The following is a 57671-nucleotide window of genomic DNA, read 5'->3' as shown; positions in this document are numbered from 1 at the left end:
AGAGTTTGATTTAACTCCTTGTACAAAAGAGTCAAATGGTACAGTTATTTATATCAAACTAAAAGATGAAGAAGCAGGAGAATTTGCTTCAAAATATAGAATAAAAAATATTGTAGAAAAATATTCAAATCATATAGCTTATCCAATTTTCTTAAATTATGATGAAGAAGTAAGTGAAGCTTTAAGCGAAGAAGATGAAAAAGCTGGTAAAAAACCAGAGAAAAAAATTGAAAGAAAACATGAGCAAATAAATGCTGCAACAGCACTTTGGATGCAACCAAAAGCAAAATTAAAAGAGCAAGATTATAATGATTTTTATAAATCAATTTCTCACGATAGTTCAGATCCGATGCTTACAATTCATACAAAAACAGAAGGTGTAAACGAATATACAACTCTATTTTACATCCCAAAAATTGCACCTATGGATATGTATAGAGCAGATTTCCAAAGTGGTGTTAAACTATATGTTAAAAGAGTATTTATCACTGATGATGAAAAAGAGTTATTACCAACTTATTTAAGATTTGTAAGAGGTATTATTGATTCTGAAGATTTACCTTTAAATGTTTCAAGAGAGATTTTACAAGAAAATAGAATCTTAGCAAATATCAAACAAGGAAGCGTTAAAAAAATTCTTGCTGAAATCAAAAAACTTTCTAAAGATGAAGAAAAATATGCGGAGTTTGTAGCTCAATATATCAGACCTTTAAAAGAGGGTGTATATCAAGACTATACAAATAAAGAAGCTATTTTAGAGTTATTAAGATACAAATCATCAAAAACTGAAGCTGGAAAAATGACTTCATTAGAAGCGTATAAAGAAAGAGCGAATAGTGAACAAAAAGCTATTTATTATATCGTTGGAGAAAATGAAAAAGTATTAAGAAACTCTCCACTTTTAGAGTCATATAAGAAAAATGATATTGAAGTTTTAATCTTAGATGATAAAGAGATAGATGAGATTATCACTCCTGCAATTGGTGCATTTAAAGAGTGGGAATTTAAAGATATTACAGCAATTGAACCTCCAAAAGTAGAACAAAGTGAAGAAGAGAAAAAAGAAGTTGAAGAAAAATTCCAAGACATACTTTCAAAAATCAAAGATAAATTAGGTGATGCAGTAAAAGATGTAAAAGTTACAAGTAGACTTAGTGAATCTCCATCTTGCGTAGTAAAAGATGCAGCAGATGCTCAAATGGCAGCGATGGCTCATATGTTTAGAGCAATGGGACAAGCTATGCCAGAAAGTGCTCCAATCTTAGAAATCAACCCAGAGCATGAAATCGTAAAAAAACTAAATGGTTGTGCAGATGAAGCAACAATCGAAGATGTTTCTTGGATTTTACTAGACCAAGCAAAACTAAGTGAAGGTATGGAAATTACTGATACTGTAGCTTTTGCTCAAAGATTATCAAGAATTACTGCTAAAGCTTTATAAAATAAAAGAACTATTTGCACTCATCTTCTGCGTTGCAAATAGTTTCTTCTTATTAAAATTCCCTTGAATAAAAACTTATAATATGATAAAGTTATACTTAAATAAAATAACTAAAATATAATTTAAAGGTTAACAAATGGTTGGAGCTATATTTGAGGGCTTAAAGATGATTTTTAAAACAATTACAAAATTATCTCGACCTTATGTTAGCCTTGAAGAAAATGACTTAAAATTCAAGATAGATAGCGACAACACTTTTAAATATACACTTTCAAATATTGATACAAAAACACGACATGACCCTTATATAATAGATGCTTACACTCTAAGTGCAAATGAAATATATTTAGAATATATCCACACAGATATTGATGTATCTTGGAACGGACAAGCTTTGAGTTTTTTTATAAGTTTATTAAAAGATAATATAAAAGCAAAAAATTTTGATTTAGTAGAAAAAGAAGAGTTTTCTCATTATGAATTTTTGACATATAAAGTTGATAATAGTTATTTTTTAAATGTAATATATATTTATGAAGTAAGCAAAGAGGTTTTTATAGTAGATAAAAAAGCCGAACTTTATGAAAAGTTATTAAAAAATTTTAAAAAAGATTATGTTTATCGTTTTGAAAAAGATAGTAATAATATTCCAAAAATAGAGAACTTAAGTTTAGTAAAAAATAATGCTATGAATAGCTATTTCGCGATTTCTTCAAACTAAGAGTTTTCTCTTAGTTTAAACTATTTTCCAAATACTTCTTTTAGTATTGATGAAGTTTGTTCTGCTGGATTTTTTCTAATTGCAGCTTCTTTTTGTGCAATGATTGTAAATAATCCATCTATTGCTTTAGATGTTACATAGTCATCTAAATTTTCATTTGAATTTCCTGGAAGATATGAATCAACACCAAAATTTTTAGCTAATTTTGTAACTGAGCTAGTATCAACTAAACTTTTTGCACTTGATTGATAATAATTATTTAAAGTGTCATAGTAACCTGCAACTTCATTTTCTTTCATTGTTTCTTCAATTATTGGTTTAATCGCTTCTTTTAAAGATGAAGTTGTATTCTTTTTAAAATATTCAGTTGCTGCTGTATCACCACCATTTAAGATTTTTTGAGCATCTGTTAAACTCATCTTATCAATAGCATCTACGAAGATTTCAGCTGTTTTTGGAGCAGCTTTTGATGCTGCACTATTCATAGAATTTATTAAATCGTCAGCCATTTTATCACCACCAGCTTTTCTTATAACACTTTCTATTGTTTTGATGTTATCAGGTAGTGGGATTTTTACACTTTTATTGTTTAAGTACCCATCGCTTTTACCAAGTTCTGTTGTAGCAAAAGATACTCCATTTTTTAAAGCTTCTTTTAAACCATTTGAGATTGTAGCGTTATCTAAATTTGAATTTACAGTAGATGTTGTGTTAGAAGAAGTAGTAGTTTTATTGTCTGAAATATTTTCCATTACACCTTTTGCGATACTACCTAAATCTAAAGCAAAAGAAAAAGTTGTACTTATAACTAAAGCTGAAACGATAATCGATTTTTTCATAAATTTTCCTAATATTTTATTTAAAAATTGATTATACAAAAAATTCTAAAAATGGTTTCTTATGCTTTTAATTAACTTTTAGATAGAATAGAAACTCTTTATTAAAAAAAATCAAAAAATTAGGAACAATTTAATGGAACAATTTATCCAAGATTGGGGATATATAGCACTATTTTTATATACATTTGGTGGTGGATTTGTAGGACTTGCAATAGCTGGTGCTTTGTCTTATGCAGGAGATTTGAATATTTATATTTGCGTAGCAGTTGCAACTATATCAAATTTTGTTGGTAGTCAATTTCTGTTTTTTTTAGCTAGAAAAAATAAAACTTATGCAAAAGATATAATGAAAAAATATGGAAGAAAAGTTGCTTTAACTCATTTGATAATGAAAAAATATGGTTCTTTTGTGATTTTTATACAAAAATTTATTTATGGAGTAAAAACTTTAGTTCCTTTAGCTATTGGTATTACAAAATATTCTGTTATTAAATTTACTATTTTTAATGCGATTGCATCCACTGTTTGGGCTTGTGTTATTGGATATATAAGTTTTACTGCTGGAAAATTCCTTTTAAGTTTGAGTGAAGATTTTAAATATGTTGGACTTGTAGCTGTAACAGCTATTATTTTGATAGTTATATTTACAAATAAAAATAGAAAATAATTATGCAGTTTTCAGAACTAAACCTTTCTAAAGAGTTTTTACAAAACTTGGACTCTTTGGAATACAAAACATTAACTTTAATTCAAGAAAAAACTATTCCAGATGCTTTACAAAATAAAGATTTAATAGCAAAAGCCAAAACAGGTTCAGGAAAAACAGTTGCTTTTTGTTTACCAATAGTAAATAAATTAAAAGCAAAAGAGTTTAAGATTCAAGCATTGATTTTAGCTCCAACAAGAGAGTTAGCGAATCAAATAGCACAAAATTTAAGAAATTTATCAAGACATATTCATAATGTAAAAGTTTTAACTTTATGTGGTGGAGTTCCTTTTAAACCACAAGTTGTCTCTTTACAACATAATGCACATATTGTTGTTGCAACACCAGGAAGAGTTTTAAAACATATAAAAGAGAAAAATATAAATTTAGAAAATATTAGTACTTTTGTTTTAGATGAAGCTGATAAGATGCTTGATATGGGTTTTTATGATGATATTATGGAAATAATTGAGAATTTACCTAAAAATAGACAAACTATGCTTTTTTCTGCAACTTATGAAAAAAATATAGAAACTTTTGCTTCAAATATTTTAAAAAATCCAATTTATAAAGAAATTTCTGATGAAAAAGAGATTCTTATAAATCAAAAATTTTATGAAGTTACTCCAAGTGAAAAAACAGCACTTATTCCAGCACTTATATCTCATAATCAAGCAAAAACAACTTTGATTTTTTGTAATATGAAAATAACTTGTGAAAAATTAGCTGATGATTTATATGATTTAGGGCTTGATATTTTAACTTTACATTCAGATTTAGAACAAAAACAAAGAGATGAAACTATGGTTTTATTTTCAAATAAATCATATCCAATACTCATTGCAACAGATGTTGCTTCAAGAGGACTTCATATTGATGATGTTGATTTAGTTATCAACTATGACTTAAGTTTAGATGAAAAAATACATACTCATAGAATAGGAAGAACGGCAAGAGCTGGAAAAGGTGGTTTAGCAATCTCTTTATTTACTGAAAATGAAATAGATAAATTTGAAATCATAAAAGAGAAATTTAATAATATTAAAATAGAAAATCCAAAAGACATAAAAGACGATATCTCTTTTGAAATAAATTCAAATTTTAGAACTGTTTTTATAAATGGTGGGAAAAAGCAAAAGCTTAGAAAAGGTGATATTTTAGGTGCTTTAATATCTGAAGCTGGTTTAAAAAGTGATGACATAGGAAAAATTGATGTTATGGATTTTTGTTCTTATGCTGCAGTAAAAAGTGATAAAATAAGTAATATTTTTTCAACGTCAAAATCTATGAGGATTAAGGGAAAGTATTATATTATAATAGAAAAATAAGAAAAATAAAAGATAGTAATATTAAGGATAAGTTAGCTTGTTTAGAAACAAATTATTTCTAAAAATTGTAATGATTTTTACTTTACCAGTACTAGGTATTTTATATTTTAGTTCGATTTTAGTTCTTGAAAAAATTGAGATGGCTAATGAAGTTGAATTAAATCATAATAACTTACATTACATAAAAGCAGTAGAAGAGTTTGTATCTTCTTTAGAAAAAGAGCAAAATTTATCACTTAAATATTTATCAAGTAGAGGTTTAAATAAAGAGTTAATAGAACATCACCAAGAGGTATCTAAAAAAGCTTTATTATCATTAGAAAAATATAAAGAAGAAAAAGCCGAATTAAAAAAATATAAGTTAGAAATTAGTGATTTACTATCTTTACGAAAACAAATTTACAATTTAAATACAACTCCAGAAGAGATAATAAAGTGTTTTAACCAAACAACAAAAACCGCTATTGATTCTATGTTTTTGATTAAGTTTGCAAAGTTATCAAATGATTTTAGAGTTGATTTATCAAAAATGAATCATTTTTTAAATGTAAATCAAAATATAGATGGTATATCAAAAATTTTTCTTGATATGTTAGGACAATTAGAAAGAGAAGTAGCGATTTTTGATAGAGATGTGATTATAGAAAGAAATTTAAGTTTTGTTTATCTATTCTTTTGCTTTTTTACTTTAATATCTTTATTTTTTGTACTAAAAAATATTATTTATAATGAACAAAAATCTTTTGACAAAATTCAAAAACATAAACATATCTATGAAATCTTAAATGCAACAAATAAATTTTTAATGAAAACATTTGATAAAGAGAGACTTTATTCTAATGTATGCGAACTTTTGAGTGAAAATGAACATTTAAAATTTTGTTTTATCTATGATTTTTCTTCAAAAATGATTTTTGCTAAAGATGGTGAACTAAAAGATGTTGTTATTTCACAAGTAGATAAATATGGAAATGTTTCTCATGATAATTTAGTTTCAAAAACTATGAAATATGAAACAAATATCATTATAAATAATTTTAAAGAAAAAAATATTTCTGTGTTCTATAAAGATGCTGATAAATTAAATATTAAATCTATGGCAACATTTCCTATCAAAAAATTCAATCAAGTTGTTGGAGTTTTAATAATCTATTCAAAAGAATTAGAATTTTTTGATCAAGAAGTAGAAATTTTATTTGATAAACTTGTTAGTGATATTACTCATTGTTTAGAAAAAATTGAATATGAAGATATAAGATTGAAGCAAGAAGCTGAATTAAGACTATCTTCTTATGCTTTTGATTCTTCTGCACCTATGATTATTACAGATGTTTATAATAATATAATAAAAGTAAATCAAGCTTTTTGTAAAATAATGGGATATTCAAAAGAAGAAATAATTGGACAAAATCCAAGAATTTTTAAAACTGCACACCAAGATAAAGAGTTTGTTGAAAACTTATGGAATAGTTTGAAAATAAATGGAAATTGGAGTGGTGACGTTTATAATAAAAAAGCAAATGATGAAATAATTGCTTTAAAAGCTACAATTACGGTAATAAAAAATCAAGATGATAAAATCACAAATTATTTAGGTCAATATATGGATAATAGTGAGCAAAAAGATAAAGAAAAAATCTTAGAATATCAAGCAACTCACGACAATCTTACAGGATTACCAAATAGATTGTTGTTAACAGATAGAATAGAACATGCTATTACAAAAACTGTAAGACATAAAATCTTTGGAGGATTAATATTTATTGATTTAGATAACTTCAAAGCTGTTAACGATACTTTAGGGCACGATATCGGAGATGTTTTATTAATTACAGTAGCTAAAAAAATAAAACAAGTAATAAGAGATGAAGATACCGTTTCAAGAATAGGTGGAGATGAATTTATAGTTTTAATTGATAATATTGGAAATAATAGTATAGATGCTAAGAAAAATATAACAAGTTTGGCAGAAAAAATAAAAGAGACGTTAAATGACATCACGCATATTGAAGGGCATGTAAATATATCAACACCAAGTATTGGAATAACTTTATTTAGTGATGCTAGTGTTAGTGTAAAAGATATTATAAAACAAGCTGATACAGCTATGTATAGTGCTAAAAAACAAGGAAAAAATGCAATAGAATTTTTCTAAAGATTTTATGGAGCCAATCTTGATATAGACCAAGCTCCATTTTCTTTAAGCTCATATAAAAATCTATCATGAAGTCTATCTTGTCCACCTTGCCAAAACTCTATTTTTGTAGGTTTGATAATATATCCACCCCAAAAAGAAGGGAAAGGAACTTCTCCATTTACAAACTTATTTTTTATTTCATCAAATTTTTGTTCTAATAAACTTCTTGAACTGATAACTTGACTTTGATGTGATACCCAAGCTCCAATTTGGCTCCCTTTTGGACGAGACAAAAAGTATTTTAAAGACTCTGTTGTAGAAATCTTTTGAATATCTCCTTCTATTTTTACTTGTCTTTCTAAGTCAAGCCAAGGAAAAAGTGCAGCAGCTTTAGGATTTTCTTTTATTTGATTTGCTTTTGTACTTTTATAATTTGTAAAAAAAACAAAACCTTTTTCATCAAAAATTTTTAATAAAACAGTTCTTATGCTTGGCATCATATCTTTTCCAACTGTAGCAAGGCTAAAAGCATTTGGCTCTGTTAATTTTGCTTCAATTGCTTCATTAAACCAAGTTTCAAACTGTTTAAAAGGGTTTTGGTCTAAATCTTTTATGTCCAAACCTCTGGTAGTATATTTTGCTCTTAAGTTTGTTAAATCCAAATGAAATCCTTTTAAAATTAGTTATTTCTAAATGCGAATCAAATATTAAAAAAAATTATTATATAATTTGTATTCTATTATATAAAATATTAGGAGAAGATTATTTGAGCTTCACAAATACCGAATATCTATTATTACTTTTGATACTCCTATTTTTGATTTTTTTCATATTAAAACTAAAAGAATTTAAAAAACTAAAAAAAGAAAATCACATCTTAAAACAGTATAATGAAGCTACAAAAGATAGCAATATTATTTCAACTTCTGATTTAAAAGGAAATATCACATACGTAAATGACAAATTTTGTGAAGTCTCTTTATATAATTATGAAGAAGTTATAGGAAAGCCACACTCTATTGTAAGAGGTGAAGAAGATGATGAAATTTTTCAACAATTGTGGGAAAATATAAAAAATAAAAAAGCTTGGTATGGAGTTTTAAAAAACAGAAAAAAGAATGGTGAATTTTATTGGGTAGATATAAATATTAGACCTATATTAAATGAAAAAAATGAGATTATCGAATATATTGCAATTCGTCATGAAATAACTAATTTGGTATTAAAAACTGAAGAGTTAAAAAGAAACTTAAGACTTGATTCTTTAACAAATATTGGAAATAGATATAAGTTAATAGAAGATGTTTCAAAGTCTGTAAATCCTTGTATATCGATTTTAGATATTGTTAGTTTTAGTGATGTAAATGATTTTTTTGGATATAAAACGGGTGATAATGTTTTAAAAATTGTAGCTAGAAAAATTGAAGAGCTATTAATCGATAAAGAAAATTATAAAGTTTATAGAGATCATTCAGATACTTTTTGTATTGTTGCCCAAAACGAAGATAGAGATAAGTTTATAAAAAATATAGATGAGATATCTAAAACAATAGCAAAAGTTCCAATTGTTATAAAAAGTAGAGAATTATATGTTCAGTTAAGTTATGTTTTCTCTTTTGAATCAAAAGAAAATTTATTAGAGACTGCAAATATTATTAAAAGATATTCTCATGCAAATAAAAATATTATTATTTATGATAAAGCTTTAGAGTTAGAAAAAGATTATGAAAAAAATATTTTTTGGACTTTAAAAATCAAAAAAGCATTGGATGAAGATAAGATTGTTCCATATTTTCAACCAATTTACAATTTGAAAACAAGCAAAATTGAGAAATATGAAGCTCTTGTAAGATTGATTGATGGAAATAATGTTATTTCTCCATATTATTTTTTAGATATATCAAAAAAATCAAAACAGTATTTGCAACTTACAAAAACCATGATTCAAAAAACTTTTGATTATTTTAGAGATAAAGATTTTGAATTTTCTATAAATTTAACTTTTGAAGATATAAAAAGTGAATATATTTCATCTTTTATAATTGAGTTATTAAAAGAGTATAAAATAGGGCATAGAGTTGTTTTTGAAATAGTTGAAAGTGAAGAAATAGACAACTTTAGAAAGATAAATGAATTTTTTGTAACTATTAGAGAGTATGGTTGTAAAATTGCAATTGATGATTTTGGTTCAGGATATTCTAATTTTGAATATCTAGCAAAACTAAACGTTGATTATATAAAAATAGATGGTTCTTTAATAAAAGATATTTTGATAAATAAAAGTAGTCAAAATATTGTTTCTATGCTTGTTAATTTTGCAAAAGGACAAAAAGTAAAAACTATTGCAGAATTTGTATCTAACAAAGATATTTTGAATAAAGTTAGAGAGTTAGGTATCGATTATGTTCAAGGTTATTATATAAAAGAGCCAATAGCTTCGATTGATGGTTTAAATGATATTATAAGCCTAAGAGAGTTCTCTTAAGTTTATAATTTATCTTCAAAAATATTAAATAACATAAATTTTAAATCTATTTTCATTTTCGCTGATAAAATTTTTTTATTTGAATAGATATAAAAAGGAACAGTATTTCTCATAGAGTGTTTTAATCTTTTTCTTAATGTCGAAATCTCATCTATATTTATAAGTTCATCACCATCATATAAATAAAAATCTTTTGAAATACCCAAACTAAACGATACTATTTGATAAGCGAAAAACAGATCTTCATCTTCATATTTTTTTATAAAATCATCTAATGCACTTTGAAGTTTGTTAAGTCTATTTTGTGTGATGTATCCAAAACTTTCTCTAAATTTATATCTTTCAACAGTAGAAAAATCTAATACTTTATAAAACTCATTTAGATTTTTCCAAGGACTTCTAAATCTTTGTTTTCCAAATAATACTTCTTCAAAACAGTATAAATATTTCATATCTTCTTTTGTTAGTGTTTCTTTGTTTTTTATATCAAAATATCTATTTTTAAATAAAGATATGAGCCAATTCTCATCAAGCATAGAAATTGTATCAAGCTCTTTTTGTTTATTTTCATTTTTAAAATTCCAAAGCATAGAAATAGAGTTTGATAGTTTTTCTTCATCTTTTTCATCTTCAAAATATTTTGTTGCTAAATATTGAACAACATTTTCAAGTAAAGAGTCAGTTTTTGCTATTCCATGATTAAAGATCACTTTTTTATAAAGATTAAATCTCATTTCAAGCATATGTTCAATATCAATCAAACTCATATCAAAGAAACTCAAATAAAACTTATCTTCTTTTTGAACTAAAACAGCTTGTTTTGTGATACGAATATGGTCATTTGGTCCAGTTATATAACCACTTGCTAACATATCACGATTTATATAATCAAGTCTATCTGCATCAACTGTGCTATTTATAAACTCATGTAAAACTTTAAAATCAAAATCTTCATAAGTTATCTCTTCTAAAATTAAAAGAGATAATTTTTTGATTAGTTTTAAATAATCTTTTTCTTGAGTTTTAAAAACAAGTTCATCTAATTCATAATCAAATAAAAGCTCTAAAAGATTTTCACCAATAGCTTCGTGTAATACATCTTTGCAATTTTTAGTAATTTCTTCATAGTTTTCTTTAAAAGTAAACTCTTTTTCTAAAAGTACTTCTTGATTTTCTTCTTTTGTTTTTATTTTGTTATAGACTTTTTTTAAAGCATATTCAACTTGATGAGAAAAAGGTAAATGCCCAACATCATGAAGTAGGGCAACTATTCTTATAGTTTGTAATAAAAGAGTGTAAGTTGCTCTTTGTGATTTTGATTTTGTTGGAATTGTAAATTGATATAAAGCTTTATTGTCAAAGTATTCTAACTCTTCGATATGGATATTTAGATTTTCTTCTTTTATGATTTTTAAAATAGCTTTTTTTGATATAGATAAAAAGTTGTTTTTTGTTTTTTTATCTGCATTTAATAAAGCATTTTTAAACATAAATGAACTTAAATGCATAGTTCCAAGACTATGAATAAATCTTTTAGTTGTAATCGATGGATATGAAAAATATGCTAAAGCATTTTGTGTTATGAATTGCAATCTATTTACAATTTTTGTTTGAAGCATTTTTTCTTCAAGTTTTGTATATTCTATATGATTGTAAATAGTGTCGTTTATTAATCTATTTTGTATCTTTAATCCTTTCTATTTTCAAAAATTCTTTCAGTAAATTGAGCAAATTTTCCTCGAACTGCTTTTTCAAGTTCTATTGCAAACATTTTAATTTCACTATGTGCTTCATTTGTTTGTTTTAATAAAGTTGTTAGTCCATTATTATATTTATTTAGGTATAAATTATCTATTTGTCGATTTGAACCAATAACTATTGCCATACAACTTTCATCAAGTCTTGATAAGATTAGCTGAGTAGTTTTTTCACTACTATTTTGCCACTCATCCATAATAACAATCGCACCACTTAAAGTTCGTCCTCTTGCTTCTCCTGGCCAAAGTGTTTCTATAAAATATCTTGATTTTAGTTCATCAATTTTTGAGTTTATTGACTCTTGATTTTCTCTATTTTCACTCTTTTTTAGATGTTTTTTCGCAATAAACTCTAAAGTATCATATAAAGCCATATTATAAATTCTAAATTTCTCTTCATTTCCTGCTAAAAAACCAACTTCTGCGCCTTTATCAAGTGATTCTATTGAGTTTCTTACATAAACTATTTTGTCATAAATCCCCAAATCAATCAATCTCATAGAACAAACAATAGACATCAAAGTTTTTCCACTTCCCGCTTTTGCATCAATTACAAGTAAATCATACATATTTGATAAAATAGCTTTTGCAAATAGTTTTTGTTTGATGTTTACTGGTTTTATATTTAATGCTTTAAAATCATTCTCTTTTAAAGTATCTATTTTGCCATTTGTTACTATTGCATATTCGATGTTTCCATCACTACTTTCAAATGAATAAGAAAAATTTTGCATTTCATATTCTTTGTCAATAGATGTAATATCTTTATTTTCTAAACTATTAAATAAAGAAGAATCTAAATTTATATTTTTTACAAAATTAAATGTCGGAACTGTTGATTTATCATCGTGTAAGGTTTCAGCTTTTATATTTTTAAAAATAGCAAATGTTCTTGCATAAACATCTAAAGATAAAAAGATAGTTCGACAGCCTTTATAATACTCTTGAGCTATTGAAGCTACTTCAATTATTCTTTTATCATTTGATTCAGAAAGATGAACTTGTTCAATCTCAGTTTCATATTTATCTTTTGAGATAATATCAAGATTTAATTCATCGTTATAAAGCTTTACAACTTTAAAGTCTGATTTATAATCAACTTCTTTGATTTTCATTTTAGCTAATAGTCTTGCAAACTCTCTTGAATAGTACCCTAGCTCATTACTTAACTTTTTTTTATCCTCTAATTCAAGAAGTACAGTTTCAGGGATAACAATATGGTTGGTTTTATTGTCTGATATTTTGTAGAGATTTTGAAGGTTTTGTAAAATGATATTTGTATCTAGTACATATACTTTTTCTTTCATAGAAAAATTTTAGCATAAATTTATAACAGTTGGGTTACAAAACTTAGGAAATTTTTCCTAAGCTCTTGATAGTTTTACTAAAGAATTTATCATACCTATTGCTGACTCTTCATTTAGTGGTTTATCATAAGTAGTTAAAATCTCTCTAGCTAAGATATTTGCTCCTAAGTGTTGGAACATAATTCTCATTGCTTGAAGTCCTTTTACTCCACCACCACCGCTGTGTGTTGCTAATCCAACAATTTTTTCATTAAAGGCATCTCTCCAATTTTTTGTTGCTCTTGAAGTCCAAGCCATAGCGTTATTTAAAACTGGAGGCATAACACCATTGTATTCTGGTGCAACTATAATAAAAGCTTTTAAATCAATAATTTTTGTAGCTAAATCTAAAGCAGATTCTGGAATACCATTTTTTTCTTCTTCAATTGTACTATATAAAGGTAAGTTGTAATCTACTAAATTTATTACTTCAGCTTCGCAATTTTGACTTTGTGCTAACTCTTTTAATTTAAGAGCTAATTTTTGATTATTATTTGAACTTGCTACTAATATTCCTATTTTTGACATAAATTTCCTTAAAATTTTTTTTAACACTTGATTATATCAAACTAATTTTAATATATATCTTTTGATAAAAAAAATTAAAAAAAGAAAAAAAATAGATATAATAATTTTAAGTATTTCTAAATTAATTTATTGAGTTAAAAATGAAACCATCAAAAGAAGAACAATTTCTCAAAATAATAAAAGTTATGCCTTCTGTTTTTGTTGTAGTTTTTTCTCTGTTTGTAATTTTATTTTTATACTTTGAAAATAAAAAAACTTTTAATAAAGAAAGAAGAACGATAGAACAAAAATATATTTTAAAAAATAAAGAAATTATAAAAGAAGAAGTATCAAGAGTATTTACTTTTACTAAACAACTTCAAAAAAATACAGAAGAAGAATTAAAACAAAATGTAAAAAATAGAGTTTATGAAGCTCATGAAATGGCTACAAATATCTATGAAAAATATAAAACAACAAAATCAAAACAAGAAATATTTCAAATTATAAAAGTTGCTTTAAGTGGTATAAGATTTAACGAAGGAAGAGGTTACTTCTTTATTGATGACATTTATGGAAATAAACTCTCTCACCCAATTGATACAAGCATTGAAGGTAAAAACTTTTTAAATTATACTGATGTAAATGGATATAAATTTTTTGAAAATATTGTAAATACAATAAAAGAAAAAACAGAAAGATTTGATGAATATTATTGGTATAAACCAAATACAAACAAAGAAATAGGGCGTAAAATTGCATTTTATAAAACTTTTGAACCTTTAAATATTGCTATTGGAACTGGAGAATATTTTGATGATTTTGAAAAAATAATCCAAAAAAAGGCTTTGGAGTATATAAATCTAGTTAGATTTGGAAGATCTGGTTATATTTTTATAATAAATTATGATGGAACATATTTAAACCACATTAGAAAAGATTATATAGGTAAAAACTATTTAGAAAATGATGAAGTCAAAGATAAAAAAAGAGTTATTAGTGATTTAATAAATATTGCTAAAAATGGAAATGGTTTTTATACTTATATACAAAATAAACCTAGTACAGAGCATCCCACAGAAAAAATAAGTTTTGTTCAAGGAATGGATGATTGGAATTGGCTTATTGGAGCTGGATTCTATGAAGATGATTTAAATCAAGAGATTGCAGATGTTAAAAAGAAATTGGACAGAAATTATGAAAAATATGCACTAAATATTTTAATTCTTGGAATGATTTTAATTATATTTTTATTGGTAGCTTCAGGATATGTTTCAATTTTTTTAGAAAATAAACTAAAAGAGTATAAAAGAGAGTTAGATAATAAACAAGCGATTTTATACCAACAATCAAAAATGGCTGCAATGGGAGAGATGATTGGAAATATTGCTCATCAATGGAGACAACCTTTATCTATAATTACAACTGCAACAAGTGGTATGGTTTTACAAAAACAAATGGGAGTTTTAACTGATGAATTCTTCTTTGAAGCTTCAAACAGAATAAATGCTTCTTCTCAATATTTATCTCAAACAATAGATGATTTTAGGAATTTTTTTATACCAAATAAAGAAAAATCAAAAGTTAATTTGATAGAAATATTTAAAAAAACCTTGGATTTAATCTCAGCTCAATTTAGTTCAAAAGATATAGAAATTATAAAAAATATTGAAGGAGTTGAGTTTGAAAGCTATGAAAATGAGCTTATTCAAGCATTAATAAATATCTTAAATAATTCAAGAGATGAACTTATAAAAAAAGATGGTGAAAGATTTATTTTTGTAGATGCTTTTGAAAAAGATAATTTTATAAATATAATTATAAAAGATAATGCTGGTGGAGTGATAAAAGAGAACTTAGATAAAATTTTTGAACCATATTTTACAACAAAATATAAAAGCCAAGGAACAGGAATAGGGCTTTATATGACAGAAGAAATTATCACAAAACATCTAAATGGAACTATTTGTGTTAAAAATGTAGAATTTACATATGATGAAAAAGAGTATTTTGGTGCAGAGTTCACAATAAGAATTGATTTGAATACTAATTTGGAATAAAAGTTTTATATAAAGATGGTGCGAATGGTGAGAATCGAACTCACACTCCGAAACCGGAACGGGATTTTAAGTCCCGCGCGTCTACCTATTCCGCCACACTCGCACAGTGTATAATAAAAATCAAAAGTGGTGGTTCGAGACAGAATCGAACTGTCGACACAAGGATTTTCAATCCTTTGCTCTACCGACTGAGCTATCGAACCATTTACTTTTGAAAAAGTGGTGGTGAGAGAAGGATTCGAACCTTCGAAGCCGTAGGCGGCGGATTTACAGTCCGCAGGATTTGACCACTCTCCAACCTCACCATAAAAAAAACTTAAACTAATTGGATGGGGTAGAAGGATTCGAACCTTCGAGTGACGGTACCAAAAACCGTTGCCTTACCGCTTGGCGATACCCCAATAATTTAAGTGGACGCAATTATATACTTAAAATAATTAAATTTAGCTAAAGAAATAACATAATTATGAATAAATTTTAAAAAATTTATTCATAAGGAGTTGGAATTGGAGGAAATTGTTCAAAAGATTTTTTTATAGCACTTGAAATAGAAGCTTTATATTTTTGATTTTGTGAAGGATTTGAGAACTGTAAAAACTCTATACTTCCTTGTTCTGTTTTCTCTTTTTTATAAACATAAGCAACTTTTTTACCTAGTTTTATAGCATTTTCATATAAAGTTTTTGCATATTCATTTATATAAGGGAACTCTTTTTCTTTTATTTTATCTCCCCAGCAAAAAAATACAAATTTTCCAGCAGGTATAAAGTTTGCAGCATCAAGATACATAATATCTCTATCAAACTCTGTATTTTGAGCTGAGTTGTATCTTTCTAAATCTTCATTAAACTTTATGAGTAAAGTTGAAGCATCAATATTTCTTTCTATTAAGTTGAATAGATTTTTTATCTCTACGATTTTACCTTTACAAGACTCTCTCATAGCTTGTTTAAACACAGTTATATAGTTTTCAGCTTTTAGTTCTATTAGTTTATCAAAGTCTTCAAAATCTTGTTCTAATAGATATTTATTTGAATCAAATCCCATTGGAGTTACAACTGGATTGTACAAAAATACAGTCCCAATGATATTCTGTTTTCTATCTTTTGTTGTTTTTATCAGATTTTTGAACTCTTTTACTGATATTTCTTCACCTTCTTCGTTGAAGTACATATAACTTTGAGTTAAAAATATCTCTTCATATTTAGTTTGTATTTCTCCAAAATACTGCATTTTGCTCCTTTATTGTTTCTATATCTATTTTATCAAATCTTACTGCACAGATGGCTTAGGTTTTTTTAATTTATAATCTTCATATATTCTCAAATTAGCACATTCACGTATCAAATCTTTATAGTAACTTGTATTACTATAATCTTTTCTCAATGTATCAAAATATTTACCAAAATTGTTATTTATATATTCTTTATAAACTTTTGCATTTCCGTAGAACCAAAATCTCTTTAAATTATATCTATCAAAATCTTTATTGTAATAATCTTTTGTTTTGCTAGAAGTTTCAATATCAAAAAGTGATAATTCAATTTTTGCTAACATATAAGTGATTTTTGCTTTAAACTCTTCATTTCTCGATTCATTTAAAGCTATTGTGTAATGTTTTGTTGCTAAATCTAATTTTTCTTTTTGTAAATCATAATCAGTAAAAGATGAAACACTTCGATAAACTACTGTTAAAACATTTGAATTTCCAAAATAACTAAGATTATATAAAGCATTTGCATAAAGGTAGTTATCCATTGCACTATTTGGATTTTTTTCTAATTCATTTTTTATTACAATAACTTTTTCAAGAAACTCTTTTACACTTATAGTGTATTCTTTTCCACTTCTATTATTTCCTTTAATCAAACCGTTAAATGGATTAAATTGAATTTTCTCGTTTAACATAAAAGCGTTTAAATCAAGTGCTTCTTTAAATTTTAGATTGTTAATTAAAAGTTTAGTTTTTGTATCCAACATATTTGAACTTAATACAAATTTACCATTTCTTTTTTCTAATAATTTGTGTTGTTCATATTTAGAAGCAAAATACTCTTTTATTTTAGAATCTTTAGGATTTTCCATAAATATTCTAAATTTTTCAAGTAGTTCTAAATCAAAATATGAAATATCTAAATGGTTGATATATTTAGCTAAAAATGCGTTAAATTTATCATTTTGTTTTGAATATAGTTTTTCTAAAATTACAAAAGTATAATCACGAATTGAAGTAGAATTTATTTCATTTTTAGTTAGTTTTGTCATTTTTTCATAGATTTCATTTTCTATTTTTGTATCAATTTTATCTAACTTTTCTAGATACAAAATATATGATAAAGTTTTAACTTCGTGAGAATTTGGATAGTTCTTTTCTAATTCAGCTGTAATTTTTGAACTCTCTTCAAATTTTTTCTCATAAAGATTAAAATATGCAAGACTTAGATTTACTAAATACATATCATCTTTTTTTATAGTTTTTAAATAATTTATATAAGCAGTTATTGGATAATCTCTTAAATATTCTGAATTCTGGTCAAAAGTGTGTTGAGTATTTAAAAGTTCTCTAAATAAAACAAAATCAAACCATTTTGAATTTTTATCAAGCTTATAAATATTATCTAACTCCTCAAGAACACTACTATTTTCATTTAAAGCTCGAAGTGCAAAAAATTTTGTTTTTTCTTCATCCGTTTTTGCTAAATTTAATAATTCTTTCCATTGTTCATCAGTTTTTATATGAAAAAAGTTATAGTAACTTAAATGTGAATTGATTTTATCTTTACTGAAAAGTTTAGAAAATTCATAAACACCATTTACAGTTTGTCCATTTTTTATCAAAGCACCAGCATAAAGACCTTGAATCCAATCTTTTACAATAGTTTTAGAATCATTTTCTAATAAATATCTATATTTTTCATAGATTTTTAGAGGTTCTTTTTGTTTATAATGAGCAAGTCTTAAAGCTAAATAAAAATATCTAAGTTTTAGCCAAGATGAATTTACACTATCTATTTTTTCTAAAGCTTCATTTAAAAGTATCTTTTCATCAATCAACCTTCTTTTATCATCTTCACTCATGTAATAGTTTCGAGTTACTTGTTTTTCTTGGTTACCAACGAAGTTTATATAATCTAAAATCTCTTTATCTTGAATCTTATAAAGATCAATTCTTTTATAAACAATCTCTTCAATTTCTTTTAAAGTAAATTTATCATTTAACTCTTTTTTCCACTCTTTTAGATTTTCTTTTTTATTTTTATCTTCATAAGCCCAAACAATCGTGTTATAAACATTTGCAGAATTTACCTCTTCTGAAACATTTGAGAAAGGGAAATCCCTATTTTCTAAAAAAACAAACTCTTTTTGGTTATAGTCCCATTCACCTGCACACGCAAATAACGAAATTTTTATTAATAAAAATAAGGTAAAAACTCTAATAAACATTGATTTCCTTGATTTAAAAGTTTAATATAATAACATTTATATATAAAAATTGTTCTGTTTGTAATTTTAAGATGTAAAGAGAATTTATTTTATCAAATTTTCTAAATCAAATTTATTTTTATATTTGTATGTGTAAAAGATTATTTCATTAAATCTATTTTTTGTAAGATTCTTAAAATCATCTAAAGCTATTTTTAACTCTTTTTCATTTACATCTTCAAATCTAAAAATATCATTTTTATAAACGTATCTTCCTTTGAAATAAAAACTATTTAAAACTTTGAATTTATTTTGTGAAATTTCTTGAAAGTTTGAATCAAAATCTTTTTTCTCAACTCCCTCAAATATACTTAAAGCTTTGTTTTGACGAAATTGAATAGCTTGAGAATAAAGTGGAAGAGCAAGTTTTAGTTTTAGTGGATAAGTATCAAAATTGTAGTGATATTTTTTTGCAATTTCATTATCTAAAATAGAGTTTTTTGTATCAAAATCACCAATATTTGACATATTATAATACATCAAAACTCCATAATCAATCGGAGGAACACCAGTTCTCATATAATATTTTATTTGGTGAAGTCTTATTGTTGCACTTATTGTTTTATTTAATTTTGTTTTTAAATCACTAAGAAGATTAAAATAGTTTGATTGACTTGAATCTGACCAATCACAATCTATTTGTACTTCATCAAAGTTTAAATCTTTTAATATTAGTAAAATTTCATTATTAATTAAAGAATAATCGACATTTTTCATAGTTTCATTTGTGATATAAATAACAGGAACAAAATCTTTTGGAATAGTTTTTAGATTTGTTTTGATTGGTTCAAGTTTTGTAGAAAATGCAATATCTAAGACTTTTATATACAACTTTTCATTTGTATCTTTTATATCAAAACTATTTTCCCACGAATAAAAAGAGATAGTTGAATTTTCATTTTTTATAGTTTTTGAGAAAAATGATAGAGTGATTAAAAGAATTAAAATAAAAACTAAAATATATTTTTTCATACTTTTCTCACTCTATTTTTTAAGTCACTCCTTTTAACTACTGGAGTTATTTTTTCCCTTTTTGATATATTTTAAAATCGCCACATTGTTGGATTAGTTCTTGATAATATTTTGTATCTCCAAAATCTTGTTTTAGAGTATCAAAATATTTTGCTCCATTTTTTTGTAAAAATGTTTCGTATATTGTTCCATAATTATATTTTGATTCACCGTAATATTTCCATCTATCTTTTTCATTACTTAAATCAGCAAGTGCAAGATAAGCTTTTGAAATCATATAAGTTAATTTTGCTTGGAACTCTTTATCTTTTGAATTTTCTAAAGCAATATTGTAGTGTTTTATTGCTTTTTCTAACTTCTCTTTTTGTAGAAGTGGTGAACCAATAGAGTAGTTACTTCTATAAACAGTAGTAATTCTATCTGAGTTTCCAAAATAACTTAGGTTATATAGAGCATTTGCAAAAAGATAGTTATCCATTACACTTTTTGGATTTTTTTCAAGTTCTGTTTTTATAACAATCATTTTTGTTAAAAACTCTTTTATAGTTAAAACATCTTGTTTACCTGTTCTGTTGTTTCCTTTTATAAAAGTATTAAAAGGGTTAAATTCGATTTTTTCATTTAAAAAAGAAGTATTTGTTTCTAAAGCTTCTTGAAATTTTAAGTTATTTATCAAAAGTCTAGTTTTTGTAGCATAACTATCATTTTTTGCTTGTTTAGAAAAACTTTTTTGCATATACTCTTTTAGTTTCGAATCTGGAGTTGATTTCATAAAAACTTCAAATTTTTCCATTAACTCTAAATCAAAAGCTGACATATCCAAATAGTTTATATATTTTGATAAAAAGGCATTAAATTTATCATTTTGTTTTTTATATAATTTTTCTAAAATTACAAAAGTATAATCATGAATTGATTGAGAAGTGTGATCTTTTTTTGTAAGTTCTGTCATTTTAGTATAAATTTCATTTTCTGTTTTTATATCGATTTTTTCTAGTTTTTCTAAGTATAAAATATATGCTAATGTTTGCGCTTCGTGTGAGTCTGGATATTTTTCTAATAACTCTTTACTATATTTTGAAGCTTCTACATAATTTTTTTGGAAGATACTAAAATAGGCAAGGCTAAGATTTACTAAATACATATCATCTCTTTTTATAGTTTTAAGAAATTCAATATATTTTTTTGGAAGTTCTATTACTGTTTCTTCATTTTGATTAAAAAATAGTTGATAATTTAGAAGTTCTCTAAAAAGAACAAAGTCAAGCCATTTTGAGTTTACATCTACTTTTTTAATATTTTCTAATTCTTCTAAAATATTACTTTCAGTTTTTAAACTTCTAAGAGCATAAAATTTTGTTTTTTCTTCATTGTTTTGCGCTTTTGTTAAAAGTTCATTCCATTGTTCATTTGTTTTTATGTGAAAAAAGTTGTAATAGCTTAAATGTGAGTTTATTTTACTTTCATCAAGCAATTTTGAGAACTCATAAACACCTTTTACTGTTTCATTATTTTTTATCAAAGCACCTGCATAAATACCTTGAATCCAATCTTTTACGATAGTTTTTGTGTCATTTTGAAGTAGATATTTATATTTTTCATAAATTTTTAAAGGTTCTTGTTGTTTAAAGTGAGCAAGTCTAAAAGCTAAATAAAAATATCTAAGTTTTAAATATTGTGAAGTTGTTTTATCAATATTATTTAAAGCTTCATCTATATAACCTTCGCATCCTGTTGGAACAGGTTTATAATAGTCATAAGTTACACAACTTTCTTGTTTTTCTACAAATTTTATATATTCTGAAATTTCATTATCTCTTAAAAGGTTAAGATTTTTTCTTTTATAAATAAAATCTTCTATATTTTCAATAGAGTATCTATTTTTTAACTCTTCTTGCCACTCTTTTAGATTTGCTTCTTTATTTTTTCGTTCATATTCATAAATAATTGTGTTATAAACAGCTGCTTCATCCAAGTTTGAATAGTTTGCTAGTGGGGAATTTCTATTATCTAAAAATATAAACTCTTTTTCATAAGGGTCAATCCAATATCCGCAAGAAAATAAGTTTATATTTAATATAAATATAAAAAATAGAGCTCTTAAAATCATAAATTTCCTTTTATTAAATTGTTTAAATCGTATTTGTTTTTATATTTTAAAGTGTAAAAAATAACTTCATCATATCTATTTTTTGATAAATCTAAAAAATCTTTTAGTGCTATTTTTATATCTTGTTCATTTGAGTTTTCAAGACGAAATATATCATCTTTGTATATATATCTTCCCTTAAAGTAGTGGCTATTTAGAACTTTATATCTGTTATTTTCTAGTTTTTCAAAATCATTATTGAAATCTTTTTCTTCAACTCCTTCAAATAAACTTATAGCTTTTTCTTCTCTAAATTGAATAGCTTGAGAATAAAGTGGAAGAGCAAGTTTTAGTTTTAGAGGATAAACATCAAAATTGTAGTGATATTTTTTTGCAATTTCATTATCCAAAATAGAGTTTTTTGTATTAAAATCACCAATATTTGACATATTATAATACATCAAAACTCCATAATCAACTGGTGGAATACCTGTTTTTGTGTAGTATTTTATTTGGTGAAGTCTTATAGTTGCACTTATTGTTTTATTTAATTTTTCTTTTAAATCTTCAAGTAAATTAAAGTAGTTTGATCTTGTACTTAAACTCCAATCACAATCTATTTGAATTTCATCAAATTTGTAGTTTTTTAAAGTCTCTAAAATCGCTTTGCTAAGTAAAGAATAATCTACATTTTTCATAGTTTCATTTGTGATATAAATAACTGGAATAAAGTTTTTTGGAGTTTCTTTTATATTTGTTTTTAGTAGTTCTAATTTCGTAGAAAAATTTACATCTAAAACTTTTATATAAAGTTTTTCATTTATATTTTGTTCTTCAAAACTATTTTCCCAAGAGTAAAATGAGATTTGAATATCTTTTTTTTGAGTTTTATTGTAACTAAAAACAATAAGTGCAAAAACTAAAATTAGACTTATTAAAATTACTATTTTTTTCATATATTTTCACTTTCACTATATTTGTAATCTAAGTGTAAATTTGCTAGAGAAATTGCACTTTTTACTCTAGTACTTGCTACATAATAGATATTTAACTCTTCATTTATTCTTTGAAAAGAGAGTTTGTTTTTTGTATTTAAAATATCTTTTTTAGAGATGAAATCATCAGCCATCAAAACTTGTTCGTACTCTAAACCTTTTGATTTATGAGCAGTTGTAAAGATAATGTCCGCATCTTTTTTATCATTTACTAAATGCTCTTTTATCTTTTTATTTATCTCAAAAATATTATCGCCATAGGCATTTATAAACTTTATTATATTTAGATAATCTTGATTTTTTGTATCTTTTGCAAAAGTTTCAAGTTCATTTATTGTTTCAAAATCTTTTATTTCATCTATTGTGATTTTGTCGTTTTTTTTCTGTTTTAGATAAAAAATAGAATATACAGTTTGATTCATAAATGAATAAGAGTTATATCCACCTTCAAAATATATTTTTTTCTTTTGATGAATATAATAAACTAACTGTTGAATCAAACCAAAAGTTGTTCTAGCAATAATACAAAAAGGTTTAGAAAAATCTATAAATTCTTTTCCAATTTTTGTATTTTGTTCCATTCCAAAAATCTTTAAAAGATTGCTTGAGTTTAATTCATAAAGATTGTTTAAACTTGATTGTAAAAATTTTGCATAGTTATTTCCAAATCTGAAGCTTTTTGTTAGATGGAATGCTGGTAAATCAACTTTATTTAAAGCATTTGTAGCAAATCTAAAACTATAAATTTGTTGAAAACTATCTCCAACATAAATTCGTCTACAATTTTGATTTTCAATAATTCCTATCATCACATCGCTTATATCTTGTGCTTCATCTACTAAAATTAAATCATAATTTAGATTTGTAGAAACCTTTTTATTTAGATAAAACATTTTTAGATAAAAATCGTGTGTTGCATCAATAACTTTATTTTTCATACTTGAAAGTAGGATTTTTAGATGAGCTAAAACTCTTTTTTCATTTTTACCTATAAGTTCTAAAATTTTTGCACTTAAATCACTTTGTTTTTTATAACTATCAAGAAGTTTTGAATCAAGATTTATCAAAGAAGAGTTGCAATAAAAAGTTATTAAATCTTTTACTAAAGCTGTATATTCCAAACTTGGAAAATAGTTTTTTTGATTTGTTTGAAACTCATAAGTTGTGATAACTTTTTCAATAATATAGTTTTTTAAATCATTTGTTAGATTGTAGTTGTATGCTTGAATCCTATTATAAGCAAGTGAGTGAATAGTACTAACGTGCAAATATGGGAGATTATAATTTTGTAGTTTTTCTTGAAGTGAAACTTGCAAAGATTTATTATAAGCAAGGTATAAAATCTTTAAATTTGAGTTTTTTTTTGCATATTCAAGAAGTGTTGTAGTTTTTCCACTTCCTGCTACGGCATTTATTTTAAAAGATAATTCTTTACTGTTTATGATTTTTTCTTGCTCTTTTGTTAATTTCATAATTTAAACAAAAACTCTTTTTGTATCAAGCTTTTTTATATCGCTAAAATTGTCCAAATAGTCTAAATAACAAACTAGATATTTTCTACTTAAATCGAATCTTTGTTTGAAATTGTGAATTTCTATATATCCATCTTCTTTTATAATCTCTCTCATAGCTTTTATAATTTTGTTTAAGCTTTCAAAATGTATAAAAATATTGTGTTGAAGCCTGATTAACTGTTTTTTTGACGTTAAAGTTTTGAAAATATCATCACCTAGTTTTCTATCAAGGTCAAGTTCATCATAGATATTATAAGGAGCTGTTGGAGTAACATCTTCTATTTTTACTCTGTTTAACACGATATTTTCTAAATCTTTTGCAAAATCTTCTTTTATATTTGCATTTTTATATAATAAACCATCTTTAATCAAAAATTCTTCATTTTCAAGTTCATCAAGTGCAGTTTGTATGAAAGCTTGACTTGCCCATTTTAATCTAAGATTTATTGAAGCATTTGAAAGTAGGGCATAACTATTTTTTGTATAAATATCTTTTATGAATTTTTTTATCTCTTCTTTTGTAGAAAGAGAATAAATAATCAAATTTTTGGTATCTACAAAAACATCTTCCATATTTTGTGCAAATTCTATTGCTTTTTCATGTGATAGAGCAAATCTTTGAGTTGACGAGATGATTCCTAAACCTTTTTTATGAACTTCAAGAAGTTGTTTATACGCATTTACAAAGTCTCTTTTTTCCAAAAATTCTAAAAGATTTCTTTTTTGGTTTTTTCTCATCGGGTCAATTATAGGATTTAAGACTTTACCTCCACAAATTGTTTCATTTCCACTTCTTAAAATAACTTTTTCTTCAAAAACTGTAAAAAGTTGCTCATTTGCTTTTAAAGTTGCAAAACCATTTTCTAAACTTGAAATACAATCAAAAAGTAAAACTTTTACATCAACTTTTTTTGCTCCAATAAATAAAGTATATGTTTGATTGTGATTTAGTTTTTTATTTTTTAAACATTTAAAAGATATATCAATACCATCAAAACCTCTGATATATCCTTTTTTTGTGATTAAATCACCTTTGTTTAAAGAATTGGCATCTATATTTTGTAGATTTAAAGCAGCACGATTTGAGATATTTGCTTCTAAGACATTTTGATTATGAACTTGAATATTTTTTATTTTTGTCTCTTTTTGTGTTTGGCAAATAAAAACTTTTTCATCAAGTTCACACTTTTTTCCTAAAATTGTTCCTGTTACAACAGTACCAAAACCTTTTGGTGAGAAGATTCTATCTATATAAAATCTAAAAAAATTCTCTTCTTGTTTTATAGAATTTTTTATACTAAAAAGTTGAGTTTTTAGTTTTTCAATAGAATTTTCATCATAAATAGAGACGCAAGAGATAAATTTTATATCAAAATCAAACTCTTTTAAAAACTCTAAAATTGACTCTTTTTGTAATTCAAGTTCATCTAAAGTTACTAAATCTTTTTTAGTTATTACTACAATTATCTCTTTTAAACCTAAAAGATTTATTATTTCTATGTGTTCTATGGTTTGTGGTTTTATACCTTCACTAGCACTAACTACAAGCATAACATAGTCAAATCCAAATGCTCCTGCAATCATATTTTTTACAAGTTTTTCGTGTCCTGGAACATCAATAAAAGCTATGTTTTGTTGACCTTTAGAGAGATTTGAAAAAGATAAATCAATAGTTATTCCTCGTTGTTTTTCCTCATTTGTTGTATCTCCTTCAAAGCCATTTAAAGCACGAATTAGTGCAGTTTTTCCATGGTCAATATGTCCTGCTGTTCCAATGATTATATTTGACATTATTTTGTACTCTCAAAAAGATTTTTTAATATTTCTTCTATTTTTTTGCAATCACTTTCTAAAATAGTTCTAAAATCAAGTAGTACTTTATCATTTTCTATTCTTGAAATAATAGAGTTTTTTCTTAAGATTTCTTCTAGTTTATTTGGTTTGTAATTTTTATGTTCTAAAGTTAAAGCAATAGTTGGAATTTTTTTATTTGGAGTTGTTCCTCCTCCAACCATTGTTGAAGTTTTTATAACTTCGCACTTTATGAAGTTTTCGCATTTTTCTTTTAGATTATTTGCTCTTTGTTCTAAAGTTTCAATTTTTGTGTTTAGCATTTTAAGTGTTGGAATACTATCAAGTTCATTTTTTAAGTATGAATTTAAAGTCTCTTCTAAAAGTGCAAGAGTTATTTTATCAACTCTTAACATTCTTAGAAGTTGATTTTTTTTGATTTTTGCTATTAACTCTTTTTTACCTATGATTATTCCTGCTTGCACACTTCCAAAAAGTTTATCTCCTGAAAAACTAAGTAAACTTGGTTTGTATTTCATAATATCTAAAATTGAAGGTTCATCTTTGTTTAGATTATATGGTAAATCTATTATATGACCACTTCCCATATCAAAATAGTCAATCAAGTTATTTTGTTGTGCAATTTTTACTATAACTTCAAAGCTTACTTCACTTGAAAATCCTTCAATAGAGTAGTTTGATTTGTGAACTTTCATAAGCATTGAAGTTTTTTCACAAATGGCATTTTCATAATCTCTTAAATGAGTTTTATTTGTAGTTCCTATCTCTTTTAGTTTTGCTCCACTTTGATTCATAACTTCTGGAACTCTAAAACTTCCTCCAATTTCTACAAGTTCACCTCGACTTACTATTACTTCTTTATTTTTACAAAAAGTATTTAGTATTAGAAATACTGCACTTGCATTATTGTTTACAACTATTGCATCTTCACAAGAAGTCAAAGCTTGTAGAGATTTTGTGATGTGTTCGTATCTTTCTCCTCTTTTTCCTTTTTTTAAATCATATTCTAGGTTATTATAAGTAGTTGCAATCTTTATAGCTTTTGTAAGTGATTTTTCATCTAACAAACTTCTTCCAAGATTTGTATGCACGATAATTCCTGTTGCATTTATCAAACTTTTTAAAGATGGTGAAGTTAAATCTTTGTAAGAGTCTAAAACTTCATTTATAAGAGTATTTTCATCAATTTTTTCTATTTTATTATTCAAAATATCGTTTCTTAATTCTTCTAAAGTTTTTTTTGCAATTTTTGTTATCAAAGTTCTTGATAATCCTTCAAAAGCCTCATTCATAATAAATTTATCAACTTTTGGAATGGATTTTAGTAAACTCATTTTTACCCTTTTATATATTTTTAAAAATCTTTTGAGTAAGATTTGAAACTTATAAATGGGAGGTTAGTGTACCTGGTGGGCACCACAGGCTTCAACCCTGATTGACGGTTTTGATGACAACGCCGTGGGAGGTTCGATTCCTTCACCTTCTCGCCATTTAAAATGGCTTAGATTATAGCTTATTTCTAATACTACAAAGCTTAATATAGGTAAATGTTTTTTTACTTAAACTACTTTAAAAAATAATTTAATACAATATCAATAAGTTTAATTTTAAAAATCGGGAAACAAAATGAAAAAAATAGTTTTAGCCTTGGTAATTTTGATAATTTTAGTAATCACAATAGTTTTTTTATATCCTTCTGAAAATAGTAACAATGATATAAACTCAAAAGATTATCAAGAAATATCTACAAAAAAGAATGACCCAAAATTTCAAAATGATTTTGGAAATATGTATGCAAATGGTACTAATGTTCATCAATCATATGAAGAAGCTATAAAATGGTATGAAAAATCAGCAAATCAAGGTTATGCAGAAGCTCAATATAATCTTGGAACAATGTATCAAAATGCTATTGGAGTTGAACAAGACTTTAAAAAAGCTATAAAATACTACAAGCAAGCAGCTGAACAAGGACATGTTGAAGCAAAAGAAAATCTTGAAGCAATTTGCGAAGAAAATCCAGAACTTTGTAAATAAAAGTAGTAATGAAGTAGATTATAAATATAATAAATAATCAAATACATAAGGAAATAGTATGAAAAAAGTGATTAGCTTAGTAACTCTGAGTATTTTGGCATTAGGTATTAGTGGTTGTAGTTATAGAAATGATTCAGGAGTTAGTATTCCTGATAATTTAAATGCTATGTCAGCATCAAATGTTTTAGTAACAGAAGATAGTTTGAATGACAAAAATTGTGTAACAATAAAAGAAATAGATACAAGTGTGAAAAAACTAACAGTTTTTCATAAAGATCCGACAAAAGAACAAGCAAATTTTGTCTTAGCTGAACAAGCAAAAAAATTAGATGCAAATGCTGTGAGAAATGTAAAATATAGTTCTGGAGTAGGATTAACAACTTGGGGATATATGGATGCTAAAGGTGATGCTTCTAAGTGTGATTTAAAATAGTTTAGAAAATATTAGACTAAAAGAAAGAGTTTTAAAACTCTTTCTTTATATCTTGAATTATTTCAAGATTCCAGTTTTCATAGCTTCACAAAGTTTTTTAGCTCTAGTTTTTACCTGTTTATACCAATTACTTTGTTCCATATTTATAGAAGCTTCAACATACTTTCCATCACTTATTAGCTTAAGAGTATTTTTAAAGCTAAGTAGCCCTTTTATTCCCATATTGTAAGCCATATCTATTAGAATAGCTTGTCTTACATCATCTAATTTATCAAAAAATGACAACTCTTTTGATAGGGCATTTTTAACTCTCTCAAGCTCCTTTTTTAACCAAGTTTTAGCTATTTCTTCACTTACTTGATAGCTTGTTTTTGAAGTACTAGTAGTTGCACCAATACTTTTTAATTCATCTTGGTTCAAAGGATTTGCTTGAATATTTCTTCCATAACCAATAGTGTCAAATCCAGCAGGACATTTATAAACTGTTTTACTAAAACCTTCACTTTGTGCCGTAAAAGGTAGTACAATTTCTATTGCTGACATTGTTAACTCCTATTGTTGTTGATAAGGGTCATATGTTTGTGCAAGTATAAACATAGTTGTATTTTTATCTATTGTTTCGACTTTTACATCGTGAGATATAACTCTTTTCAAAAAATCTTCCATCTCTTGTTGGCTAGTCCATGTTTGTTTCATTCTTACACTATACTCTTCATACCATTTTTTGATAGCAGTTTTATCTTTGAGATACAACCATTTCCCTTTTGAGCATATTGCAACACTATCGCTCATATTTGCAACATTTTTAATAATTGATGCTTCTTTTTCTTTATCTCGTACATGTGCAAGATAATTAACTTGAGCTCCATGTTGTATTGGATAGTATTCCACGGATTTTCGTTTTTTCTTTATTGCATTAACTTCATTTCTAAAAGAAATTTCTTCATCTTTTAGAAACTCAGCTACTGCATTTATTGTAGAGTCTGCTCTTCCTTGAGTATGTTTTTCTATTTCTACATTACTAGCTAAAACATAGTTTAAAGGGTTTAATATCTCTTCAAAATCGAGTTCTGAAGGTATTGTATGTGCTTGAGTTGTAAATGATACTATATCGTGAGTATCATAATCTCCAGTAATAAAATAAGAAGGGTTATTTAAAAAATCTTTTTCAAAATTTTCTTTAATAATTAAAACATTTCTATCATGTTTTAACTCTTTTATTTCAAGATGATTAGCCTTTTCTTTACCTTCTTTAGTTAGATAAATACCAAAGATTTTTTTGCCATTAAACTCTCTGTAATATGTAACATATCCTTCAAGTTTTTCAAAAATACTTTCAAGACCAATTTCTTTTAAGAATTGATATTCTTTTGATGAAGTGTCATTTTTTAATGTTTTATCAAACATTATTGAGTGAGGTTTTGTACCTGCACCATATCTCATAAGTTTTAAGACTGGTGCTTTTGCTTCACGAAAACTTATTGCACAATTAAAAATTCGTGTAAACTCGGCAATTCCAACAATGTCTTCTTCAAGAATAAAACTTTCAATGATAGGATTAATATCATCTTCTTTTATAAAATACTCATTAAACTTCTTACTCATCTTAGTTCTCCTAAATATTTATTTTTATCTCTTTTTGTTGTTTTTTATCAAGTATCACATCATCAATAAATATATTTTGATGTGATATCTTGATAGTATGTAAACTAACTTTCTTAAATATTCTTATAAAAAAGTTAGGTTTCTTTGATGAAAAAGTTTTATCACCTATTTTATATACTTCAAATTTAAAGCTAATTTCTAGTGTGTAATAAGGATAAAAAAGCATATTAGCAATTTTGTTTAAAGGTAGTGAAAATTCTTTATAGAACTTAGGTAAAATAGTGGCGTATCTATATAAAATATGCTCTTTTAATTTATCTTGAGCTATAGATTTTTCACTTTCTAAAATAGATGATAAATTAGCCAAAGAAATGGTAGTTTTCATTTTATTCCATCCAAAATGGTTTTTTTTCAAAGCCTATATGATATACTAGCCATTGCATTACAACTTGATGTTCTCCTAAATTGATAATATTAAAATTTTTTTCTATACCTATAATATATCCTTTGGGAGACTCACTTAAACAACGATTTATATATTCTTGAGCTTTTATTATTTCATTCTCATCATAGTTTACATCTGGGTCTTTGTGACCTACAGTAACTCTTTTGATAAATTGAATAGAACTTAAATTGAAAACTTTAGCCATTTCTTATCCTTTTATTGAATCTCTTCTTTTTTACTTGAAGAATTATCTGCTTTTAATTTATTCGATTCTACTGGGGTAATAGAATTTTGAATAATATCAAGCACTCTAGAAAGACCTTCTGTCATTCCACCATCTTTTGCTTGCAACTCAACATGGTATTTAGCAGATGTATCAGTTTTTCTTGAATTCTCTTTATGAGAACTAATTGAACCTTTTACATTTACTTTTGCTTTAAAGCAACCAAATCCGAAACTTGCTTCTGCTTCTAATGTTCCTGATTTATCATCAGAAGTTTTTTCTTCTTCAGAAGTTTTTACTTCCATATCAAAAGTGATATTTAAATCTGTAATCGATAGACTCGGAATTTTTACGATAGATAAAAGAGGTGTTTGAACAACCATATCTGTTGATTCATAGCCTGTTATTTTCCCTTTGTCATCGTATTTAGGAGTTTTGTTTTGATATTTGAAGTCAATTGTTCTAACTTTACTTTTATCTTTGTCTTCAAATCCAACTGTGTTGATAAATGTTGCTGTTGAGTTTGCAAGTTTTAATTGCGCATCGCAAGCCGCCAAAAGTGGTGCACCAATAAGTGAATCCATTGGTAAACCAGTGAATTGATTAGTAATTTCTGTTGCCATAATAATTTCTCCTTTTTTAATATATTTTTTTGTAAGTTAGTTGAAGATTTTTATTCTACATTGTCTGTTCCCTCCTTATTTTGGATTAGCTCTTTTGTATAACCTTGAGATTTGTTTATAAGTTCGTTTATCATTCTTGCTGTTCCCTCTGGTAATTCATGTCTAACCATTGTTAAACTAATATGGGCACTTATTCCTTTTTGTTTTGCAATACCTCCACCTATGATGTCAACTTGTAAAGTTGGTAATTTATTGAATTCTTTTATTTCAGATTCTTCACTAGCTTTTGTACTTTCAACTCCTACTAATTGTAAGTCAAAATCTGTAGTGATTTTTTCAATATGAACAGGATTTATAGGTAAGAGATTTATGTATGGAACTTCATAATATTTTGTTTTATAACTTGTCTCATCCGAATTTGGAATACCAATTTTTAGTTTTTTTGGAAAAATACCAGGAAGAGGTTCATCTGTTTTATTTCCTAAAGCATCTTTTTTTAATTTTTTTGTAAAAAAAGTAAAAAGATGAGAAAGTTGAGATTCTTCTACACTACTTTGAGCTTCTGCAACAGATTTTGCAATAGAAATAACAATATCGCTTAAAGAATTAATACTTGAGTTTTCTGACATTTTATATCCTTTTTTTTATTATTTTTAAAAATTTATCATAAATCTTATAATTCAAATTATAAGATTTATAGCCGATTTCATGGGCTATAAATCTTATAATTTGTCAAGAGATTTTATGTATAATTTTCAAGGATAAAAAAGTTTTAGTGTGAGAAATTTAATAAAAAAGGAATCAAGATGAAAAGAATTTTGAAAATATCAATAGTATTGATTTTGTTATTTGCAAATATATCTTTATTTGCAAATAGTGTATTAGGTGATCTTACTACTAGATTAGATAAATGTGTGAGCTTTGAAAAAGAAGTTAAAGAAAACAAGGCTTTAGATTATAGTTTGTTTATGAAATTAAACAAAGAAACAAAACAAAATGAGAATTATATTTATCCAGTTCCTATTAATGAAAAAGAAACTGTTCGATTATATACATTTCCAACACAAGAACAAGCTTATACTAAATTAAAAAGTTTAGTAGATAAATATACAGTTTTGGAAAAGTTTGCAACTATATTTCCTTTATTAGAGAGTAAAGAACAAACTATTGATTTGCAACCATCTATAAAAGATGAAAATAATGGGTTTAATTGTTATATCAAAAAAAATAAAGAAATTTGGATAGCATCTTATCCTTATGGAAAAAAAGATAGAGAAGAAAAAAAAGTGATTACTATTATTGAGGATAATGGTACAAATACTAAAATGTATTTTTATAAAAAGAATACATTTGATGAATAATTGTATTAGACTAAAAGAAAGAGTTTTAAAACTCTTTCTTTTTAGTTTATAATTATTGCTTTATGCGTTCGAGGAATTACTTCTCCGATTATGCTTGCATAACCAAAACTATAATCTTCTAATTCTTTTATAAACTCTTTTGCATCATCTTTTTTCATTGCTATTAAAAGTCCACCAGAAGTTTGAGCATCACAAAGTAGCGCTTTATAAATATCTGAAACATTTGGTAAAAATTCAATTTTATCTTCCACATACTTCATATTTCTTCTTGTTCCTCCTGGAATTACATCATTTGACGCAAAATCAAAAGCTTCTTTTACGAAAGGAACATCATTGTGAGAAATATTAAGTGTAATAGAGTTATTTGTACACTCTAATGCATGTCCCATAAGTCCAAATCCAGTTATATCAGTACAAGAACTTACTTCGTATTTTCTCATCATTTTTGATGGTAAATAGTTTAAACTTGCCATAATTTTTGCACAATCTTTTATTAGATTTAACTCTAATAAATCTCTTTTTATAGCAGTCGTTAAAATACCCATTCCAATAGGTTTTGTAAGAACTAAAACGTGACCAATTTTTGGTGTGTTATTTCTTATAATTTCATTTGGATGTATCATTCCAGTTACAGATAATCCATAATACATCTCAGGTGATTCAATAGTATGACCACCTAAAAGCACTCCACCACACTCTTTAATCTTACTATTTCCACCATCAAGTATCATTTCTAAAGCGTCTTTTGGAATATTTTTTCTATCAAACCCAACTATATTCATAGCTGTTTTTACTTCTGCTCCCATAGCGAAAACATCACTAAGTGCATTTGCAGCTGCAATTTGACCATAAATATATGGATCATCAACAACAGGAGTAATGAAATCTAGTGTCTGAACTATGGCTTGAGATTCATTTATTTGATAAACACTTGCATCTTCACTTGTATCAAAGCCTACTAAAATTCTTTCATCATCTGGCGTTAAGTGGCAAATTGTTTGTTTTAGATCCCCCGGACCCATCTTTGCAGCACAACCAGCGGCTTGAACGAATTTAGTTAGTTTATATTCGTTATTCATCGCATATCTTCTTTCTAAAAATTATATGTATTATACTTAAGCAAGATTAAATTTGTAGTTAATTTAAGTAAAAAATTTTTTACTATTTAAGTTTTTACTTATAAATAATTCACTATTATTTTCTTCTATTTTAGTTCATAGACCATAGGTTATGGTTTTACATAAAGAGAGCTTGATACTTCCTTTATCTCTAAATATAGAATATATTAACAATAAGAGATTACACATGAAAAGAAAAATATTTCTAGAAATGACTACCCCATTACCTACTTTTTATAGTAGAAAAAATCTATTTACAAGTACAAAAGACTATATATATCTAACAAAATAATTTTTATAAAAATTGTTTTATTAAAAAATTGAAATATATATTATTAAAATAACTTAATGCTTGATTTCTGACTCTATTTTGAAAATAGAGAGTTCTTCTAAAATTTTAAAGAAGTTTTAAAAGGGCTTTTTACCCTAAAAAAAATAAAGGAGTTATCATGAGTGATAAGTTAAACGATAGACGTAACTTTATCAAAAGAGCTTCGATAGCAGCTTCTGTTTTAGCAGGATCTGTTGTTGCAACAGCAGCAACAAGTGAAAATAAAGCAAGAGGTGCAGGAAGTAATGTTGGTAACGGAGTTGTTGTTGGAACATCAAGAAAAAAAGAGATTCTTTATAAGAAATCAGTAGCTTGGGAAAATTTTTATAAAGCTGCAAATTAAATTTAATGAAGGAGGATATAAATGGGAGCAAATAGCTTTGGACGAAGAACATTTTTAAAGATGGCTTCACTTGCAACAGCTGTTACAGCTACATCTGCCTTTGCTAATACAGAGAAAGTTTTAAGAGATGCAACAGAAGAAGAGATTAAAAATCCTTTTCCTGGTTCAAAATTGATAAAAACTATTTGTATGCATTGTTCAGTTGGTTGTGGAGTAGTTGCAGAAGTTCATAATGGTGTATGGGTAAGACAAGAAGTAGCTCAAGATCACCCAGTTAGTAGAGGGGGACACTGTTGTAAAGGTGCAGATATGATCGATAAGGTTAGATCTACAAACAGATTACAGTATCCAATAGAAAAAGTAGCTGGAAAATGGAATAGAGTGTCATGGGATGATGCTATGACAAAGATTTCTAATAAACTATTAGAGTTAAGAGAGAAATTTGGTCCAGATTCAGTTATGTTTTTAGGATCAGCAAAAGTAAGTAATGAACAAGCCTTTTATATTAGAAAGTTTGCTTCAATGTTTGGAACAAATAATATAGATCACGTTGCTAGAATTTGTCATAGTCCAACAGTTGCAGGAGCAGCAAATACATTTGGATATGGAGGAATGACAAATCACTTAGGTGATATGCATAATTCTAAGGCGATTTTAATAATGGGTGCAAATCCAGCAGAAGCTCATCCAATTGCGATGCAACATATATTAAAAGCAAAAGAACAAAATGGTGCAAAAGTTATAGTTATCGATCCAAGATATACTAAAACAGCAGTAAAATCTGACCTTTACTGTAGAATTAGAACTGGAACAGATATTGCTTTTTTATATGGGGTAATTAGACTAATTCGTGATAATAAATGGTATAACAAAGAGTATTTAGATAACAGAGTTTATGGAGTAGAAGAGATATTTAAAGAGTGTGAAGAGTATACTCCTGAAAAAGTTGCAGATATTACAGGCTGTAAACCTGAGGAGTTGATACAAGTTGCAACATTATTTGCAAGTTCAACTCCAGGAGCTTTGATTTGGAATCAAGGTTGGACTCACCATACTATTGGTTCATCGAATACAAGATTAGGAGCCATTTTACAATTATTACTTGGAAATGTTGGAGTAGTAGGTGGTGGATGTAATGTTTTAAGAGGACATGATAATGTTCAAGGTTCAACTGATATGGGTTGCCTTGCTGATACACTACCAGGTTATTATGGTTTAGCTGAGGGTTCATGGAAATACTTTGCAAAACAGTGGAAAGTAGATTATGAGTGGCTAAAAGGAAGATTTAAATCAAAAGAGCTAATGGAAGCAAAAGGTAATACTTTATCTTTATGGAAACATAGTGTTCTTGATGAATCAAATGCAAAATATAATGGTGGTTCACCTATAAAAGCTCTTATTTGTATAGGAAATGGTGTATCAACTGTTACAGAAACTCATAAGTCAAAAGAGGCTTTAGATAAACTTGATTTAGTTGTATTTATTGATCCTTATGTGAACGACTCTGCTGTTATTACAACAAGAAATGATAATATGTTCTTACTACCTGCTGCTTCACAAGTAGAGAATAGTGGTTCTGTTGTAAATACAGGAAGAAGTACACAATGGAGAAGCCAAGTTGTAGAACCACTTTTTGAGTCAAGAAAAGATCAAGAGATATTATTTGATTTTGCAAAAAGAATGGGATTTTATAATGAGTTTATTGCAGGTATGGGGAAAGGTGATAACTTTACTTGGCCAGAAGATGCAACAAATGAGATTGCAAGAACTTTAAAAGCTCATGGTTTAACAGGTGTTACTGCTGAAAGATTAAAAAAACATCAAGAGAATTGGCATTTATTTGACTCTTCAACTTTAAAAGGAAGAGGTCTTACAGAAAAAGAGTATTATGGATTACCATGGCCTTGTTGGAGTGAAACACATCCAGGAAGTCCTGTTTTATTTAATACAAGTTTACCTGTATCTCAAGGTGGTATGGGATTTAGAACAAGATTCGGAACACAAAGAAATGGTGTAAGTTTACTTGCAAATGAAGGAAGTGCACCAGTTGGTTCAAGAATCAAAGGTGGATATGATGAAATTACAGCTAAAAATATTGAAGAATTAGCTGGAATTACTTTAACTGCCGAAGAGAAAGCACTTGTTGAAGGTACAAACTGGAAAACAGATACTAGTGGAATTTTAGTAAAATATGCACTTGCAGCTGGACTTACTCCTTTTGGAAATGCAAAAGCAAGAACTATAGTTTGGGAGTTTATTGATAATGTACCAAAACATAGAGAGCCTTTACACTCTCCTAGAACTGACTTAGTTGCAAAATATCCAGCAACTAAAGATATACCAAATCACTTTAGGATTGATGTTAGGTATCAGAGTGAACAATTAAAAGAAGATTGGGCAAAAAGTTATCCAGTAAATGTAATTTCAGGAAGAGTAGTTGAACATATGGGAACTGGAACAGAGACAAGAGCATCACATTATCTTTCAGAGTTAAATCCAGAAATGTATGGAGAGTTAAACCCTATTTTAGCTGGAAGATTAGGATTAAATGATGGTGATATGATGTGGCTTTATGGAACTGGTGGTGGAAAAATAAAAATTAAATGTAAAGTTAGTTTAAGAGTAGATGAAAAATCAGTATTTTTACCTCAGAACTTCTCTGGTTGGTGGAGTGGAGAAGATTTAACATATAGATATCCAAGTGGAACAGCACCATATGCAATGGGTGAGAACTCAAACCAAGTTACAAGTTATGGATTTGATCAGCAAACAGCTTGTCCTGAAGTAAACTGTTCGCTTGTAAGAATAGAAAGAGCATAGGAGAGTAGTCATGAGTAATAATGTAGATTTTTCAAGAATGAAATTTTATTGTGATGAAAACCTTTGTATTGATTGTAATGGTTGTGTAGTTGCTTGTAAAGAGGCACATGAGATACCAGTTGGAGTTAATAGAAGAAAAGTAATTACTGTAAATGAAGGAGTAGTTGGTAAAGAGTTTTCTTTATCAATGGCTTGTATGCATTGTGCAGATGCACCTTGTCAACAAGTTTGTCCAACAGATTGTTTTTATATAAGAACAGATGGTATAGTTTTACATGATAAAGATAAGTGTATAGGTTGCGGATATTGTCTGTTTGCTTGTCCTTTTGGTGCACCACAATTTCCAAAGAATGGTGCATTTGGAACAAAAGGGAAAATGGATAAATGTACAATGTGTGCAGGAGGTCCAGAAGAGACGAATTCTCCTGAAGAGTTCCATAAATATGGACAAAATAGAATTAGTGAAGGTAAAGTTCCTATGTGTGCTTCAATGTGTTCAACTAAAGCGTTACTTGTTGGAGATGCCAATGAAGTTGCTTTAATTAAAACATATAGAGCAACACATAAAGGAAAAGGTATTGCAACTGATTCTTATGGATGGTAGGAAATAATATGGAAAATAGCTCATTTTTTCAAAGAAATAAAGCATATATCTTTACTCTTTTAGGGCTATCATTAGTAGGATTTGTATTTGTTAAATTCTTGATGATTATGGATTGGGAATATCTAATAAAATATACAATTCATGTCTTAACTGGTGGAAACTTGGATGGAGTTCTAACTCCTGCTGATTCAGGTTATAAAGCAATGGTAAATACAGCTTTTGGACCAAACTATGAAGCAATAGCACCTGAAATAATAAGAGCTAGTAATGAAAGACAACTTTTTATTTGGTGGGTTTTTGTTGGTGAAATTGCAATTTTTTGTTTTATGTACGCATTTTATGGAAGAAAAAGTGCAGTAATTACAAGACCAAATGATGAAGTTGAAGTATTTTCGCTATTTCATAGATCAATAATTTGGTTGAATGTATTTATAATTATTGTACTAATAATCACTGGATTTAATATAACTTGGAGTTTAAGAAGTGGTGGAGGATATATTCCATTTATCTTAAGAGGAACTCATGAAGTTACAGGATTAATTTGGTTTCCAATTTGGTTACTAATGACTATTATTGCTTTTAAAGATATAAAACTATTGTCAAAAAATAGCTTGATTAATAAACTTGTTCTTCCAGGGAAATATAAACCAATGAAAAGAATAATCTTTATCGTGTTTGTTGCAATGGGAGCAGGATTGTTGACAAGTGGAGCAACTATTTGGTATTTGCATCCAGATGCTTTTACTCATGCTCATTATATTCAATTTAAAAGAGCATTGCTTTATGTTCATTTTGGGTCAAGTGTTTTAATAATGTTTTTCTTGATGGATTTTGTGTATTCAGCTTTGGTTGCTGTAAAAGGTAATTTAAAAGGATTAATTACAGGAAAATATCCAAGAGAGTATTTAGAACAATTAGCTCCTGATATCTTAAGTGATATTGAAAAAAAATAAAAAATTCTTCTTTAAGAAACTATGACTAAAGTCTTAGTCTCTTAAAGTAAAAAATATTTTACCTTTTAAGTTTTTACTTATGAAAAGTTTTATATTATCAATTCTTAATTAGTTCATAGACCATAGGTTATGGTTTGGCATAAAAAGAGTTTTGGACTCTTTTTATATCTTAAAAGAACGAAACAATACACAAAGATGATATTATGAAAAGAAGAACATTCTTAAAAACAAGTGCTACAGTTTCGAGTATTGCTATTTTATCTCCAAATTTTATTTTTGCAAATGAAGAAAAAAATCCATTTGGAATTACAAAAAATCCTAGAAAATTCTCATTAAAAAATAGTTATGAGTTTGAACCAAGTAAAGAGATAACTCAATTATGGATACCACTTCCAAAAGATGATAGTTATCAAAAAGTTGTAGATTTTGCTTATAAAGGAAACTTTACTGAAGCAAAAGTTGTAAAAAATCCTTATGATACAAGAGTTTTATATGTAAAGTGGGATAAATCAGATATTAAATCACAATTAGAAGTTACTTTTGATGTTGTTATGCAAGAAAGAACAACTGATTTTTCAAAAGCGACATCAAATATAAATTATCCTTTTGATATAAAAGAGTATTTAAAAGGAACAGAGCATATTCCTGTAACTGCAGGTTTAACAAAATATGTAGAAGAGATTACAAAAGGTGCTAAAACTCCACTAGAAAAAGCTAAAGCAATTTATGAGTGGACAACTACAACTATGTATAGAGATGAGAGTGTAATTGGTTGTGGTGTTGGTGATGCAAAAAAATCTATTGAAGAAAAAATATATGGTGGAAAATGTACTGATATAAGTTCAGTTTTTGTTTGTTTACTTAGAAATGCAAAAATTCCAGCTAGAGAAACTTTTGGAATAAGAGCAGGGCAATCAAAAATCTCAAATGCTTGTGGTAAAGCTGATGAAAAAGGTTTTGCTGATGTTACAGGTGCTCAACATTGTAGAGCAGAGTTTTATATAGATGGACTTGGTTGGGTTCCTTGTGATCCTGCTGATGTTGCAAAAGTAAAACTTGCAGAAAAACTATCAAATGATGATAAAAAATTACAAGATGTAAAAAAATATTTCTTTGGTTCTTGGGAAATGAATTGGGTTGCATTTAACAGTGCAAGAGATTTTGTTTTAGAGCCAAAACCAACACAATATCCATTAAATATGTTAGGTTATCCTTATGCAGAAGTTGGTGAAGATGTAAAAGATTATTATGCACCAAAAACTTTTGTTTATAATTATAAATCTCAAGAAGTTTTATGAAAAAATCTAATTTTGCGATAATTGGGGCAGTTTTTACTGCTCTTTTATCAACTTTATGTTGTCTACCTGCATTTATTTTTCTATTTTTTGGAGTATCAAGTGGAGTTCTTAGTTTTTTTACAACTTTAGAATATACAAGAGTTCCTCTTGCTATTTTAGCTATAATTTTTTTTATATTTACAATTTATACTTTTAGAAAAAAAATATCTTGTAGCTGTAATAAAAAAGAAAAAATAAAACAATATTTTCTTTTTACTATATTTTTTATTTTGATACTTTTATTACTTTTTTATCCTGAATTAATACCACTTTTTATGGAGTAGTTTATGAAAATAATAGTTCTTCTTTTTATGATTTTTAACTTATCATTTGCATCAAAAATTACTGTTTTTAAAGTTGAAGGAATGCACTGTCCTCTTTGTACAACAGCAATAAAAAAAGCTATTAATGAAATTGATGGGATAAAAAAAGTAAGTGCTAGATTAAATACAAAAGAAGTAACAGTTGTTTATGATGAAGAAAAAGTGAAAATAGAAGATATTTTAAAAGCAGTTAAAACAACTTCATATGAAGCAGTTGAATTAACTACTTCTAAATATGAAGAATAATTATATTCCTAAAAGAGTAGGAAACCATCTATAAACGATAAATAAAAGTAAAAATCCAAATAAAAAGATAAGTCCTAAAATAGATAAAGTTTCTAAGAATTTACCATTTCTTAAATCAGCAGGAAGTTTTGTACTTTTTACTAGCTTATAATTTAAAAGTGCAAAAATTGGTGTTGTTGTAAAAGATAAAATCATTGCAAAATCAAGCATCGCTCTCATAGAACTTGTAAAATAGACAATTATTAAAAAACCTAAAATACTTATAACTATCGTCCATATAGCTACACTTTTGTTATTTGCTGATTTATTGTGTTTTATTAATGAAAAAGCCTCTGCAATAGCTCTTCCATAACCATCAATAACAGTAATAGATGTTCCAAACATACAAGCAAAGGCAATAAAAGCTATTAGAAGTCTTGACCAATCACCTATTACAGATGTGTACATAGATACAAGTTGATGAGAAAATGCTATACCATCTTTAAATTCATAAGCACTTCCATGTAAAACTAAAGCACCAAGAGCTAAAAAGAACACAGCTAAAATAGCTGTTGATATATATCCTACATTGAAGTCCATTAAAGCATTTTTAGAGTTAATACTCTCTTGTTTCATTTGGCTTTTTAACCAAAGAGAACCAATACTTGATATTTCTATTGGTGCTGGCATCCAACCTGTTAAAATAACTATAAATCCTAAACTAGCTAAAGTCCAAGGTGATGGAGAGATAAAATCTTCAACAACACTAACTTCTTTTGTAGCTGCCATAATTACAGCCAATATTGTAGAAATACTTAGTGTTATCATAATAATCTTTGATACATTATTTAAAAGATGATATTTCCCTGCAATAAGAATAAGTAAACATCCAAAAATAATAATAAAACTAAGCAGATTGATAGTAAGTTTTATAGGAATAAAATAACCAAGTAAACTTGCAGCGAACATTGATACAGCAGCAGTATTTACAACAGCTGCAATTATTGCTAAAACTGTAAACAACCAAAGCCAACTATTTCCTAATGTAGCATATCCTTCTATTAAACTCTTTTTTGTTGCCATTGTATATTGAACATTTGATAAAAAGAATGGGTATTTAAAAAGATTTACTAAAAGTATAAAAATAGCTAAACTCCAACCATACAAAGCCCCTGATTGTGTTGAAGAGACTAAATGTGAACCTCCAATAGCAGCAGTTGCCATCAAAATTCCTGGTCCAAATATTTTATAAATATTTTTTAATTTATTAGTCATTTAAACTCTCTTCATTAAATTTGTAAGTTTTGTGTTGGATTTTAACAAGGATGTTTTTTTCTGCTAAATCTTTGAACAGTTTTATTAAAGTTGGTTTTGAGATAGAAAATTTGTCCATAATATCTGAGTATGAAGCAACAAAAAGATTTTCATTGTCTAAGTTATTAAATATATATTTTACAATTTCAACTTGTTTACTATCAGTTATTGCAGAAATTGTTCTTATTACATTATCATTTTTTTTCAACTCTTTTTCTTGTAGTTTTGGAAGAATAACATCATATAAACTTTTTAAAAGTTCTTTTAGATTTATTGGTTTTATTATGTAATTTTCAACTTTTAGTTTTATTGCTTCAAGTAAATAGTGTGTGTCTGTATGTGCTGTTGTTAAAATAGTTGGAATAAAAATATTTTTGCTTTTGATATATTTTAAAAAATTGATACCATTTTCATCTTTGAGTAAAATATCACAGATTATTACATCAATTTTATGTTTGAGTAAAACTTCATAAGCTTCAACTGAAGTTTTAACAGCATAAATGTTATTTACAAAATCTTCTAAAACATCAGTTGTATGTTTTAACAAACTCTCATCATCTTCAAGATATAAAATATTAATATTCTTTAAAATATGTAAATTATTATCTATCATCTTTTATTTAAACCTCATTCTCATATAGGGGGATTTTTATTGTAAAAGAAGAACAATTAAAAACTCTATCATCTTTTATTTTATGTAAAATATTTCTACAAGTTATTTCACCATTTATATGTTTTTCAATTATTTGTTTTGACATATAAAGTCCAATTCCTGTTCCTGCACTTTTATATTTTGTAGTGTAGTATGGTTCGAAGATTTTTGGTAAAATTTCAAGAGGAATACCTCCTCCATTATCTATAATATTTACAAAAAGATGATTCTTTCTACTATTTACAACAATTTTTATAATTCTATCATTTTTATCAACATTACTTATTAAAGCGTCCTTTGAATTTGAAATAATATTTAAAAAAACATGAGAAAGTTCATTATAATAACTGTTTAATTTTACATCTTTTTTTACTTTTAAAATTACATGAATATGCTCTTTATTTAAAAAGTATTTTGATAATTCAACTGAGTGTTCGAGACAATTTTTTATAAAAAATTCACTTTTTGTTTTATTTGGAGAAAAAAAGTTTTTGAAATCATCAAGAGTATTTGACATATTATTTGCTAAAAATAGTGCATCATTTACTTTATCATCAACAAAGTCTAAAGTTAATTTTCCTAGGTGCATTTTTGTTTGAAAACTTTGGATTATCATTGTGATAGAACCAAGAGGTTGTCTCCATTGGTGAGCAATATTATTTAGCATTTCTCCTAAAGAAGCAAATCTTGCTTGTTGGAACATAATAATATCTTTTTTCCTATTTAGTGCAACCTCTTTTGAAATTCTTTCTTCAAGATTATTATTTAGTTTTTTTAGCTCTTTTGTTTTTTCATTTACTTTTTGTTCTTGCGAGTTATGAAGTTTTTTGAAGTGGTCTGTAATAAGTAAAGATAAAATAACTGAAAATAAAAATACTATAAAAATAGAAATTATTGAAAAAACAATAATAGTATTAAAAACATTATCTGTGTTTCTTTTTTCATTTATTGTAACTTGTAAATCATAGTTTATAAGTGAAGTTAAATATGTAGAAATTGCATTTATTTCAAAATTTAGATTCATAAAATAGCTACTATCATTTGTTGTTTTTAAATTATTTATTTGTTCTTTTATAGACTCTTTTTTTATATTAATATTCTCAATAATTGAGTTTTTTAAAGAGAAATTTTCATAAGAGTTATCTTCTTTTACAAAATTTTTTATTAATGTTATTAAAAACTTTTTATTCTCTAAATTTGTTTGAATATTATAAAAATACCAGTTTTTATCAATAATTTCTAAAGCGATATTTAGTACATCTAAAGATTGTTCATAATCAACTCTTTTTTTTTCAAAATCAATTAATGTATCTTGAATATTTACTTTATAAGAGTCTTTTATTCGCTCAAGTTGGATTAGAGTTTTTGTTCTTTTATCAAATAAAATATCAAAGTCATGTTTTAAAGTAAAAATAGATATTTGAGATAGAATAATTATACAAATCATTCCACCAGCAATAATAAAAATTAAAAAAGATGTTTTATAATTGAATTTTAAATTATCAAAATATAAAAGAAGTTTATTAAAAAAGTTTTTCATCTTTCTAACTCAATAAAATGCTCATTTTCATACTTGAATAAATAAGTTTGATTTAATAATTGTGAATTTTTATATTCCAAATGAATTCCTTCTAATAAATCACTTGGAGTTGTTTTTAAAGCAAATATTAGTTTATCTCTTGTAATTTTTCCATCAATTCTTGAAATTGCATTTACCAAAACTTTTGAAGATAAAAATGCTTCAAAAGATAAAAATCCTAAAGGTTTATCACTAAAATATTTTTTCATTACCATTTGATATTCATTTACAATTTTTAGATTTTGATTTTCATAGTTTGGAACGACTTGTGAAAAAATTATATTTTTTGTATCTGTATTTAGATTTTTTAACTCTTTTACCATAGAATTTGCATCACCAAATGAGATATTACAAAATATCACATCTTTTAATTCTTCATCTTCTTTTGCTTTTTGTATAAATAGCGAATTTGCTTTATATGCACCACTTATGAAAATAACTTGTGGTTTAACATCTTTAATTTCATTAAAAGCATGAGAAATAGATAAGGTATTTCTATTGTAAGAACCTTCTGCAAATAATTGTCTATTTTTTTCTTTTAAAGCATTTTTCAAAGAGATATAATTTTCCTCTCCATAAATGTCATTTTGATAAAAAATTGCAACTCTTTCTAGTTTATTTTGACTTTCAAGATAATTTACTAAATTCTCTATCTCTTCTTTATATGAACTTCTAAAATTTATAATATTATCACTATTATTTCTTAAAAAACTAGCACCTGAAAATGGCGCAAAAAAAGGAATATTTTCATCATAAATAACGGGTAAAACTCTTTTTATCGTTGGAGTTCCTACAAAACCAAAAAGAGCAAATACGTTATTTTTATGTATAAGCTTTTCTATATTTTCATAAGTTAATTCAGGTTCATACTTATCATCATAAGCCAAAAATTTTATTTTTTTATCTTTTAATAAATTAAATTCATTTGCATAATTAAAGTAGCTATTTACTCCATTATTTACGGCTTCTCCCCATAAATCTATACTTCCACTATATGGAATAGATGAACCAATAACTAAAGTTTTTTCGTCAAAAGTTTCATCTTTTAAAAGTAAATAAGCAAACATAAAAATAAAAATAAAAATAAATGATTTTTTGATTAGTTTATACATCTTATTATTATATCTAAAAACGTTCTAACTTTATCTATATAGCGCTATTTTGTGGGAATTATTTAAAGAAAATTAAGCTTTCTTTAATCTCAGATCAATAAAATTATGGTAAAATATTTTTTACTAAAAAATAAAGGGCATAGTTTATGCAAGAGTTTATATACTACAATGCTTCAGGACTAGACTTTCCTGTAAGTGAAAAAATATTTGTTACTACAAATATCGAAGATACAAAAAATAAAAACTTTTTAATTTCAAACTCAAAAGATATAAATAGTGAATTAAGTGCTTTAGAAATTGATTTTTATATCAAAAACTCACAAGATGATTTATCTAAAAAAATTAAAAATGTTTTGGAACTTTATGAAATTGCAGCAATAAAATATGATTTTTCTCAAGATATTCCTCAAACAATAGAAATTTCTAACTCTTTACTTATTATTTCTTCAACAAATGAAGAATATGAAGGTTTTGTATCAAATTTACAAAATGGCGATTTTGAACTTTTTAAAGTTGATGAATTGGTTTTAAAATCAATAGAAGGAACTATTGGAAACTTTGCTGTTACAGTTATGAGTAATGATAAAGAGGTTGTTTTAAATGTCTCTCAGATTGTTTGGTTTAATGAAAAACAAAACAAAAAAAGAACAGGTATTTATGATGGAAGTTTAATTGAAACAGATGATTTGATTCAAACTTTAAAAAACAATATTAATAGTTTTTCTTACAAAAAATTTACAACATACAATCCAAATATTTGTCAATATCACGAAAGAAAATTAGGTGAAACTTGTTCTTCATGTGTTGAAGTTTGTCCTACAATGGCAATAACAAAAGATGAAACTACAAAAAGTTTAGTTTTTTCAAATGTTGACTGTAATTCATGTGGAGAGTGTGTAAGTATTTGTCCAAGTGGTTCTTTAGATAGTGCTGCAACATCAAGAGATTCGTTGTTTGAACTTAGCCAATTTTATAAAACTAGACATCCTTTTGTAATCTCTTCAAATATTGATGTAGAAAATTTGATGGTTCCTCTAAAAGAAGATGTATTTCCTTTAATTATTGATGGAGATATTTTAGATGAAGCTACTTTATTGACACTTCTTCAAGTTTCTGGTTCTCAAATTGTATACTTTAGTGAAAATATATCTAAAGGTACAAGTGATGCAATAAGAATTTTAAATGAAATTTATGAAAAAAAATATCAAAAAAAAGCGATTTTATTAGTTGAAAATGAAATAGAATTAAGTGGTACTTTAAATCAAATCTCTTTTATTGAAGATTCATATTTTAATTTCAATCAAACTGAACTTAAAAAAAGAGAGATTTTTTCTCAAAGATTACAAAAAATTGTAGGAAATGATAATTTAGGTATTGTAAAAACAGGTGAGAATATACATTATGGAAGAGTTTTAGTAAATGAGGCAAATTGTACACTTTGTTTATCTTGTGTAGGTGCTTGTAATGTTGATGCACTATTTGCAAATGAAGCTGATTTTACATTAAGAATAAATCCATCTTTATGTACAGCATGTGGTTATTGTGAAGTATCATGTCCTGAAGCTGACTGTTTAACTATAACAAAGGATGAGATAGAACTACAACCTTCTTGGTTTAAAGAAAATATATTAGCAAAAGACAAATTATTTGCCTGTGTTGAATGTGGTAAAGAGTTTGCTACAACAAAAGCTATTGAAAAAATTGCTTCTATGATGGCGCCAATTTTTGCAAAATCAAGTGAAACAAAAAAACGAACTTTATATTGCTGTGAAGATTGTAAAGCAAAACTTATGATAAAAGAAGGATTATTAGATGCATAGTGTTGAAATAGATAGAGCGAGAGGATTTATATACAATCTTTTATCACTTTTATTTGTTGAAGAGTACGCAAAAAACAACTCTTTAGAGATAAAAAATGGTTTAAAAACTCTTGCAAGTAACTCTTTTGATGAAGGTGTTAGTTTTGCTTGTAATGAAATTTTGGATTATTTAGAAAAAAATGGTGATGATAAGTTATATTTAGATTATCAAAATCTCTTTTTAATACCTTTTGGTGAATTTATATCTTTGAGTAGTTCTTGGTACCACGAGGAAAGAGAAGGTGGTGTAATGCAACTAAAAGTGAAAGAAGTTTTAGCTAAAACAAAAATTAGAAGAGATGAAAAATCTTTTAAAGCACCAGAAGATCATTTTGGATTCATTTTTACTTTAAGTTCTTATTTGATTGAACAACAAATAGATGGAACAATAAAAGAGAATTTGCAAAAAGAACTATTTAAAGAAGTAACAAATATGTATTGTGATGAGTTATTTTATAAATTAATGGCTTGTAAAAGTCCAATTTATTCAAATGTAGGTTTGATTTTAGGAAATTTCTGTGCTTTTGAAAGAAGTTATTTAGAAGTTTCTAAAATAAATAAATAAAAGACCTAAAAAAGTTGCTCTAAAAACTTAGTAGAGTTTTTAGAGGGGCTTTTACCCAAATATAAAAAAGAGGAGAGTTATCATGAGTGATAAGTTAAACGATAGACGTAACTTTATCAAAAGAGCTTCGATAGCAGCTTCTGTTTTAGCAGGATCTGTTGTTGCAACGGCAGCAACAAGTGAAAATAAAGCAAGAGGTGCAGGAAGCAATGTTGGTAACGGAGTTGTTGTTGGAACATCTACAAAACGAGAGATTCTTTACAAAAAAACACCGCAGTGGAATACTTTTTATGATGCTGCAAAATAATAAAAATTAAATAAGGGAGGAAACAATGGGAGCTTTATCTAACTTTGGTAGAAGAAGTTTTTTAAAGATGGCTTCACTTGCAACAGCTGTTACAGCTACATCTGCCTTTGCTAATACAGAGAAAGTTTTAAGAGATGCAACAGAAGAAGAGATTAAAAATCCTTTTCCTGGTTCAAAATTGATAAAAACTATCTGTACGCATTGTTCAGTTGGTTGTGGAGTAATTGCAGAAGTTCATAATGGTGTATGGGTAAGACAAGAAGTAGCTCAAGATCACCCAATTAGTCATGGAGGGCACTGTTGTAAAGGTGCAGATATGATTGATAAAATTAGAGCAACAAACAGATTACAGTATCCAATAGAAAAAGTAGCTGGAAAATGGAATAGAATTTCATGGGATGATGCTATGAGTAAAATCACGGCAAAATTAGTGGAATTAAGAGAGAAATTTGGTCCAGATTCAGTTATGTTTTTAGGATCAGCAAAAGTAAGTAATGAACAAGGATATTATATTAGAAAATTTGTTTCAATGTTTGGAACAAATAATATAGATCACCAAGCTAGAATTTGACATAGTCCAACAGTTGCCGGTGTGGCAAATACATTTGGATATGGGGCTATGACAAATCATTTAGGTGATATGCATAATTCTAAGGCAATTATAATAATTGGTTCAAATCCTGCTGATAACCATCCAGTTGCGATGCAACATATATTAAAAGGGAAAGAACAAAATGGTGCAAAAATCATAGTTGTTGACCCTAGATTTACAAAAACTGCTGCTAAAGCAGATTTATATTGTAGAATTAGAACTGGAACGGATATTGCTTTTTTATATGGGGTAATTAGACTTATAAGAGAAAATAAGTGGTATGATGAGAAGTTTTTAAACGATAGAGTTTATGGAGTAGAAGAGATATTTAAAGAGTGTGAAGAGTATACGCCTGAGCATGTTGAAGATATTACTGGACTTCCAAAAGATCTATTAATTCAAGCTGCAACTATGTATGCTGCTGCTGATCCTGGATGTTTAATCTGGAATCAAGGTTGGACGCAACACTCAATTGGTTCGTCTAATACAAGACTTGGTTCAATCATGCAACTAATTTTAGGAAATGTTGGAAAACCAGGTGGTGGATGTAATATCTTAAGAGGACATGATAATGTTCAAGGTTCGACAGATATTGGATGTCTATCTGATACACTACCAGGGTATTATGGTTTAGCTGAGGGTTCATGGAAATACTTTGCAAAACAGTGGAAAGTAGATTATGAGTGGCTAAAAGGAAGATTTAAATCAAAAGAGCTAATGGAAGCAAAAGGTAATACTTTATCTTTATGGATTCATAATGTTCTTGAAGCAGAAAATAATAAGCATAATGGTGAAACTCCATTAAAAGCATTGGTTGTAATTGGAAATGGTATTTCGACAGTTACTCAGGTTCATAAAACAAAAGAGGCTTTAGATAAACTTGATTTAGTTGTATTTATTGATCCTTATGTGAATGATGCTGCTGTTATTACAACAAGAAATGATAATTTATTTTTATTACCTGCTGCTTCACAAGTTGAAACTTCAGGAACAGTTGTAAATACAGGAAGAAGTGCTCAGTGGAGAAGTAAAGTTGTAGAACCACTTTATGAATCAAGAACTGACCATGAAATTTTGTTTGATTTTGCAAAAAGAATGGGATTTTATAATGAGTTTATTGCAGGTATGGGAAAAGGTGATAACTTTACTTGGCCAGAAGATGCAACAAATGAGATTGCAAGAGCTTTAAAAACTATTGGAATGAAAGGTGTTACTGCTGAAAGATTAAAAAAACAGCAAGAGAATTGGCACTTATTTAACTCTTCTTCATTAAAAGGAAGAGGCGTAGTTGAAAAAGAGTATTATGGATTACCATGGCCTTGTTGGGATGAAACACATCCAGGAAGTCCTGTTTTATATAATACAAGTTTACCTGTATCTCAAGGTGGTATGGGATTTAGAGCAAACTTTGGTTTAGAAAAAAATGGTGTAAGTTTACTTGCAGTTGAAGGAAGTGCACCAAAAGGTTCGAAAATTAATGGTGGTTATGCAGAGATTACAGGAGCTAATATAGAAGCACTTGCAGGAGTTACTTTAACTGCTGAAGAGAAAGTTCTTGTTGAAGGTAAAAATTGGAAAAATGATGATAGTGGAATTTTAGTAAAATATGCACTTGCAGCTGGACTTTGTCCTTATGGAAATGCAAAAGCTATGACAATTGTTCCATCATTCACAGACCCAATTCCTAAACATAGGGAACCATTGCATTCATTTAGACCAGATTTAGTTGCAAAATATCCAGCTGTTAAAGATAAAGTTAATCACTTTAGGGTTAATGTTAGATATGAAAGTGAACAAATGCAACAAGATTGGACGAAAGATTATCCAATCAATATTGTTTCGGGAAGAATTGTTGAACATATGGGAACAGGAACAGAAACAAGAGCATCTAAATATTTATCTGAACTTTCAGGTGAAATGTATGGAGAATTACATCCAACATTAGCAGGTAAGCTTGGACTAAATGATAATGATATGATGTGGGTTTATGGAACTGGTGGTGGAAAAATAAAAATTAAGTGTAAGCATAGTTTAAGAGTGGATGAACATTCTGTATTTTTACCTCAAAATTTCTCAGGAATTTGGAGTGGTGAAAGTTTAGTAAATAGATATCCAGCTCAAACAGCACCTTACGGACTTGGTGAAAATTCGACACAAGTTACAAGTTATGGATTTGATCAGCAAACAGCTTGTCCTGAGACAAAATGTTCGCTTGTAAGAATAGAAAGAGCATAGGAGAGTAATCATGAGTAATAATGTAGATTTTTCAAGAATGAAATTTTATTGTGATGAAAACCTTTGTATTGATTGTAATGGTTGTGTAGTTGCTTGTAAAGAGGCACATGAGATACCAGTTGGAGTTAATAGAAGAAAAGTAATTACTGTAAATGAAGGAGTAGTTGGTAAAGAGTTTTCTTTATCAATGGCTTGTATGCATTGTGCAGATGCACCTTGTCAACAAGTTTGTCCAACAGATTGTTTTTATATAAGAACAGATGGTATAGTTTTACATGATAAAGATAAGTGTATAGGTTGCGGATATTGTCTGTTTGCTTGTCCTTTTGGTGCACCACAATTTCCAAAGAATGGTGCATTTGGAACAAAAGGGAAAATGGATAAATGTACAATGTGTGCAGGAGGTCCAGAAGAGACGAATTCTCCTGAAGAGTTCCATAAATATGGACAAAATAGAATTAGTGAAGGTAAAGTTCCTATGTGTGCTTCAATGTGTTCAACTAAAGCGTTACTTGTTGGAGATGCCAATGAAGTTGCTTTAATTAAAACATATAGAGCAACACATAAAGGAAAAGGTATTGCAACTGATTCTTATGGATGGTAGGAAATAATATGGAAAATAGCTCATTTTTTCAAAGAAATAAAGCATATATCTTTACTCTTTTAGGGCTATCATTAGTAGGATTTGTATTTGTTAAATTCTTGATGATTATGGATTGGGAATATCTAATAAAATATACAATTCATGTCTTAACTGGTGGAAACTTGGATGGAGTTCTAACTCCTGCTGATTCAGGTTATAAAGCAATGGTAAATACAGCTTTTGGACCAAACTATGAAGCAATAGCACCTGAAATAATAAGAGCTAGTAATGAAAGACAACTTTTTATTTGGTGGGTTTTTGTTGGTGAAATTGCAATTTTTTGTTTTATGTACGCATTTTATGGAAGAAAAAGTGCAGTAATTACAAGACCAAATGATGAAGTTGAAGTATTTTCGCTATTTCATAGATCAATAATTTGGTTGAATGTATTTATAATTATTGTACTAATAATCACTGGATTTAATATAACTTGGAGTTTAAGAAGTGGTGGAGGATATATTCCATTTATCTTAAGAGGAACTCATGAAGTTACAGGATTAATTTGGTTTCCAATTTGGTTACTAATGACTATTATTGCTTTTAAAGATATAAAACTATTGTCAAAAAATAGCTTGATTAATAAACTTGTTCTTCCAGGGAAATATAAACCAATGAAAAGAATAATCTTTATCGTGTTTGTTGCAATGGGAGCAGGATTGTTGACAAGTGGAGCAACTATTTGGTATTTGCATCCAGATGCTTTTACTCATGCTCATTATATTCAATTTAAAAGAGCATTGCTTTATGTTCATTTTGGGTCAAGTGTTTTAATAATGTTTTTCTTGATGGATTTTGTGTATTCAGCTTTAATTGCTGTAAAAGGTAATTTAAAAGGATTAATTACAGGAAAATATCCAAGAGAGTATTTAGAACAATTAGCTCCTGATGTCTTAAGTGACATTGAAAAAAGAGAAGGAAAAGTTAAATGACAACTTTTTCAAGAGGTGAAAACCTCTGCTCTTTTTCAACAACTCATAAGATTAATACAAAAAAAATAATTGTAGATAAGTTCTATAAAGATAATTTTGAGAGTTTTGAAGATTATGTTATAAAAGATGAGAAGATAGATTTTTATTTAAATGGTGAAAAACTAATATCAGTAATGTCAATAAAAGAGTATCAAGATGCTCATATTGTAGGATTTTTACTTAGTGAAGCAGTTATTTCTACTTTAGATGATATAAAATCACTAAAAATAAGTGAAGATGGTTTGAGTGTTTTTGTAGAAGCAGACATCTCAAACATAGCTTATGAAAATCTATTTAAACAAAAAACTTTAACTTCTGGTTGTTGTGTTGGTGTTACAGGAAATGCTGAAAAAACTTTTGATTGTGCATTTATATCAACGCAATATAGCTTAAAATCAAGTGAAATTTTGAGTTACATGAGTGAGTTTAACAAATCTTCAAAGCTTTTTGATGATACAGGTTGTGTGCATAAAGCACGAATTGTTTTAAAAGATGGAACTTTTTTTGAAGCAGAAGATATAGGACGACACAATGCTATTGATAAAGTTATTGGTCTTGTAACTTTACAAAGAAAAAATTTAAAAGAATCTATTTTGTATGTAACTGGAAGATTGTCAAATGAGATGGTTGTAAAATGTGTAATGCATAAAATTCCAATAGTTGTATCAAAAGCTGCTGTTACTTTCGAAGGTATAAAAGCTGCAAATGAACATGGAGTTACTCTTATAGGTTTTGCAAGAGAACATAGGATGAATGTATATACACATAGTGGAAGAGTAAAAATTGATTAAATTGAATAATTTGCAATATAACCCAATAAAACTTGATTTTTTAGAAGACCAAAACTACTCTTTAGATAGTTTGGTTAGTAATTTTACTTTTGATGATTTATGCAAAAAATATAAAGAAAAATTTGGTTTTTCAAAAATAAAAACTTTTTCATTTTCAAAAGAGGGTTTTTTAGGACTTTTTTTAGAATTAAAAGGAAAAATTGCAGTAAGTTTTGGCGAGTGCGAAGCTTTAATTCAAGGAGCAAAACTATATGAAAGTTTAGGATTTGAATTAACTTGGATAGGTTTAAATAAAGATGGAAGTGTAAATTATCAAGAGTTAAAAGATAAAGATATAGATTTTTTATTTTTATCTTCTTATGTTATGGATACTTTTTTTGAAATATCTTTAGATGATGTAAAAAATTTCACAAATGCAAAAATCATTTCAAGTGGAAGTGCAAAAATCGATAGTTTAAGTGATATTGTATATTTTGATAATTATAAGCTTTGTGGTTATAGTTTGAGTGGAGTAATTCTTTTTAATGATGAAAATATTTTTGAACTTTTAAATATGGCTTTTATTGACACCCTTGCTGTTAAATGTTGTTTTGAAGCTTTAGAAAATCAAAAGTTCAATTACGAAGTAAAAGAGAAATTTTTAGAAAAATTAAAAGAAAAACTAAAAGATAATATCTACTTTTTTGTTGATAATAAAAAAACACTTCCATATACACTTCATTTTGCACTAAAAAATATAAAAGCAAGAGAGATTATACGAACTTTAGCTTTTGATAATATCTTTTTATCAAATGGTGAAGGTTGTAGTTTAGGACTTTCAAAACCTTCAAGAATTATCCAAGCTATGGGATATGATGAAACTACAAGTAGAAATGCAATCTCTTTAAATTTTTTACAAGATTTTGATGAAGAAACTATTTTGAAAATAGTTGATAAAATAGAGCAAAAATATAAACAAATAAGAGTTTTAGACTAAGGATTTATTATGAAAAAATTGAACTATTTAGATTTTGAAGTGGCATTTGAAAAAAGTTTAGAAATAGTAACTCCTAAAATAACAACAGAAAATATTTTTATAAACGAAGCTTTGGGAAGAGTTTTAAGTCAAGATGTTATTTGTAAAAAAAATCTTCCAGCTTTTAATAACTCTGCAATGGATGGTTTTGCTATAAAATTTAGCGATGCTGGAAAAACTTTAAAAATAAATCAAACTATTTTTGCAGGAGATAAAGTAGAAGCCTCTTTAAGTCAAAATGAGTGTTATAAGATAATGACAGGAGCGAAAGTTCCAAATGATGTTGATACTATTATTCCTATTGAAAATTGTTTTGATGTTACAGAAAATAGTGTAAAAATACCAGAAAATTTGAAAAAAGGTTCAAACTTAAGACTTGAAGGTGAAGAGCAAAAAGTTGGAGAAATCATCTTAAAAAAAGGTGAAATTTTAACTGCTTCAAAAATAGCAATCTTAGCTTCACAAGGAATAGTTGTAGTTGAAGTTTATAAAAAAATCTCAATAACTGTTCTTTCAACAGGAAATGAACTAAAAGAACCTTGGCAAGAAGCAAGTAGTGATGAGATTTATAACTGTAACTCTTCTTTGATAGTATCTTTATTAAAAGAAAAGGGTTTTGAAGCAACTTATTGTGGAGTTATTCCTGATAATTTAGAAAAATCGACTAATTTTATAAAAAATCTAAAAAGTTATGATGTTGTTATAACAACTGGTGGTATTTCTATGGGAGATGCAGATTTTATGGCACAAGCTTTTTTAAGCAATGGTTTAGAAGTAGCGTATCATGGAGTAAATATAAAACCAGGTCGAGCTATGATGACAGGAGTTATGAATGAAACTTTAGTTATTTGTCTTCCTGGTAATCCAATAGCAGCTTCACTAAATACATATTTATTTGTATATCCAATGCTAAAAAAACTTCAAGGTGAAACTGCTATTTATCATAACTATATAAAAGCTTCAAATAAAGCAAAATTTAAAACAAAACAAGGAAGAGTTGAAGCAGTTTTAGGCTCTATTGAAGCTGGTGAGTTTTTAGTAACAAAAGAGAATAAATATGGTTCAGGAATGATAACTGTTTTAGCTTCAAGTAGTGCTATTTTAGTAAGTAGTGGAAATGATTCTGAAATTTTGGAAAATCAAGAAGTTAAAATAATAGAGTTTAACGGAAGATTCCTTGATAAAAAAGTAGATATTTTAAACTAAGTTTTAAATATCTAAAAATATTACAAATTGAAATAAATTTTTACTCACTTTTTTAAAAACTATATAATATCCTTATGTTTATACATTTAGATATTGATTGTTTTTTTGTTTCTGCAGAGAGGACTTTGAATAAAAGTTTACTTGATATTCCCGTTGCTGTTGGAGGAAGAAGTAGCAACGATATATTTTCAAGTAAAAAAGTACAAAGAACTATCGCTACAAATAGAGCAGCTTTTTCAAGTAAAATATTATCAAACGACACACATAAAAGTTTTAAAGAGTATTTTATAGATGAAAATGGTCGAATAAGAGGTATCATCACAACTTGTTCTTATGAAGCTAGAAAGTTTGGTGTAAAAACTGCAATGAGCGTAAATGAGGCTTTAAGACTTTGCCCAAAACTCAAAATGATACCTCCAAACTACTCTTTGTACGATGAATTATCTAATAAATTAAAAGATTTATTAGAAAAAGAAGTACCTTTGATAGAACAATATTCAATAGATGAATTTTTTTGTGATGTTAGTGGATATATAAAAGAAGATGAGATTTTGGAGTTTGCACATTTTTTGAAGAAAAAAATATTAGATGAGTTGGATTTACCTATTTCAATTGGTATTGCTTCTACAAAATATCTATCTAAACTTATGACAGAGTATGCAAAACCAAATGGAATAAAATATGTAAGTAGTCAAGATATGCCAGAATTTACAAAAGATATTCCAATAGAAAACTTTTCAGGAATAGGAAAAGCTCTTTGTGAAAAACTCAAAGGTTATAATATAAATACTTTAGGCGATATAAGAAAAAATCAAAAGCTTTTTTACTCTTGGCAAAAAAGTGGTATAGATTTATATAATCGTGTTTGTGGAATAAGAGATAATAAATTAACTATTCAAAGAGAGAGAAAATCTTTAGGAATAGGGCGAAGTTTTGATGTTGTTTTTGATAGAAACGAAGTTAGAAGAAGAGTTATGATTTTAAGTAGATATTTATCTTTTATTATAAAAAAAGAAAAAGTAAATCCTCTTTCTTATTCGATACTTATAAGATACGAATACGGAATAAAAGTAAGAGATTATATAAATGTAAATAGACTGTTTAATGAAGTTGATTTTAAAGCTGAGATGATAAAACTTTTTGAAGTCGTTGATAGCCATAAAACTCATGGAGTAATCCAATTATATATTACAGTTTTTAATTTTGCAAAATCAAATGATTTTACAGCCAATCTTTTTGACTACGAAGAAGAGATAAAAAAACAAGCTTTGACAAATCAGATGCAAAAACTTAGGCTTAAATACGGAGTTGATATAGTAAAAAGTGCTTTTGAAATCTAAAAATAAATAAAATATCTAATCGTTAAAATAGTCAAAAGAAAAATATTATCTTTTGTTGATAATTATTATTAATTTTATCTAAAGAATTATTGTTTTAAAATTCCTTTTTTTATAAAGGAAACAATATGCAAAACACAATTAAACTAATGCGATTATCTTTAGGAATAATTTTTGTATGGTACGGAATGTTGAAGTTTTTTCCAACACTAAGTCCAGCAGAAGATTTGGCTATAAAAACTATCGATATTATGTTTTTTCATCTGATTGATGGAAGTTTATCTATCAAACTTTTAGCTATTTTAGAAGTAGCAATAGGAATAGGATTTTTAAGTGGTTATTACACAAAACTTGTAACTATAATCTTTTTAGGTCATATGTTATGTACTTTTGCTCCATTATTTATACTTCCTGAATTATCTTTTACACATGTACCTTATGCTTTTACTTTGGTTGGGCAATATATTGTAAAAAATATAGTATTTATTTTGGTTGGAGTTATGATTTATCAAAATGAAACAAA

At 26.8% G+C, this 57671-nt stretch carries 52 protein-coding genes and 5 tRNA genes (2 of these 57 running past the window's edge); 29 read left to right on the top strand and 28 right to left on the bottom strand.

Features of this window, described 5'->3' with window-relative positions; all coding sequences use genetic code 11:
• On the top strand, positions 1-1441 hold the 3' portion of the coding sequence (gene htpG, locus CKV87_RS07730) for a molecular chaperone HtpG (RefSeq protein WP_012013180.1). The gene continues 470 nt to the left of window position 1, outside the view; 1441 of the gene's 1911 nt are visible here — the last part of the coding sequence; its start codon lies off the left edge, out of view; it ends in the stop codon at positions 1439-1441.
• 136 nt (positions 1442-1577) lie between these two features.
• Entirely contained in the window at positions 1578-2162 is a 585-nt protein-coding gene (locus CKV87_RS07725) for a hypothetical protein (RefSeq protein ID WP_004509768.1), read from the top strand.
• 20 nt (positions 2163-2182) lie between these two features.
• Here the strand turns inward: CKV87_RS07725 and CKV87_RS07720 are convergent, their stop codons facing one another.
• Positions 2183-3001, bottom strand: a complete 819-nt coding sequence (locus CKV87_RS07720) for a DUF4197 domain-containing protein (protein ID WP_041644960.1) — start codon at positions 2999-3001, stop codon at positions 2183-2185.
• Between the two features lie 133 nt (positions 3002-3134).
• Between CKV87_RS07720 and CKV87_RS07715 the strand changes: the two genes are divergently transcribed.
• The 3 genes from CKV87_RS07715 to CKV87_RS07705 are packed head-to-tail and all read left to right on the top strand — an operon-like array spanning position 3135 to position 7190.
• Entirely contained in the window at positions 3135-3668 is a 534-nt protein-coding gene (locus CKV87_RS07715) for a DedA family protein (RefSeq protein ID WP_012013178.1), read from the top strand.
• 2 nt (positions 3669-3670) lie between these two features.
• Positions 3671-5035, top strand: a complete 1365-nt coding sequence (gene dbpA, locus CKV87_RS07710) for an ATP-dependent RNA helicase DbpA (protein ID WP_012013177.1) — start codon at positions 3671-3673, stop codon at positions 5033-5035.
• A gap of 37 nt (positions 5036-5072) precedes the next feature.
• The gene (locus CKV87_RS07705) at positions 5073-7190 is read left to right on the top strand and encodes a sensor domain-containing diguanylate cyclase (RefSeq protein ID WP_012013176.1); all 2118 of its coding nucleotides are present in this window, start codon (positions 5073-5075) and stop codon (positions 7188-7190) included.
• Positions 7191-7195: 5 nt separating this feature from the next.
• Here the strand turns inward: CKV87_RS07705 and pdxH are convergent, their stop codons facing one another.
• The gene (pdxH, locus tag CKV87_RS07700; protein ID WP_012013175.1) at positions 7196-7834 is read right to left on the bottom strand and encodes a pyridoxamine 5'-phosphate oxidase; all 639 of its coding nucleotides are present in this window, start codon (positions 7832-7834) and stop codon (positions 7196-7198) included.
• A 155-nt stretch (positions 7835-7989) separates the two neighbouring features.
• Between pdxH and CKV87_RS07695 the strand changes: the two genes are divergently transcribed.
• Entirely contained in the window at positions 7990-9657 is a 1668-nt protein-coding gene (locus tag CKV87_RS07695) for a bifunctional diguanylate cyclase/phosphodiesterase (RefSeq protein WP_228126914.1), read from the top strand.
• Positions 9658-9659: 2 nt separating this feature from the next.
• On the opposite strand, the gene CKV87_RS07690 is transcribed toward CKV87_RS07695, so the two are convergent.
• The 3 genes from CKV87_RS07690 to CKV87_RS07680 all read right to left on the bottom strand — a co-directional run bounded on the left by CKV87_RS07690 (position 9660) and on the right by CKV87_RS07680 (position 13288).
• The gene (locus CKV87_RS07690; RefSeq protein WP_012013173.1) at positions 9660-11276 is read right to left on the bottom strand and encodes an HD domain-containing protein; all 1617 of its coding nucleotides are present in this window, start codon (positions 11274-11276) and stop codon (positions 9660-9662) included.
• A gap of 68 nt (positions 11277-11344) precedes the next feature.
• Positions 11345-12721, bottom strand: a complete 1377-nt coding sequence (locus CKV87_RS07685) for a PhoH family protein (RefSeq protein WP_012013172.1) — start codon at positions 12719-12721, stop codon at positions 11345-11347.
• Between the two features lie 57 nt (positions 12722-12778).
• A complete protein-coding gene (locus tag CKV87_RS07680) occupies positions 12779-13288 on the bottom strand; it encodes an NADPH-dependent FMN reductase (protein WP_004509758.1) in 510 nt (169 codons plus the stop codon).
• Positions 13289-13428: 140 nt separating this feature from the next.
• Between CKV87_RS07680 and CKV87_RS07675 the strand changes: the two genes are divergently transcribed.
• Positions 13429-15327, top strand: coding sequence for a sensor histidine kinase (locus CKV87_RS07675; RefSeq protein ID WP_012013171.1), 1899 nt, complete (start codon positions 13429-13431; stop codon positions 15325-15327).
• Between the two features lie 16 nt (positions 15328-15343).
• Here CKV87_RS07675 and CKV87_RS07670 read toward each other — a convergent pair.
• The 12 genes from CKV87_RS07670 to selA all read right to left on the bottom strand — a co-directional run bounded on the left by CKV87_RS07670 (position 15344) and on the right by selA (position 27526).
• Positions 15344-15430 (bottom strand) — tRNA-Leu (locus CKV87_RS07670).
• Between the two features lie 24 nt (positions 15431-15454).
• Positions 15455-15530: transfer RNA gene (locus CKV87_RS07665), tRNA-Phe, on the bottom strand.
• A 17-nt stretch (positions 15531-15547) separates the two neighbouring features.
• Positions 15548-15632, bottom strand: a tRNA-Tyr gene (locus CKV87_RS07660).
• A gap of 21 nt (positions 15633-15653) precedes the next feature.
• A tRNA-Gln gene (locus CKV87_RS07655) sits at positions 15654-15728 on the bottom strand.
• An 85-nt stretch (positions 15729-15813) separates the two neighbouring features.
• Entirely contained in the window at positions 15814-16560 is a 747-nt protein-coding gene (locus tag CKV87_RS07650) for a hypothetical protein (protein ID WP_004509754.1), read from the bottom strand.
• Between the two features lie 39 nt (positions 16561-16599).
• Positions 16600-18771 (bottom strand): hypothetical protein, encoded by a 2172-nt coding sequence (locus tag CKV87_RS07645; RefSeq protein ID WP_012013170.1) that lies wholly within the window; start codon positions 18769-18771, stop codon positions 16600-16602.
• An 84-nt stretch (positions 18772-18855) separates the two neighbouring features.
• Positions 18856-19782: a hypothetical protein gene (locus CKV87_RS07640; RefSeq protein ID WP_012013169.1), complete on the bottom strand. Its 927-nt coding sequence runs from the start codon at positions 19780-19782 to the stop codon at positions 18856-18858.
• 46 nt (positions 19783-19828) lie between these two features.
• Positions 19829-21892 (bottom strand): hypothetical protein, encoded by a 2064-nt coding sequence (locus CKV87_RS07635; RefSeq protein ID WP_012013168.1) that lies wholly within the window; start codon positions 21890-21892, stop codon positions 19829-19831.
• Positions 21889-22827, bottom strand: coding sequence for a hypothetical protein (locus CKV87_RS07630; RefSeq protein WP_012013167.1), 939 nt, complete (start codon positions 22825-22827; stop codon positions 21889-21891). The genes CKV87_RS07635 and CKV87_RS07630 overlap by 4 nt, the downstream gene beginning before the upstream one ends.
• A complete protein-coding gene (locus tag CKV87_RS07625) occupies positions 22824-24338 on the bottom strand; it encodes a UvrD-helicase domain-containing protein (RefSeq protein ID WP_012013166.1) in 1515 nt (504 codons plus the stop codon). The genes CKV87_RS07630 and CKV87_RS07625 overlap by 4 nt, the downstream gene beginning before the upstream one ends.
• Positions 24339-24341: 3 nt before the next feature.
• Complete coding sequence (gene selB, locus CKV87_RS07620) at positions 24342-26171, bottom strand: selenocysteine-specific translation elongation factor (protein WP_012013165.1); 1830 nt, start codon at positions 26169-26171, stop codon at positions 24342-24344.
• Positions 26171-27526: an L-seryl-tRNA(Sec) selenium transferase gene (gene selA / locus CKV87_RS07615; RefSeq protein ID WP_012013164.1), complete on the bottom strand. Its 1356-nt coding sequence runs from the start codon at positions 27524-27526 to the stop codon at positions 26171-26173. Before selA ends, selB begins: the two co-directional genes overlap by 1 nt.
• 57 nt (positions 27527-27583) lie before the next feature.
• Between selA and CKV87_RS07610 the strand changes: the two genes are divergently transcribed.
• The 3 genes from CKV87_RS07610 to CKV87_RS07600 all read left to right on the top strand — a co-directional run bounded on the left by CKV87_RS07610 (position 27584) and on the right by CKV87_RS07600 (position 28662).
• Positions 27584-27682: transfer RNA gene (locus CKV87_RS07610), tRNA-Sec, on the top strand.
• Between the two features lie 136 nt (positions 27683-27818).
• Positions 27819-28229, top strand: a complete 411-nt coding sequence (locus tag CKV87_RS07605) for a tetratricopeptide repeat protein (RefSeq protein ID WP_012013163.1) — start codon at positions 27819-27821, stop codon at positions 28227-28229.
• 58 nt (positions 28230-28287) lie between these two features.
• The gene (locus tag CKV87_RS07600; RefSeq protein WP_012013162.1) at positions 28288-28662 is read left to right on the top strand and encodes a hypothetical protein; all 375 of its coding nucleotides are present in this window, start codon (positions 28288-28290) and stop codon (positions 28660-28662) included.
• Between the two features lie 57 nt (positions 28663-28719).
• Here the strand turns inward: CKV87_RS07600 and CKV87_RS07595 are convergent, their stop codons facing one another.
• Genes CKV87_RS07595 through CKV87_RS07570 form a run of 6 tightly spaced genes read right to left on the bottom strand, consistent with a single transcriptional unit; the run spans position 28720 to position 32187 of the window.
• Entirely contained in the window at positions 28720-29205 is a 486-nt protein-coding gene (locus tag CKV87_RS07595; RefSeq protein ID WP_012013161.1) for a glycoside hydrolase family protein, read from the bottom strand.
• A gap of 9 nt (positions 29206-29214) precedes the next feature.
• The gene (locus CKV87_RS07590) at positions 29215-30267 is read right to left on the bottom strand and encodes a hypothetical protein (RefSeq protein WP_012013160.1); all 1053 of its coding nucleotides are present in this window, start codon (positions 30265-30267) and stop codon (positions 29215-29217) included.
• A gap of 10 nt (positions 30268-30277) precedes the next feature.
• Positions 30278-30652 carry a hypothetical protein gene (locus tag CKV87_RS07585; RefSeq protein WP_012013159.1) on the bottom strand — a complete coding sequence of 125 codons (375 nt, stop codon included), beginning with the start codon at positions 30650-30652 and terminating at the stop codon, positions 30278-30280.
• A gap of 1 nt (position 30653) precedes the next feature.
• A complete protein-coding gene (locus tag CKV87_RS07580) occupies positions 30654-30917 on the bottom strand; it encodes a hypothetical protein (protein WP_012013158.1) in 264 nt (87 codons plus the stop codon).
• An 11-nt stretch (positions 30918-30928) separates the two neighbouring features.
• Positions 30929-31558 (bottom strand): DUF2589 domain-containing protein, encoded by a 630-nt coding sequence (locus CKV87_RS07575; protein WP_012013157.1) that lies wholly within the window; start codon positions 31556-31558, stop codon positions 30929-30931.
• A gap of 50 nt (positions 31559-31608) precedes the next feature.
• Complete coding sequence (locus tag CKV87_RS07570; protein WP_012013156.1) at positions 31609-32187, bottom strand: DUF2589 domain-containing protein; 579 nt, start codon at positions 32185-32187, stop codon at positions 31609-31611.
• Between the two features lie 177 nt (positions 32188-32364).
• Here CKV87_RS07570 and CKV87_RS07565 point away from each other — a divergent pair, with 177 nt between their 5' ends.
• A complete protein-coding gene (locus tag CKV87_RS07565) occupies positions 32365-32919 on the top strand; it encodes a hypothetical protein (protein WP_012013155.1) in 555 nt (184 codons plus the stop codon).
• A 41-nt stretch (positions 32920-32960) separates the two neighbouring features.
• Here CKV87_RS07565 and selD read toward each other — a convergent pair whose 3' ends face one another.
• A complete protein-coding gene (gene selD, locus CKV87_RS07560; RefSeq protein ID WP_012013154.1) occupies positions 32961-33998 on the bottom strand; it encodes a selenide, water dikinase SelD in 1038 nt (345 codons plus the stop codon).
• 488 nt (positions 33999-34486) lie between these two features.
• Between selD and CKV87_RS07555 the strand changes: the two genes are divergently transcribed.
• The 7 genes from CKV87_RS07555 (at position 34487) to CKV87_RS07525 (ending at position 40994) form a co-directional block, all read left to right on the top strand.
• On the top strand, positions 34487-34711 hold the full coding sequence (locus CKV87_RS07555; RefSeq protein WP_004509743.1) for a twin-arginine translocation signal domain-containing protein: 225 nt from the start codon (positions 34487-34489) through the stop codon (positions 34709-34711).
• Positions 34712-34732: 21 nt separating this feature from the next.
• Positions 34733-37531, top strand: coding sequence for a molybdopterin-dependent oxidoreductase (locus tag CKV87_RS07550; protein ID WP_012013153.1), 2799 nt, complete (start codon positions 34733-34735; stop codon positions 37529-37531).
• A gap of 10 nt (positions 37532-37541) precedes the next feature.
• On the top strand, positions 37542-38135 hold the full coding sequence (gene fdh3B, locus CKV87_RS07545; RefSeq protein ID WP_004511367.1) for a formate dehydrogenase FDH3 subunit beta: 594 nt from the start codon (positions 37542-37544) through the stop codon (positions 38133-38135).
• Positions 38136-38143: 8 nt separating this feature from the next.
• Entirely contained in the window at positions 38144-39088 is a 945-nt protein-coding gene (locus CKV87_RS07540; protein WP_012013152.1) for a cytochrome b/b6 domain-containing protein, read from the top strand.
• Between the two features lie 203 nt (positions 39089-39291).
• Entirely contained in the window at positions 39292-40386 is a 1095-nt protein-coding gene (locus CKV87_RS07535) for a transglutaminase domain-containing protein (protein ID WP_012013151.1), read from the top strand.
• Positions 40383-40709: a mercuric transporter MerT family protein gene (locus CKV87_RS07530; RefSeq protein ID WP_012013150.1), complete on the top strand. Its 327-nt coding sequence runs from the start codon at positions 40383-40385 to the stop codon at positions 40707-40709. Before CKV87_RS07535 ends, CKV87_RS07530 begins: the two co-directional genes overlap by 4 nt.
• A gap of 3 nt (positions 40710-40712) precedes the next feature.
• A complete protein-coding gene (locus CKV87_RS07525; RefSeq protein WP_004509739.1) occupies positions 40713-40994 on the top strand; it encodes a heavy-metal-associated domain-containing protein in 282 nt (93 codons plus the stop codon).
• On the opposite strand, the gene CKV87_RS07520 is transcribed toward CKV87_RS07525, so the two are convergent.
• From CKV87_RS07520 to CKV87_RS07505, 4 genes are read right to left on the bottom strand one after another with little or no spacing between them, the layout of a single operon-like run.
• On the bottom strand, positions 40995-42248 hold the full coding sequence (locus CKV87_RS07520; protein WP_012013149.1) for an NRAMP family divalent metal transporter: 1254 nt from the start codon (positions 42246-42248) through the stop codon (positions 40995-40997). It lies immediately after the preceding gene.
• Entirely contained in the window at positions 42241-42900 is a 660-nt protein-coding gene (locus CKV87_RS07515) for a response regulator transcription factor (RefSeq protein WP_004509737.1), read from the bottom strand. Before CKV87_RS07515 ends, CKV87_RS07520 begins: the two co-directional genes overlap by 8 nt.
• Before the next feature lie 7 nt (positions 42901-42907).
• The gene (locus tag CKV87_RS07510; RefSeq protein WP_012013148.1) at positions 42908-44479 is read right to left on the bottom strand and encodes a sensor histidine kinase; all 1572 of its coding nucleotides are present in this window, start codon (positions 44477-44479) and stop codon (positions 42908-42910) included.
• A complete protein-coding gene (locus CKV87_RS07505) occupies positions 44476-45630 on the bottom strand; it encodes an ABC transporter substrate-binding protein (RefSeq protein WP_012013147.1) in 1155 nt (384 codons plus the stop codon). Before CKV87_RS07505 ends, CKV87_RS07510 begins: the two co-directional genes overlap by 4 nt.
• A 146-nt stretch (positions 45631-45776) precedes the next feature.
• On the opposite strand from CKV87_RS07505, the gene CKV87_RS07500 reads away from it, so the two are divergent.
• The 11 genes from CKV87_RS07500 to CKV87_RS07450 all read left to right on the top strand — a co-directional run.
• Positions 45777-47450, top strand: a complete 1674-nt coding sequence (locus CKV87_RS07500; RefSeq protein ID WP_012013146.1) for a 4Fe-4S binding protein — start codon at positions 45777-45779, stop codon at positions 47448-47450.
• On the top strand, positions 47443-48054 hold the full coding sequence (locus tag CKV87_RS07495) for a TorD/DmsD family molecular chaperone (RefSeq protein ID WP_004509732.1): 612 nt from the start codon (positions 47443-47445) through the stop codon (positions 48052-48054). Before CKV87_RS07500 ends, CKV87_RS07495 begins: the two co-directional genes overlap by 8 nt.
• 82 nt (positions 48055-48136) lie before the next feature.
• Positions 48137-48361, top strand: a complete 225-nt coding sequence (locus tag CKV87_RS07490; RefSeq protein ID WP_004509731.1) for a twin-arginine translocation signal domain-containing protein — start codon at positions 48137-48139, stop codon at positions 48359-48361.
• Between the two features lie 25 nt (positions 48362-48386).
• Positions 48387-51188 carry a molybdopterin-dependent oxidoreductase gene (locus CKV87_RS07485; RefSeq protein WP_012013145.1) on the top strand — a complete coding sequence of 934 codons (2802 nt, stop codon included), beginning with the start codon at positions 48387-48389 and terminating at the stop codon, positions 51186-51188.
• 10 nt (positions 51189-51198) lie between these two features.
• Positions 51199-51792, top strand: a complete 594-nt coding sequence (fdh3B, locus tag CKV87_RS07480; RefSeq protein ID WP_004511367.1) for a formate dehydrogenase FDH3 subunit beta — start codon at positions 51199-51201, stop codon at positions 51790-51792.
• An 8-nt stretch (positions 51793-51800) separates the two neighbouring features.
• Complete coding sequence (locus CKV87_RS07475; RefSeq protein ID WP_012013144.1) at positions 51801-52760, top strand: cytochrome b/b6 domain-containing protein; 960 nt, start codon at positions 51801-51803, stop codon at positions 52758-52760.
• Complete coding sequence (gene fdhD, locus CKV87_RS07470; protein ID WP_012013143.1) at positions 52757-53590, top strand: formate dehydrogenase accessory sulfurtransferase FdhD; 834 nt, start codon at positions 52757-52759, stop codon at positions 53588-53590. Before CKV87_RS07475 ends, fdhD begins: the two co-directional genes overlap by 4 nt.
• The gene (locus CKV87_RS07465) at positions 53583-54566 is read left to right on the top strand and encodes a cysteine desulfurase (RefSeq protein ID WP_012013142.1); all 984 of its coding nucleotides are present in this window, start codon (positions 53583-53585) and stop codon (positions 54564-54566) included. Before fdhD ends, CKV87_RS07465 begins: the two co-directional genes overlap by 8 nt.
• Positions 54567-54575: 9 nt before the next feature.
• Positions 54576-55811 (top strand): molybdopterin molybdotransferase MoeA, encoded by a 1236-nt coding sequence (locus CKV87_RS07460; RefSeq protein WP_012013141.1) that lies wholly within the window; start codon positions 54576-54578, stop codon positions 55809-55811.
• A 74-nt stretch (positions 55812-55885) separates the two neighbouring features.
• On the top strand, positions 55886-57151 hold the full coding sequence (locus CKV87_RS07455; protein WP_012013140.1) for a Y-family DNA polymerase: 1266 nt from the start codon (positions 55886-55888) through the stop codon (positions 57149-57151).
• Positions 57152-57276: 125 nt separating this feature from the next.
• On the top strand, positions 57277-57671 hold the 5' portion of the coding sequence (locus CKV87_RS07450) for a DoxX family membrane protein (RefSeq protein ID WP_012013139.1). It continues 16 nt past the right edge of the window; only the first 395 of its 411 coding nucleotides appear in the window; its start codon is at positions 57277-57279; its stop codon lies off the right edge, out of view.

It is taken from the genome of Aliarcobacter butzleri, from assembly GCF_900187115.1.
GTDB lineage: Bacteria > Campylobacterota > Campylobacteria > Campylobacterales > Arcobacteraceae > Aliarcobacter > Aliarcobacter butzleri.
This window is presented reverse-complemented; position numbering and strand designations above follow the sequence as displayed.

Excerpts from the sequence above, each read along its gene's own strand:
- CKV87_RS07540 (WP_012013152.1), top strand. The coding sequence starts at position 38,144 with ATGGAAAATAGCTCATTTTTTCAAAGAAATAAAGCATATATCTTTACT.
- CKV87_RS07500 (WP_012013146.1), top strand. The coding sequence starts at position 45,777 with ATGCAAGAGTTTATATACTACAATGCTTCAGGACTAGACTTTCCTGTA.
- CKV87_RS07505 (WP_012013147.1), bottom strand. The coding sequence starts at position 45,630 with ATGTATAAACTAATCAAAAAATCATTTATTTTTATTTTTATTTTTATG.
- fdhD (WP_012013143.1), top strand. The coding sequence starts at position 52,757 with ATGACAACTTTTTCAAGAGGTGAAAACCTCTGCTCTTTTTCAACAACT.
- CKV87_RS07530 (WP_012013150.1), top strand. The coding sequence starts at position 40,383 with ATGAAAAAATCTAATTTTGCGATAATTGGGGCAGTTTTTACTGCTCTT.
- CKV87_RS07585 (WP_012013159.1), bottom strand. The coding sequence starts at position 30,652 with ATGAAAACTACCATTTCTTTGGCTAATTTATCATCTATTTTAGAAAGT.
- CKV87_RS07580 (WP_012013158.1), bottom strand. The coding sequence starts at position 30,917 with ATGGCTAAAGTTTTCAATTTAAGTTCTATTCAATTTATCAAAAGAGTT.
- CKV87_RS07455 (WP_012013140.1), top strand. The coding sequence starts at position 55,886 with ATGTTTATACATTTAGATATTGATTGTTTTTTTGTTTCTGCAGAGAGG.
- CKV87_RS07630 (WP_012013167.1), bottom strand. The coding sequence starts at position 22,827 with ATGAAAAAAATAGTAATTTTAATAAGTCTAATTTTAGTTTTTGCACTT.
- selB (WP_012013165.1), bottom strand. The coding sequence starts at position 26,171 with ATGTCAAATATAATCATTGGAACAGCAGGACATATTGACCATGGAAAA.
- CKV87_RS07590 (WP_012013160.1), bottom strand. The coding sequence starts at position 30,267 with ATGAGTAAGAAGTTTAATGAGTATTTTATAAAAGAAGATGATATTAAT.
- CKV87_RS07680 (WP_004509758.1), bottom strand. The coding sequence starts at position 13,288 with ATGTCAAAAATAGGAATATTAGTAGCAAGTTCAAATAATAATCAAAAA.
- fdh3B (WP_004511367.1), top strand. The coding sequence starts at position 37,542 with ATGAGTAATAATGTAGATTTTTCAAGAATGAAATTTTATTGTGATGAA.
- CKV87_RS07510 (WP_012013148.1), bottom strand. The coding sequence starts at position 44,479 with ATGAAAAACTTTTTTAATAAACTTCTTTTATATTTTGATAATTTAAAA.
- CKV87_RS07555 (WP_004509743.1), top strand. The coding sequence starts at position 34,487 with ATGAGTGATAAGTTAAACGATAGACGTAACTTTATCAAAAGAGCTTCG.
- CKV87_RS07495 (WP_004509732.1), top strand. The coding sequence starts at position 47,443 with ATGCATAGTGTTGAAATAGATAGAGCGAGAGGATTTATATACAATCTT.
- CKV87_RS07515 (WP_004509737.1), bottom strand. The coding sequence starts at position 42,900 with ATGATAGATAATAATTTACATATTTTAAAGAATATTAATATTTTATAT.
- dbpA (WP_012013177.1), top strand. The coding sequence starts at position 3,671 with ATGCAGTTTTCAGAACTAAACCTTTCTAAAGAGTTTTTACAAAACTTG.
- CKV87_RS07650 (WP_004509754.1), bottom strand. The coding sequence starts at position 16,560 with ATGCAGTATTTTGGAGAAATACAAACTAAATATGAAGAGATATTTTTA.
- CKV87_RS07520 (WP_012013149.1), bottom strand. The coding sequence starts at position 42,248 with ATGACTAATAAATTAAAAAATATTTATAAAATATTTGGACCAGGAATT.
- CKV87_RS07605 (WP_012013163.1), top strand. The coding sequence starts at position 27,819 with ATGAAAAAAATAGTTTTAGCCTTGGTAATTTTGATAATTTTAGTAATC.
- selD (WP_012013154.1), bottom strand. The coding sequence starts at position 33,998 with ATGAATAACGAATATAAACTAACTAAATTCGTTCAAGCCGCTGGTTGT.
- selA (WP_012013164.1), bottom strand. The coding sequence starts at position 27,526 with ATGAGTTTACTAAAATCCATTCCAAAAGTTGATAAATTTATTATGAAT.
- CKV87_RS07490 (WP_004509731.1), top strand. The coding sequence starts at position 48,137 with ATGAGTGATAAGTTAAACGATAGACGTAACTTTATCAAAAGAGCTTCG.
- CKV87_RS07715 (WP_012013178.1), top strand. The coding sequence starts at position 3,135 with ATGGAACAATTTATCCAAGATTGGGGATATATAGCACTATTTTTATAT.
- CKV87_RS07600 (WP_012013162.1), top strand. The coding sequence starts at position 28,288 with ATGAAAAAAGTGATTAGCTTAGTAACTCTGAGTATTTTGGCATTAGGT.
- CKV87_RS07640 (WP_012013169.1), bottom strand. The coding sequence starts at position 19,782 with ATGAAAAAATATATTTTAGTTTTTATTTTAATTCTTTTAATCACTCTA.
- CKV87_RS07725 (WP_004509768.1), top strand. The coding sequence starts at position 1,578 with ATGGTTGGAGCTATATTTGAGGGCTTAAAGATGATTTTTAAAACAATT.
- CKV87_RS07625 (WP_012013166.1), bottom strand. The coding sequence starts at position 24,338 with ATGAAATTAACAAAAGAGCAAGAAAAAATCATAAACAGTAAAGAATTA.
- CKV87_RS07460 (WP_012013141.1), top strand. The coding sequence starts at position 54,576 with ATGAAAAAATTGAACTATTTAGATTTTGAAGTGGCATTTGAAAAAAGT.
- fdh3B (WP_004511367.1), top strand. The coding sequence starts at position 51,199 with ATGAGTAATAATGTAGATTTTTCAAGAATGAAATTTTATTGTGATGAA.
- CKV87_RS07720 (WP_041644960.1), bottom strand. The coding sequence starts at position 3,001 with ATGAAAAAATCGATTATCGTTTCAGCTTTAGTTATAAGTACAACTTTT.
- CKV87_RS07635 (WP_012013168.1), bottom strand. The coding sequence starts at position 21,892 with ATGATTTTAAGAGCTCTATTTTTTATATTTATATTAAATATAAACTTA.
- CKV87_RS07525 (WP_004509739.1), top strand. The coding sequence starts at position 40,713 with ATGAAAATAATAGTTCTTCTTTTTATGATTTTTAACTTATCATTTGCA.
- CKV87_RS07685 (WP_012013172.1), bottom strand. The coding sequence starts at position 12,721 with ATGAAAGAAAAAGTATATGTACTAGATACAAATATCATTTTACAAAAC.
- CKV87_RS07475 (WP_012013144.1), top strand. The coding sequence starts at position 51,801 with ATGGAAAATAGCTCATTTTTTCAAAGAAATAAAGCATATATCTTTACT.
- CKV87_RS07570 (WP_012013156.1), bottom strand. The coding sequence starts at position 32,187 with ATGTCAGAAAACTCAAGTATTAATTCTTTAAGCGATATTGTTATTTCT.
- CKV87_RS07690 (WP_012013173.1), bottom strand. The coding sequence starts at position 11,276 with ATGCTTCAAACAAAAATTGTAAATAGATTGCAATTCATAACACAAAAT.
- CKV87_RS07550 (WP_012013153.1), top strand. The coding sequence starts at position 34,733 with ATGGGAGCAAATAGCTTTGGACGAAGAACATTTTTAAAGATGGCTTCA.
- CKV87_RS07565 (WP_012013155.1), top strand. The coding sequence starts at position 32,365 with ATGAAAAGAATTTTGAAAATATCAATAGTATTGATTTTGTTATTTGCA.
- CKV87_RS07645 (WP_012013170.1), bottom strand. The coding sequence starts at position 18,771 with ATGTTTATTAGAGTTTTTACCTTATTTTTATTAATAAAAATTTCGTTA.
- CKV87_RS07575 (WP_012013157.1), bottom strand. The coding sequence starts at position 31,558 with ATGGCAACAGAAATTACTAATCAATTCACTGGTTTACCAATGGATTCA.
- CKV87_RS07675 (WP_012013171.1), top strand. The coding sequence starts at position 13,429 with ATGAAACCATCAAAAGAAGAACAATTTCTCAAAATAATAAAAGTTATG.
- CKV87_RS07595 (WP_012013161.1), bottom strand. The coding sequence starts at position 29,205 with ATGTCAGCAATAGAAATTGTACTACCTTTTACGGCACAAAGTGAAGGT.
- CKV87_RS07535 (WP_012013151.1), top strand. The coding sequence starts at position 39,292 with ATGAAAAGAAGAACATTCTTAAAAACAAGTGCTACAGTTTCGAGTATT.